At 46.0% G+C, this 57,671-nt stretch carries 56 protein-coding genes (1 of these 56 running past the window's edge); 6 read left to right on the forward strand and 50 right to left on the reverse strand.

The features are described 5' to 3' along the window. Positions 1–40 precede the first annotated feature (40 nt). From J7I80_RS12085 to J7I80_RS12105, 5 genes are all read right to left on the reverse strand, one after another. Positions 41–1,357 (reverse strand): short-chain fatty acid transporter, encoded by a 1,317-nt coding sequence (locus tag J7I80_RS12085; protein WP_214738624.1) that lies wholly within the window; start codon positions 1,355–1,357, stop codon positions 41–43. A 126-nt stretch (positions 1,358–1,483) separates the two neighbouring features. Continuing rightward, positions 1,484–1,966: a C40 family peptidase gene (locus tag J7I80_RS12090; RefSeq protein WP_214738625.1), complete on the reverse strand. Its 483-nt coding sequence runs from the start codon at positions 1,964–1,966 to the stop codon at positions 1,484–1,486. A 478-nt stretch (positions 1,967–2,444) separates the two neighbouring features. Further along, a complete protein-coding gene (locus J7I80_RS12095; protein ID WP_214738626.1) occupies positions 2,445–2,762 on the reverse strand; it encodes a hypothetical protein in 318 nt (105 codons plus the stop codon). Positions 2,763–2,881: 119 nt separating this feature from the next. Further along, positions 2,882–4,120: an efflux RND transporter periplasmic adaptor subunit gene (locus J7I80_RS12100; protein WP_214738627.1), complete on the reverse strand. Its 1,239-nt coding sequence runs from the start codon at positions 4,118–4,120 to the stop codon at positions 2,882–2,884. Positions 4,121–4,132: 12 nt separating this feature from the next. Next, entirely contained in the window at positions 4,133–4,792 is a 660-nt protein-coding gene (locus tag J7I80_RS12105; RefSeq protein WP_214738628.1) for a hypothetical protein, read from the reverse strand. A 265-nt stretch (positions 4,793–5,057) separates the two neighbouring features. Here J7I80_RS12105 and J7I80_RS12110 point away from each other — a divergent pair, with 265 nt between their 5' ends. Together J7I80_RS12110 and J7I80_RS12115 are read left to right on the forward strand one after the other, a co-directional pair. Continuing rightward, on the forward strand, positions 5,058–6,692 hold the full coding sequence (locus J7I80_RS12110) for an SWIM zinc finger family protein (protein ID WP_214738629.1): 1,635 nt from the start codon (positions 5,058–5,060) through the stop codon (positions 6,690–6,692). 140 nt (positions 6,693–6,832) lie between these two features. Further along, positions 6,833–9,658 carry a DEAD/DEAH box helicase gene (locus J7I80_RS12115; protein WP_214738630.1) on the forward strand — a complete coding sequence of 942 codons (2,826 nt, stop codon included), beginning with the start codon at positions 6,833–6,835 and terminating at the stop codon, positions 9,656–9,658. Positions 9,659–9,699: 41 nt separating this feature from the next. Here J7I80_RS12115 and J7I80_RS12120 read toward each other — a convergent pair whose 3' ends face one another. From J7I80_RS12120 to ssb, 3 genes are all read right to left on the reverse strand, one after another. Further along, positions 9,700–10,299 (reverse strand): YdcF family protein, encoded by a 600-nt coding sequence (locus tag J7I80_RS12120; RefSeq protein ID WP_214738631.1) that lies wholly within the window; start codon positions 10,297–10,299, stop codon positions 9,700–9,702. A 206-nt stretch (positions 10,300–10,505) separates the two neighbouring features. Next, on the reverse strand, positions 10,506–10,712 hold the full coding sequence (locus J7I80_RS12125) for a hypothetical protein (RefSeq protein WP_214738632.1): 207 nt from the start codon (positions 10,710–10,712) through the stop codon (positions 10,506–10,508). Continuing rightward, entirely contained in the window at positions 10,705–11,121 is a 417-nt protein-coding gene (gene ssb / locus J7I80_RS12130) for a single-stranded DNA-binding protein (protein WP_214738633.1), read from the reverse strand. The genes J7I80_RS12125 and ssb overlap by 8 nt, the downstream gene beginning before the upstream one ends. Before the next feature lie 260 nt (positions 11,122–11,381). Between ssb and J7I80_RS12135 the strand changes: the two genes are divergently transcribed. Next, entirely contained in the window at positions 11,382–11,816 is a 435-nt protein-coding gene (locus J7I80_RS12135) for a YwpF-like family protein (protein ID WP_214738634.1), read from the forward strand. A gap of 208 nt (positions 11,817–12,024) precedes the next feature. Here J7I80_RS12135 and J7I80_RS12140 read toward each other — a convergent pair whose 3' ends face one another. From J7I80_RS12140 to spoIIID, 7 genes are all read right to left on the reverse strand, one after another. Then, on the reverse strand, positions 12,025–12,324 hold the full coding sequence (locus J7I80_RS12140; protein ID WP_214738635.1) for a hypothetical protein: 300 nt from the start codon (positions 12,322–12,324) through the stop codon (positions 12,025–12,027). A 395-nt stretch (positions 12,325–12,719) separates the two neighbouring features. Next, positions 12,720–13,142 (reverse strand): 3-hydroxyacyl-ACP dehydratase FabZ, encoded by a 423-nt coding sequence (gene fabZ, locus J7I80_RS12145; RefSeq protein ID WP_214738636.1) that lies wholly within the window; start codon positions 13,140–13,142, stop codon positions 12,720–12,722. 90 nt (positions 13,143–13,232) lie between these two features. Continuing rightward, positions 13,233–13,493 (reverse strand): DNA-directed RNA polymerase subunit beta, encoded by a 261-nt coding sequence (locus tag J7I80_RS12150; protein WP_214738637.1) that lies wholly within the window; start codon positions 13,491–13,493, stop codon positions 13,233–13,235. 19 nt (positions 13,494–13,512) lie between these two features. Next, positions 13,513–14,361, reverse strand: a complete 849-nt coding sequence (locus J7I80_RS12155) for a flagellar hook-basal body protein (RefSeq protein WP_214738638.1) — start codon at positions 14,359–14,361, stop codon at positions 13,513–13,515. Between the two features lie 64 nt (positions 14,362–14,425). Continuing rightward, positions 14,426–15,244 carry a flagellar hook-basal body protein gene (locus tag J7I80_RS12160; RefSeq protein WP_214738639.1) on the reverse strand — a complete coding sequence of 273 codons (819 nt, stop codon included), beginning with the start codon at positions 15,242–15,244 and terminating at the stop codon, positions 14,426–14,428. A gap of 200 nt (positions 15,245–15,444) precedes the next feature. Further along, entirely contained in the window at positions 15,445–16,449 is a 1,005-nt protein-coding gene (mreB, locus tag J7I80_RS12165; RefSeq protein WP_192471875.1) for a rod shape-determining protein, read from the reverse strand. A gap of 463 nt (positions 16,450–16,912) precedes the next feature. Then, on the reverse strand, positions 16,913–17,185 hold the full coding sequence (gene spoIIID, locus J7I80_RS12170) for a sporulation transcriptional regulator SpoIIID (protein ID WP_031307660.1): 273 nt from the start codon (positions 17,183–17,185) through the stop codon (positions 16,913–16,915). A 391-nt stretch (positions 17,186–17,576) separates the two neighbouring features. Between spoIIID and J7I80_RS12175 the strand changes: the two genes are divergently transcribed. Further along, positions 17,577–18,371, forward strand: a complete 795-nt coding sequence (locus J7I80_RS12175; protein ID WP_214738640.1) for a LysM peptidoglycan-binding domain-containing protein — start codon at positions 17,577–17,579, stop codon at positions 18,369–18,371. Positions 18,372–19,283: 912 nt separating this feature from the next. On the opposite strand, the gene J7I80_RS12180 is transcribed toward J7I80_RS12175, so the two are convergent. The 9 genes from J7I80_RS12180 to spoIIQ form a co-directional block, all read right to left on the reverse strand. Next, on the reverse strand, positions 19,284–19,949 hold the full coding sequence (locus tag J7I80_RS12180; protein WP_214738641.1) for a 3'-5' exonuclease: 666 nt from the start codon (positions 19,947–19,949) through the stop codon (positions 19,284–19,286). Positions 19,950–20,129: 180 nt separating this feature from the next. Next, positions 20,130–22,016 carry a DUF294 nucleotidyltransferase-like domain-containing protein gene (locus J7I80_RS12185; protein ID WP_214738642.1) on the reverse strand — a complete coding sequence of 629 codons (1,887 nt, stop codon included), beginning with the start codon at positions 22,014–22,016 and terminating at the stop codon, positions 20,130–20,132. Beyond that, positions 21,997–23,667: a sodium:solute symporter family protein gene (locus J7I80_RS12190; protein ID WP_214738643.1), complete on the reverse strand. Its 1,671-nt coding sequence runs from the start codon at positions 23,665–23,667 to the stop codon at positions 21,997–21,999. Before J7I80_RS12190 ends, J7I80_RS12185 begins: the two co-directional genes overlap by 20 nt. A 45-nt stretch (positions 23,668–23,712) precedes the next feature. Continuing rightward, positions 23,713–24,015 (reverse strand): DUF4212 domain-containing protein, encoded by a 303-nt coding sequence (locus tag J7I80_RS12195; RefSeq protein WP_023613617.1) that lies wholly within the window; start codon positions 24,013–24,015, stop codon positions 23,713–23,715. Between the two features lie 178 nt (positions 24,016–24,193). Beyond that, positions 24,194–24,376 carry a hypothetical protein gene (locus J7I80_RS12200; protein WP_214738644.1) on the reverse strand — a complete coding sequence of 61 codons (183 nt, stop codon included), beginning with the start codon at positions 24,374–24,376 and terminating at the stop codon, positions 24,194–24,196. 328 nt (positions 24,377–24,704) lie between these two features. Next, the gene (gene ggt, locus J7I80_RS12205) at positions 24,705–26,309 is read right to left on the reverse strand and encodes a gamma-glutamyltransferase (protein WP_214738645.1); all 1,605 of its coding nucleotides are present in this window, start codon (positions 26,307–26,309) and stop codon (positions 24,705–24,707) included. Between the two features lie 133 nt (positions 26,310–26,442). Further along, positions 26,443–27,021, reverse strand: coding sequence for a hypothetical protein (locus J7I80_RS12210; protein ID WP_214738646.1), 579 nt, complete (start codon positions 27,019–27,021; stop codon positions 26,443–26,445). Between the two features lie 173 nt (positions 27,022–27,194). Continuing rightward, positions 27,195–29,195: a penicillin-binding transpeptidase domain-containing protein gene (locus J7I80_RS12215; protein WP_214738647.1), complete on the reverse strand. Its 2,001-nt coding sequence runs from the start codon at positions 29,193–29,195 to the stop codon at positions 27,195–27,197. A gap of 189 nt (positions 29,196–29,384) precedes the next feature. Beyond that, positions 29,385–30,299: a stage II sporulation protein SpoIIQ gene (gene spoIIQ / locus J7I80_RS12220; RefSeq protein WP_214738648.1), complete on the reverse strand. Its 915-nt coding sequence runs from the start codon at positions 30,297–30,299 to the stop codon at positions 29,385–29,387. 447 nt (positions 30,300–30,746) lie between these two features. On the opposite strand from spoIIQ, the gene J7I80_RS12225 reads away from it, so the two are divergent. Together J7I80_RS12225 and J7I80_RS12230 are read left to right on the forward strand one after the other, a co-directional pair. After that, positions 30,747–31,184 (forward strand): VanZ family protein, encoded by a 438-nt coding sequence (locus J7I80_RS12225; protein WP_214738649.1) that lies wholly within the window; start codon positions 30,747–30,749, stop codon positions 31,182–31,184. A gap of 306 nt (positions 31,185–31,490) precedes the next feature. Continuing rightward, on the forward strand, positions 31,491–32,480 hold the full coding sequence (locus tag J7I80_RS12230) for a nuclease-related domain-containing protein (RefSeq protein WP_214738650.1): 990 nt from the start codon (positions 31,491–31,493) through the stop codon (positions 32,478–32,480). A gap of 102 nt (positions 32,481–32,582) precedes the next feature. On the opposite strand, the gene spoIID is transcribed toward J7I80_RS12230, so the two are convergent. The 26 genes from spoIID to J7I80_RS12360 all read right to left on the reverse strand — a co-directional run. Then, the gene (gene spoIID, locus J7I80_RS12235; RefSeq protein ID WP_214738651.1) at positions 32,583–33,611 is read right to left on the reverse strand and encodes a stage II sporulation protein D; all 1,029 of its coding nucleotides are present in this window, start codon (positions 33,609–33,611) and stop codon (positions 32,583–32,585) included. Positions 33,612–33,882: 271 nt separating this feature from the next. After that, positions 33,883–35,190: a UDP-N-acetylglucosamine 1-carboxyvinyltransferase gene (gene murA / locus J7I80_RS12240; protein WP_214738652.1), complete on the reverse strand. Its 1,308-nt coding sequence runs from the start codon at positions 35,188–35,190 to the stop codon at positions 33,883–33,885. A gap of 32 nt (positions 35,191–35,222) precedes the next feature. Further along, positions 35,223–35,942 (reverse strand): YwmB family TATA-box binding protein, encoded by a 720-nt coding sequence (locus tag J7I80_RS12245; RefSeq protein WP_214738653.1) that lies wholly within the window; start codon positions 35,940–35,942, stop codon positions 35,223–35,225. A gap of 363 nt (positions 35,943–36,305) precedes the next feature. Next, the gene (locus tag J7I80_RS12250) at positions 36,306–36,542 is read right to left on the reverse strand and encodes a DUF1146 family protein (protein ID WP_214738654.1); all 237 of its coding nucleotides are present in this window, start codon (positions 36,540–36,542) and stop codon (positions 36,306–36,308) included. 243 nt (positions 36,543–36,785) lie between these two features. After that, entirely contained in the window at positions 36,786–38,306 is a 1,521-nt protein-coding gene (nuoN, locus tag J7I80_RS12255; RefSeq protein WP_214738655.1) for an NADH-quinone oxidoreductase subunit NuoN, read from the reverse strand. Positions 38,307–38,312: 6 nt separating this feature from the next. Continuing rightward, entirely contained in the window at positions 38,313–39,833 is a 1,521-nt protein-coding gene (locus J7I80_RS12260) for an NADH-quinone oxidoreductase subunit M (protein ID WP_214738656.1), read from the reverse strand. Continuing rightward, positions 39,833–41,695 carry an NADH-quinone oxidoreductase subunit L gene (nuoL, locus tag J7I80_RS12265; protein ID WP_214738657.1) on the reverse strand — a complete coding sequence of 621 codons (1,863 nt, stop codon included), beginning with the start codon at positions 41,693–41,695 and terminating at the stop codon, positions 39,833–39,835. The genes J7I80_RS12260 and nuoL overlap by 1 nt, the downstream gene beginning before the upstream one ends. A 143-nt stretch (positions 41,696–41,838) precedes the next feature. Continuing rightward, positions 41,839–42,153 (reverse strand): NADH-quinone oxidoreductase subunit NuoK, encoded by a 315-nt coding sequence (nuoK, locus tag J7I80_RS12270; RefSeq protein ID WP_214738658.1) that lies wholly within the window; start codon positions 42,151–42,153, stop codon positions 41,839–41,841. Beyond that, positions 42,150–42,674, reverse strand: coding sequence for an NADH-quinone oxidoreductase subunit J (locus tag J7I80_RS12275; protein ID WP_214738659.1), 525 nt, complete (start codon positions 42,672–42,674; stop codon positions 42,150–42,152). Before J7I80_RS12275 ends, nuoK begins: the two co-directional genes overlap by 4 nt. After that, entirely contained in the window at positions 42,671–43,090 is a 420-nt protein-coding gene (gene nuoI, locus J7I80_RS12280) for an NADH-quinone oxidoreductase subunit NuoI (RefSeq protein ID WP_023613591.1), read from the reverse strand. The genes J7I80_RS12275 and nuoI overlap by 4 nt, the downstream gene beginning before the upstream one ends. 43 nt (positions 43,091–43,133) lie before the next feature. Then, entirely contained in the window at positions 43,134–44,141 is a 1,008-nt protein-coding gene (gene nuoH, locus J7I80_RS12285) for an NADH-quinone oxidoreductase subunit NuoH (RefSeq protein WP_214738660.1), read from the reverse strand. Further along, on the reverse strand, positions 44,141–45,241 hold the full coding sequence (locus J7I80_RS12290; protein WP_102264575.1) for an NADH-quinone oxidoreductase subunit D: 1,101 nt from the start codon (positions 45,239–45,241) through the stop codon (positions 44,141–44,143). Before J7I80_RS12290 ends, nuoH begins: the two co-directional genes overlap by 1 nt. Before the next feature lie 3 nt (positions 45,242–45,244). Beyond that, entirely contained in the window at positions 45,245–46,648 is a 1,404-nt protein-coding gene (locus tag J7I80_RS12295; protein WP_214738661.1) for an NADH-quinone oxidoreductase subunit C, read from the reverse strand. A gap of 3 nt (positions 46,649–46,651) precedes the next feature. Beyond that, positions 46,652–47,164, reverse strand: a complete 513-nt coding sequence (locus J7I80_RS12300) for a NuoB/complex I 20 kDa subunit family protein (protein ID WP_023613587.1) — start codon at positions 47,162–47,164, stop codon at positions 46,652–46,654. Then, complete coding sequence (locus tag J7I80_RS12305; protein ID WP_214738662.1) at positions 47,155–47,532, reverse strand: NADH-quinone oxidoreductase subunit A; 378 nt, start codon at positions 47,530–47,532, stop codon at positions 47,155–47,157. Before J7I80_RS12305 ends, J7I80_RS12300 begins: the two co-directional genes overlap by 10 nt. An 864-nt stretch (positions 47,533–48,396) precedes the next feature. Further along, the gene (locus J7I80_RS12310) at positions 48,397–48,804 is read right to left on the reverse strand and encodes a F0F1 ATP synthase subunit epsilon (protein WP_102264580.1); all 408 of its coding nucleotides are present in this window, start codon (positions 48,802–48,804) and stop codon (positions 48,397–48,399) included. Between the two features lie 22 nt (positions 48,805–48,826). After that, the gene (gene atpD / locus J7I80_RS12315; RefSeq protein WP_214738663.1) at positions 48,827–50,239 is read right to left on the reverse strand and encodes a F0F1 ATP synthase subunit beta; all 1,413 of its coding nucleotides are present in this window, start codon (positions 50,237–50,239) and stop codon (positions 48,827–48,829) included. Between the two features lie 87 nt (positions 50,240–50,326). Then, positions 50,327–51,187: a F0F1 ATP synthase subunit gamma gene (locus tag J7I80_RS12320; protein ID WP_214738664.1), complete on the reverse strand. Its 861-nt coding sequence runs from the start codon at positions 51,185–51,187 to the stop codon at positions 50,327–50,329. Positions 51,188–51,389: 202 nt separating this feature from the next. Next, positions 51,390–52,898 carry a F0F1 ATP synthase subunit alpha gene (gene atpA / locus J7I80_RS12325; RefSeq protein ID WP_214738665.1) on the reverse strand — a complete coding sequence of 503 codons (1,509 nt, stop codon included), beginning with the start codon at positions 52,896–52,898 and terminating at the stop codon, positions 51,390–51,392. A gap of 24 nt (positions 52,899–52,922) precedes the next feature. Beyond that, on the reverse strand, positions 52,923–53,459 hold the full coding sequence (locus J7I80_RS12330; protein ID WP_214738666.1) for a F0F1 ATP synthase subunit delta: 537 nt from the start codon (positions 53,457–53,459) through the stop codon (positions 52,923–52,925). Continuing rightward, positions 53,456–53,974 carry a F0F1 ATP synthase subunit B gene (locus J7I80_RS12335; RefSeq protein ID WP_192471850.1) on the reverse strand — a complete coding sequence of 173 codons (519 nt, stop codon included), beginning with the start codon at positions 53,972–53,974 and terminating at the stop codon, positions 53,456–53,458. Before J7I80_RS12335 ends, J7I80_RS12330 begins: the two co-directional genes overlap by 4 nt. Before the next feature lie 273 nt (positions 53,975–54,247). Then, positions 54,248–54,460 carry a F0F1 ATP synthase subunit C gene (atpE, locus tag J7I80_RS12340; RefSeq protein ID WP_023613579.1) on the reverse strand — a complete coding sequence of 71 codons (213 nt, stop codon included), beginning with the start codon at positions 54,458–54,460 and terminating at the stop codon, positions 54,248–54,250. Positions 54,461–54,531: 71 nt separating this feature from the next. Continuing rightward, on the reverse strand, positions 54,532–55,242 hold the full coding sequence (gene atpB / locus J7I80_RS12345; RefSeq protein ID WP_214738667.1) for a F0F1 ATP synthase subunit A: 711 nt from the start codon (positions 55,240–55,242) through the stop codon (positions 54,532–54,534). A gap of 24 nt (positions 55,243–55,266) precedes the next feature. Beyond that, the gene (locus J7I80_RS12350; protein ID WP_192471848.1) at positions 55,267–55,635 is read right to left on the reverse strand and encodes an ATP synthase subunit I; all 369 of its coding nucleotides are present in this window, start codon (positions 55,633–55,635) and stop codon (positions 55,267–55,269) included. A gap of 6 nt (positions 55,636–55,641) precedes the next feature. Beyond that, positions 55,642–55,863: an AtpZ/AtpI family protein gene (locus J7I80_RS12355; RefSeq protein ID WP_167831103.1), complete on the reverse strand. Its 222-nt coding sequence runs from the start codon at positions 55,861–55,863 to the stop codon at positions 55,642–55,644. A 332-nt stretch (positions 55,864–56,195) separates the two neighbouring features. After that, positions 56,196–57,671: the 3' portion of a S8 family serine peptidase gene (locus J7I80_RS12360; protein WP_285289139.1), read on the reverse strand. It continues 801 nt past the right edge of the window; the window shows 1,476 of its 2,277 coding nt (coding positions 802–2,277); its start codon lies off the right edge, out of view; it ends in the stop codon at positions 56,196–56,198.

The following is a 57,671-nucleotide window of genomic DNA, read 5'->3' on the forward strand; positions in this document are numbered from 1 at the left end:
CCAGCCCGTTAATGCTTTAAAGTGCGCCATTTTTACTGTTTTAATATAAGAACAACATAAGTACGGTTGTCAGTGCTCCAACCCAGATGGCAAGCAGGAAGCAGTAGCCCATGATGTGACGGATATGAAGGCCAACGACGCTTAGAATTGGCAGTGCCCAGAAAGGCTGTATTAAGTTGGTCCATGCATCTCCCCAACCAACAGCCATCGCAATTGTCGCTGGATCCACGCCTAATGCCATACCTGCCGGAACTTGAAGCGGACCTTGTAATGCCCATTGCCCGCCGCCTGAAGGAGCTAGAATATTGACTAAGCCTGCTGCCCAATAGGTGAAGATATCAAAGGTTTCTTTAGTAGCAATTGAAGCCATTCCATCAATGATCGCTTGACCAAGGCCCGAACTGCCAAGTACTGCGATGATCCCGGCATAAAACGGAAATTGCAAAATAATCGGAGAGGTGGAACCTGCTGCCTCTTTAAAAGCCTCGCCGAACTGTCCCAGTGACCTATGGAAGAATAAACCTAATGATAAAAACATGATATTAATAATATTTAAATCCAAGTCACGGCCGTTTACGAACTCCATGACTACATATAAGAGACCAATTAGTCCTATGAGCATTCCCAAAACAGGGGTTCTTTCTAATTTAAGTGCAGGCGTATTTTCCTCAATATCCCCTGCCACTTTCTTCTTCGCCGGAACTTCCTTAGCAATATAAGGCTTTATATTTGTTTTTGGAGCCATTAGACATATGAGAATAGGCATCGTGACGAACAAGGCAAGAAAGATAATGATCGTAGACAAGCTAAAAATTGTTTCTGAAGTTGGTATAACTCCCATTACTTCTGCCAGAAAATGATCCGGGGTAGCGACCGTCAAACCAATTGAACTTGATAGTCCTGCAGTGTACAAGACTGTAGGTGAATATGCAGCCGCAACCAATAGCGGGAAGTGAGCCTGTTGATTTCGCTTACCCACCTCTCTTACAAATATTGCTCCCACTACAACCGCCAGACCCCAGTTGATATAATACGCACAAGCTGAAATCGCAAATGTTAAAACATATGCTTTATTCGGGGTGCTTGCAAAGGAGGCAAGATATTCAAGCCCTCTTTTCACAAAAGGAACTGAAGCCAATACCATACCTGTCAACAAAAGAAGCACCATTTGCATGGTAAAAGCTAGATACACCCAGAAACCATCACCGAATGACTTGATTAGATCAACTGGTTCTGTAGGGTTGGTAAAAAAGCCTATGACAAAAACGAATAATGTAAGAAGGACTGCAATGACAAACGCATCTGGCAAATAACGCTGGACTCCCCTGGACAGACGATCTGCAACCGAAGATAACATCCTATCAATCACTCCTTTCTTTTTATAAAGTATATTTTCATTTAGGCAAAAGATGTCCAAGTGTATAAGTAATTTCCCTTTAACGCATTAACCCGCCGGGGGTCAGACCCCCGGCGGGTTAATGCGTTAGTGTTTTAAAACACGTTTGGCGCCTACGTATTTTGTTTTCCAGTATTTTGAGTCCATTGATTGGATGGAGACTCCTTTTGATACGGTTACGGCAATGAATTTGCCTTTTTCCAGATAGATTCCTGCGAAGGAAACTCCTTTGCCACTTGTGTTAAAGAAGACCAAGTCGCCTTCCTTCAGTTCTTTTTTGCTGACGGCCTTGCCTGTTTTGTATTGGGCCAATGCAGTTCGAGGTAATTTAATGTCTGCGGCTGAGTGGTCAAAAACATATTGTGTGAAGCCTGACGCATCGAATCCTTTTTTAGGATCCACACCACCCCATTTATATTTTACCCCCTGGTATTGTTTCGCTACTTCCGTTACCTCCTGGCCCCATGAAACGCTTGCACTTGCGTTTTGCCCCATTGTTCCTAAGAAAGCCAGAGAAGCAATTGCAAATATGACCAACCCAATAAAAAATCTTTTTGTTACTGCGCCCATCTTTTCATTCCCCCGATTTGTATGTTTTGGTTTACACACTGTTAGTCGGAGAATTTTCCGGCTTCGTTTCAGTGAATCGCGCGACAATAAACTCAACTTCTTTTTACAATATCAGCCTTTTATTCAATACTTTCCTCTATTCAATAAGGCGATTTCACCCGAATAGGTGTTAAATTCGACAAATTTCTATTTTACTCAAACTCCTACATGGAAATTTGTAGAAACTTGTTTTGTTTATTTTTTTGAAAAAGGCGGTATAAGAGGAATACAAAAATGAAATCCCAAAAAAATACATTAATAAAGGAGTGTTTTACATGAAGGTCAAAGCAGGAAGCTGGAGTATGTTAAGTCAGGAACAGAAGCTAATATTATTAGAGGAAATCAGCAAGAAGGGACGAAAGCGGAAAGACAATGAGGAATAATTATCAATATAAACAGGTGCCTGACCCCATGAACTAGCAGCTTCTCAATATGGATGTCAGGCACTAATATTTTTATTAATCAAATTCTGCTTCATTACAGGATACACTTTCACTTTAATCCAGAGCACAAACAGGACAAATGGAATATTAAACAGCAGGCCCGCCAGCAGGATCGGTCCATAGAATACTGCCCCGATTACGATGACAAATGTATACAGAAGCGGGATTAGGTAGACTGGCATAAATAATATATTCATATAGACGAGTGACATATACGTTGCTTTAGCGCGATTTGTATCCGCACCTTTAGCAAGCCCCCAGCACTCCCTGATCTCCTCCAAAGTCCGTTTAACCACATCAAAGAAAATCCTCAACACACTCACCCCTCATAAAACATTCGAATTTGAAATCCATTGTTAGGAAATAGATCTCTTTCACACACTAAAGCAGTGGGGGTCTGACCCCCACTGCTTTAGTGTGTTGAAGTTCTCTTTTATCTTTTAAAGAAGCCTACCATGATGGATTTAAATATTTCTTTACCTGGCTCTTTACTGAATGTTTTTTTGTTCAGGATGCCTGGTTTTAGTTTGCTGAAGAATGGGTCGCCTGCTTTTTGGATTGCTTCTGGATTTTTGACGACGAGTTCTCCTGGTTTGGCGCCTTTTTTCACTTCGACATTGCCGTCGAGCTCCAGGCCTTTGGTGATTTTACGTTTTTCTACTATACCAAGCTCGTTCAGCACATAGACAAAGCTTGCTTTTTTCGTCTTTACCACTGCTTCTTCTGGGACCGTTGCTGCGTTCACGACCTGATCAGTAACGACGGCAACCTCGACGTGCGTCCCTTTTATGAGGACCGCCTGTTCATCCGTCAGCTCGACTTCATACGGGAAGCGGCTTTCTGTTTTGACCGATGGATCCTGCTCAGGATAGCTGGCGATGCTTGTCAAGGTTCCCTTTACATTTCCCTTGACCAGGTCCGACTTTACGAAGACCTCCATCCCCTCCTGGACTTCCTTCAAATCTTTTTCGGTAAAAGTACCCTCGACTTTAGGGCTGTCGGAAATAATGGTCAGAATGGGATTGTTCAAATCATAGTTAATCTTCTTCACGGTGCCGGCCACTTCGCTGTTAATGCCAAGCTGGTCACCGCTGTCCTGGGAGTTTAATGTATTGTCATATTCATCGATTTCAGCAGAAATCCTCGTTTTTTCACTCTTCTTATCATAGATTTCTTTTTCAATAGAAACGTTCATAAGTTCGCTTGATGACCTGCCTGTATCGGATGTCCCATCACCTGTCACAGGAATGCTGTTGTCTGTTGCTGATTCAGATACGGATAACAAGTACTCCAGCTGCTGGATCTGTTCGTCGATCAAAGCTACTTCCCTTACAAGCTGCTGCTTCTCCATCTCCAGCTTCTCACGCTCTGCTTCATTGCTGTCACCAGCATATTCGTACAGAGGACTGCCGACGTCAACCGGGTCGCCCTCTTTTACCAGGAAGTTCTTAAAGCCGCCTGGGGTGTCATTATAATAGACATGGTGTTCCTCGACAGGGGTAACGACTCCCTCCGCCTGCAAGGTTTTGGTTAAGCTCTCTTTTCCGGTCGCTGTCCACTTGTTTATATAAGAAGAGCGCACCGCTTTGCTGTCATCTTTCAACGCCAGGTACAGATTTCCCGATATAAATAGAATGCCTGCAGACATCAAGATCAGTGATTTCTTTTTCATCAGTGCACCCCCTTATAGAATTTTTTCGAATTGAATGAACGAAAACAGCGCCGAGAACAGCCAGAATATCAGATTGATTCCAATTACCAGTAACAGGACAATCCCCGGACGTTTCCCGGTAAGCATTTTGATATACTTGTATTCTATAAAAATAGCCCAAATTTTGAATAGTGTAATAGCTGCCAGAAAATAGATGATGAAGTCATTATTCGTTATGTATTGTGCAATTACGCCCAATGAAAACGGTGAGGACGTTTTAATCAGCCCAAGCTCCGTTGCCAGCGGGATGTTGATCACTTTTTCCAAAAGAAGAACAGGCATAACGTATAGCTGGACAGTCACAAACTTTTTCAGCTCAATATCTGAAAAGGTCCAGAAAAACAATGCCGGAATGAAAATCATCGCAATTCCATAAAACAGGCCCCAAATCAACTGCCCGATCATGAACAGCAGCTTGTGAAGCTCATAGTTTTCCCTTGAAACTGCAGTCAGATTTTTCGACAGATATTCAGAACCGATGCCAAAATAAGCACTAATGCCAAAAATCAGACCGCTAAGCAGGACCAGCATCGCCGTATTCTTCCAAACTCCAGGAACATACTCTGAATCTCGTAATTTATATGTATATAAATCAGGATAAAAAAGGCCGCGAAGCACATGTATTCGGTTCATCTTATGTCCCCCAGATTTTACTTGTATAGTTCATTTTATATGAAAAAAACCAAAAACCAAAATGAAAACCGCCGTATTTTTGAAGAATTACTAAAAAATTGTCAAAACAGGACGATGGTATGTACTCTATTCAACATATCCCGAGTAATCCCTTCATTTTTTAAATTCTATATCCCCCTCCTCTAACCACCTTTTTTTGGGTATAATAAGAGAATATGTTTTTTTTGAATGAATTTAGAGATGCTGCATGAACGGAGGAATACCTGTGGCTGTCATACCTGATCACCAGGCACCGATTTTTAAAGAAGCTGCCGCAAAACTGAATACGATGCTGAAATCCGAGGTCGAGGAGGATGCGCGCCTTGTGCAGAAAGGGCTGATGCTCTACCGCCAGGGGACGGTCCACCATCTGAAGTATATGGTGAAGTCGATCTGGGCGACGGTCCAGGACGTGACCCCGGTTCGTGTGTACATAAATGTTTCAGATCCTGAAGAGAGCAGCTGTACCTGCCCTGCTAATTCCTTCTGCCGCCATCGTTTGGCTGCGTTTTTTCAGGCATACGGTGATGTCTCGAGTGTTTCAGACTGGGTCGAAGCCTGGCGCAAGCCTGCAAAGGAGCAGCTGGACGCGGAAAAATGGGGGCTGCAGCGCGCGAAGGATCTGGTAAAAAAGGATACCAGGGCTGGACATGATTACGACATCTGGGCTGCTTCCTTTCGGGAGAGCTTCGAGGAGATTGTTAAGGGACAGGGAGAACCGAAAGCCTATGTTGTGCCCGGATTGTTCCGCTCCTATATTCGCCGCGTTGAAGTATCCGCTCCGCTGGAGGCCGTTTGGAAAAACCTTTATTTGATCGCCGCGTCGGTCCATTCCTTCAATTTGCTAACAGAACTGGCAGGCGAACTTGGGCACGATGAAGAGTCGACAATGGACCGCTATTACCGGCCGCTGTTCGAGGATTTGTTCAATGATGCCGAGGAATACGTCGAGCGTCTCGCATATGGAACGATGCCGTTTTCATTTGATGGCTTTCTGGAAAAACTGAAGGAAGAAACAATCGGATTGACGGTGCCCGATGCTTCCGTTGGCTATGACCGAATTGATTTATACCGTTTGTTGTGGGAGAAACTTTTTAAAAATGGGAGCTGGCGTGATTCCGAGCGGACGCGACTTGAAAACTTTGGCGATGACAAGCGGGACCTGATCGAGGAAATTGCTTTGATCCATCAGCTTGTTTTAGCGAAGCAGGACGGAGACGCATTGAAGCGATTCACTGCTCTCCCTGTCGGTTCTCTTCCATATATGTTTTATTGGCTCGACGGTTTCCGCGTCCAGCGCGAATGGAACCGGATGGGGCCTTTCATCGAATACCTCGTCCAGCAGCTGCGGAATTACCTGAAGCTCCTGGGTGATTATTATGCTTGTAAAAAATTCACTCGTTATGCGCTGAAGCTCGTTGGTACGTATACGCGTGAAATTGGCCGCGGCGAGCTGTACGACCGGGCGCTGGCACAGGCGATGCCATACAGCTTTTACGAATATGAAGATTCCTTATTTGAAAAAGAACAATACGAACAGTGGGGCGAATTGCAGTCTTACTTCGGCTTTGAATATAATTCCATTTCAAGCGAGCGGATTAAAGTTTTACAAAAAGCAGCTCCTGAGGTATTGGTTCCGCTGTATCACCAGATGATCGGCGATCTAATCGAGATGAAAAACCGCAGCAGCTATAAGCAGGCCGCACGCTTGCTGAAAAAACTTCGTACGGTTTATAAAAAACTGAAGCGTGTGCCCGAATGGGAAGAATTTTTCGGGAAGCTGCTTGTGCGGACGAAACGACTGAGGGCTTTTCATGAGGAGTGCACACGGAGCAAGCTGATTGAGGTGGAGGAAGCATAGGGACGTACCTTTTGCTCCTTTAGTTTAGTGAAACGAAGGAAGCACAGTGTGGTTCATCCCACTGCTCCTATCGTATTTAGTTTATCGAGACAAAAGAGACAGGAGAACCGTCCCCACGTCTCGCCAAGGAGGTGCTTTTAATGCTTGAGATTAAGCAGATTCATATAGATGTGATGCCTGTTGCGGGCGGGCGGTATTTTTTGAGTGCAGAGGATTTTGATGGTTTTGACTTAAAGATCTCTGAATGGAAGAAGCTGCTCTTTTTCCGCCATAAGGAGAGTTACTTCGGGACGATGCTGGACTCGGAAAAATGGGGTCCTGCCGAGGGAGTGACTTTGAGCGCCTGGCAGCTGGTGACGTTGTTCGGTGAGGAGAGCTTCAACCGGCTTGTCGAGTGGGAATGGGATGACCTCGGCGATATCTGCCTGTCGACGGCCCATGCGATTTATGATGCGATCCTCGCGAAGGAATGGCATCCCGATTTTACCCAGCTTGATGGCGAGGACTTCCGCTGGAAGCTCCCGGTGAGTGTGCTCGATGAATTCCATGAGCCATTCTGGGAGGAAACGCTGAAAATCAATGACGGGGAGCTTCTCGTGCGCGATTTCGTGACGGACCTGTTCCATCATGCGCTCGAGTCCTACTTCCATGAGAATGAGACGATGAAGTATCTGCTTGGTGACAAGCTTGATGTGCTGCGGAAAAAGCAGCTTTCAGCTTCGCAGCTGGCTGCCTACTTTGATGAGGACCGCTGGCTTGAATGGATCGGCCTGAAGGAAAATCCGGCGCCATTCTCGATTGGGATGCGTCTCGAAGAGCCAATTGATGACCTTGGGGATTGGAAACTCGGGTTATTTTTGCGGAGTAAAGAAGAGCATATGCTGATTGAAGCCCGCGATTATGAAAGCTATCCTGCTGGCTGGGACTTTTTTAGCGATAAAATTGAAGATGAAGAAAAGCGGCTTGCATCGATTTTTCCATGGATTGAGGATGACGGCCTCCTTAAGTCCACTCTCTCCGAGGATGAAGCGTGGATGTTTTTGACCGAGGCGAGCGAGACGCTGATCGCGCTCGGCATTGAGATCCTCCTTCCATCCTGGTGGGAAGCGATCAAGAACGCGAACCTCAAGGTAAAGGCGCTTTTGAAGGGCCAGACTGGCTACCGCCGCTCATTTGTCGGCTTGAATGCGATGCTCGATTATGACTGGCGTTTTTCGATGAACGGTGTTGATTTAAGTGAGGATGATTTCCAGCGCCTGGTGAATGAAAAGCGCCGGCTTGTCTATCTGAAGGGCCGCTGGATCAAGCTCGACCATGGCTTCATCCGCCAGATCCAGGAAATGATGAAAAAAGCCGATAAGGAAGGTCTCCACATCCGAGACCTGCTGCAGCAGGAGCTGTCTGATGAGGAAGAAGACGGCGAAGGCCTCGAGGATCCAAGGGCGTTTGCAAAAATCCAGATCGAGCTGAACCGCCACTGGAAGCAGATGATGAAGCAGCTGTCGGAAACGAAGGAAATTCCGGATATGCCGGTGCCTGCCGGCTTGCATGGTGAGCTGCGTCCATATCAGAAGCTCGGCATGAACTGGCTGCTGTTCCTGCGAAAGTATGGATTTGGCGCCTTGCTTGCCGACGATATGGGCCTCGGGAAAACGATTCAGCTGATCTCTTATATCCTGTCGGTAAAAGAGCAGGAAAACGACGATCACTCTGCATTGATCATCTGCCCGACTTCTGTTCTCGGAAACTGGCAGAAAGAGATCGAACGCTTCGCTCCGGACTTGCGCGTCCACCTGCATTACGGGCCAAACCGCCTGAAGGGCAGCGCTTTTACCGAAGAAGCCACAGGCTCTGATATTGTACTGACCTCCTATGGGCTGACGCACCTTGATTTCGATGAGCTTGAAAGTATTGAATGGAGCAGCATCGCGATTGACGAGGCGCAGAATATCAAGAATGCCGATACGAAGCAGTCGCGTGCGGTGAGGAAGCTGAAGGGCAAGCACCATATCGCCTTGACCGGTACGCCGATGGAAAACCGCCTGTCTGAGCTGTGGTCGATTTTCGATTTCACCAATCGCGGCTATCTTGGCAGCGCCGGCCAGTTCCAGAAGCAGTTCATCCTGCCGATTGAAAAAGAAGACAAGAAGGAAAAAATCAGCCAGCTTCAGTCGCTGATCAAGCCGTTCCTGTTGAGACGGACGAAGAAGGATGAAGAAGTGGCATTGAACCTGCCTGATAAGGTAGAGCAGAAGGAATACTGTCCGCTGTCTGCCGAGCAGGCTTCGTTATACGAGCAGCTTGTGAAGGACACCTTTGCGCAGATCGAAACACTATCGAGCTTCGAGCGCAAGGGCTTGATTTTACAGCTGCTAAGCAGGCTGAAGCAGCTGTGCAACCACCCTGCTTTGTATTTGAAAGAGGAAAATCCGAAGCATTTGGTTGATCGTTCCGCGAAGATGGAGAAGATGATCGAGCTAGTGAGCGCTGTCCTCGAACAGGAAGAAAGCTGCATCATTTTTACCCAGTATATCGGAATGGGCGAAATGATTCAGGCCGCGCTGAAAAAGAAATTCGGCATTGATGTACCGTTCCTGAACGGCAGCCTGCCGAAGACGAAGCGTGATGATTTGATCACAAAATTCCAGAACCGCGAGTTCCCTGTGTTCCTGCTGTCGTTGAAGGCCGGTGGTACCGGGCTGAACCTGACGGCGGCAAACCACGTTGTCCACTACGACCGCTGGTGGAATCCGGCCGTCGAGAACCAGGCGACCGACCGCGCCTACCGCATCGGCCAAAGCCGATTCGTGCACGTGCACAAACTGATCAGCACCGGTACGCTGGAGGAAAAAATCGATGCTATGCTCGAGAAGAAGCAGTCGCTGAACGACCAGATCATCCAGAGCGACAGCTGGATCACCGAGCTCTCGACCGATGAATTGCATGAGCTCGTGTTTTTATCATAGCAGCATCAGCAGGCCACGAAGCTTTTGCTTTGTGGCTTTTTTTACCGGAAAGGTAAACTAAAAATATAGCCGATATAGAAAAATAACTCTCGCAGGAAAAACGGAATTTTACTATCCAGTGACTTATACACAGAAGTTAGTGTCGGGGATGAGTAGGCTTCCTCCATTCCAGTGTTTTTGGCCATTAGCATGGCTCTTTTCATATGAAGAGGGTCGCTGACAATCGTAAATGTCCTGAAGTTTTGCTGTACTGCGATTTCATAAGCGTAGGAAAAATTCTCTTCTGTAATTTTTGATTTTGTTTCAATCAGAATATCCTCAGGGTTAACATTGTTTTTAATAGCATACTCCCTGGCAACCTCGGACTCTGCGTACATTGCCCCTTCACCCTTGCCGCCGGTAAAAATAATCTTATCCACGTAACCATTTTCATAAAGCCAGATCGAATGATTAATCCGCTCGCGCAAAACCGGAGATGGCTCATCACCCCAGGCAGCAGCACCAAGTACCACAGCCGCATCCGTTTTCACATGTTGAACCTTATTACTGAAAGACCAAATGCTGAACGCCGAATAGCTGATAAAGATAAATAGGACTAGTATTATGGCAAGCATTAATCTGACCACGAATTTTTTGGTCATTGAAATCAATCCTTTGACAGGGTGTTTTAGCTTCATTTTAGAAGCATTATCCAGTTTATTCAATTAAATAAAAAAACCGGCTATAAAAGCCGGAAGCAAATATTGAGGGTATATTGGAGATCGGGTTATTGAATTTCTCTCTTAAAGATCCTTTTTGAGGCTATTATGAGGAAAATTCACAAGTGATGTTAAAAATAAGCATTTCATTATTTTCTTGCATATTCTTTTCTGCTGGGATTAGGTCGTGGCGGTTCGGCAATGAAGGAGTAGACGCGATTGATCTGCTGTTCTGTGGAGGCAGTTTCGAGCTGGCGGACACGCTTGGTGAGTTCGTCGATCTTCTCATTGTTTTTTCCAACCATTTTAATCAGGCTGACTAGCAGCTTTTCGATTGAGTCGGTTTCATTATGCAAATGGAAGCTCCTCTCTTTGCGGTGCTGCTGGTACAGTCTGCGGTTGTTGAGGTGGATGTGAAGCTTGCGGCGCTTCCCTCGAACTGGCCGGTTTTGTGCTTAAAAACCTTACACCCTCAGCAACGACTTCAGTGACGTAGACACGTTTGCCTTCCTGGTTATCATAGTTGCGCGTCTGAATGCGGCCGGTGACTCCAAGGACGGAGCCCTTTTTACAATAATTCGATGTGTTTTCAGCTGTTTTACCCCAAAGGATGCAGTGGACAAAATCGGCCTCAATTTCACCGCTGGCATTTTTGTAATGCCGGTTCACCGCAAGCGTTATATTCGATACTGCCTTGCCATCAGGAGTGTACCTGAGGTCCGGATCCCTGGTGAGCCTGCCGACTAACGTTACTTGATTGATCACTTTTTCATCTCCTTTCTCCTTGATACATCGATGATATTCCTTTTCAGGCCGACGGTAAAATGGCGAAAATCGTGATTTTGCCTGTAAAAACTGCGTCAAACAATCATGGGAACTCCGGATAATTGAGTTTTCCAACCAACTCACACAGCCAAAAATGATTTTTACCAATTCTGAAATTTTTCTTTCGACAAAATGGCTTTTTTTCGTTTTCGATTCATACTGTGTTATAATTTGGACAAGAATTACGGGAGGTGGTTGACATGAAGACGTTTAAGTTGATTTCAATGCAGCTTGCTGATGATGATGCTTTAGTGGATATCGAAATGGAAGACGGCCTGATTATCAACAAAGAGGATGAAAAAGGCACCTGGCTCGTCGAGGTTTTTGCTGATCATAAATACATTCCTTATTTCCAGGATGCATGCGACAATGACAAAGAAATCATCGTCCAAGTCGTCATCACCAAACGGGAGAACGACCCGGCAGCCTTTTTGACCAAAGTTTGCTGCGTGAAGAAGCTTAAGACTCATGCCAGCATCCTTTTAACAGGCAAGCTCACTAAACCGAAGAGCGATTATCCTGAAAAACTGCTGGAGTATCTGCTTGATAAAGGATACAAGGGCGAAGAACTGCTTACAGAATTCAAGGAAAAAATCATAACAAGGCCGCAGATTTTGCAGCCGAAAAAAGTGTAATGAAACTCCCGCTGATTTGCTGGAGTTTTTTTGTTGCGAAAAAAGGGTGGCTAATTACACTGGCAGAAATGACTGTGGGTTTCCCTATGCAAAGTAATTGGACAGAACCGATTGGTGCCCTCCCTTATCCAAATAAATAAACAGATCTGGTCCGTGCTTCCCCAGACAAAATAAATGGGCAGGAATTTTCACACCTGCCCTTTTTTCATTATTGATCGTTATTGTTCTCGTCGTTCATATCAAGTTGATCTTCAACCGCATCTTCGCCAGGCTCGTTGTTGTCTTCCATCATGTCGCCATCGTTCTCTGTGTTGATGTCGTTGTTTCCGCCATTGTTGCCGTTGTTGTCATCCATCATGCCGTCATCGTCGACATTGCCGTTGTCATCAGCCGGATTCTCGATATTTACATCTTCTTCCGCAGGAGGATCCTGGTCATTCGCACAGCCAGCAAGGAACATAGCCGATAGCAATGATCCGCCGATTAGCATTAATAGCTTTTTCTTCATAAGTAAAAGCCCCTTTCATTAATAGGTATTTTGAGACCTGTTGCACGGGTCTGCTGTTATATTGCCCACCAATGAAAAAAACTTGCATGTTTTTTTGTAAAAATTACCCGTTTTTTCATGCGGAAAGAATTTTTCGTGGCAAAAGACGTAAAAGAGCTATTGTAACTAAGATTTTTCTTGTTTTTTAATGATAAAAAGACTTCAAAATCTAATTGGAAAAATTATTCTCTTAATAACAGCCGTTAATCTCTCGAACATGCATGATATTCTCTCAAAACTTCTCGTTAATCTCTCACTCATCCTCCATATTCTCCAAAACATCGCTCGGAATCGCGCCGTCTTCCTAATTATGTAAAAAAAGAACCCAACCATTCAGTTCGGGTTCCCTACAACATTTATTTAATCGCAAATGTAATCTCGGCTTCACAAGCCAACTCGCCGTCTACTGTTGCGACAGCTTTTCCTTTTCCGATCGGACCGCGGAGCTTGATCATTTCTACCTCAAGGCGAAGCTGGTCGCCTGGTTTAACCTGCCTTTTAAAACGGCAGTTGTCGATGCCGGCGAAGAAGCCAATTTTGCCGCGGTTTTCTTCGAGCTTTAAAACGGCAACTGCCCCAACCTGCGCCAATGCTTCCACGATCAGCACACCGGGCATGACCGGGTAATCAGGGAAATGGCCGTTGAAGAATTCTTCGTTTGCAGACACATTCTTTATGCCTACTGCTCTTTTGCCTTCTTCGATTTCAATAATTTTATCAACAAGCAAAAATGGATAGCGGTGCGGGATGATTTCTTTGATTTGAGTAATGTCCATCATATTATTTAGTACCTCCTACTAATACTTACTAACTATTGTACTAAATAAACCAATTAAAAAGGAAGGGAAATCTCCCTTCCTTCCGAAAAATTATTCTCTATTAACCAAATCCATAATATGAGTCCAAGTTGACTTTTCAAAAACATCCTTCGCTTTGCCGCTGCCCATCACGGCATAACCGAACATGGCGCCTAGCACGACACTTGCGGCTAACAGGAGGATCACAATCATAATCCGAAGCCAGATCGGAATAAGGCGAACCCGGATTCTTTTCTTTTTTTCGCGTGTCTTCTTGTTCTTTTTCACTTCTTCACGCGTTATTGCTTCTTGATTATTCTCGTTCAAAGCCATTTCGATTGTTCTTCCCCTCTTAACGGATTCCATTCACTAGCCCGAGCATTTGATCGGCAAGTGTTATCGATTTTGAGTGGAACTGATAGCTCCGCTGTACATTGATTAAATCCGCCATTTCTTTACTCATATCTACATTCGACTGTTCCAGGACACCTTGCTGGATGGCGATTTGATTCCTCAGAGGGCCTGTCAGGTTCGTCATGACCTCTTCCTCGGTTACGCCAAGCTCAGCCAAATTGTCTGGCAGCCCAAGCAGATTCGCCCCTTTTTGCTCTAAAAATTGAGGCTTATTCATCAATACTACACCAAGATTCACTTCTTGGCTTGTCCCATTGTACATTTCGGCTGTTAAAAGGCCTGATTTATTGATACTAAAGTTTTTTACATTTCCTGTAATGGTGATTGGCTGGTTGTTCTCGTCAAGGATTGCATGCCCGTCGCTATTGACAAGCATTGACTCATTATCAGAAAGCGGCGACAGGTAAAGTGCACCGTTACGTGTCAATCGCATCGCTGAGCTGCCATCCTCATTCTGGACCATCGCCCGGTAAAATTGGCCTTCTGCCGTAAAAGCAGTATCCAACGGTCTGTCCGTCGTCTTGATATTGCCTTGCGTCAGATTCATCTGTATCTGGCCTAATCTTGCCCCATTACCCTGGCGAATATTAAATGGTGTCATCCGGTTCTGCGGCTCAAGCGCATTATTAGGCTGATTGCGATATTCCTGTACAAGCAGGTCGGTAAAGGAAGCTTCCCGGCGCTTGTACCCGGCAGTATCGATATTTGCCAGATTGTTGCTGATCATGTCCATCTGCTTCTGCAGCTGGGATAATGTATTGGTTGCGGTAAACATTGTTCTGTTCATATTTTATACCTCAATGCGCTTCCAGTATAGGAGAGCGATTCCTTTTAAAATTAGATCCAGAATTCTATAGCCTTCCGATTTCGTTCGCAGCCTTTTCCATGCTTTTATCATAAGCCTGGAGAATCTTCTGATTCGCTTCGAAAGCTCGATAGGCTGACATCATGTCGGTCATCGTCCTGCTGATATCGACGTTGGATTGTTCAAGGAAACCCTGCTGTGTCCTGAACTGGACGCCAGCGGTGCCAGCAGCAAACGGCAATGCACCGCCATCTTCTGTGCGGAACAGGCCGTCGCCTTCTTTTACCATCCGCAGCGGATTGTTCGAATAGGCAACACCAAGAGTTGCACTCTCGCCATTTTCACCTGTCAGGATCCCACCTTCAGATACGGTAAAACGGTCACTTGAGAGCTGGATTTGCTGGCCAGCTGAATCAAGCACATAGTGGCCGCTGCCTGTCGTCAAATACCCCTGAGCATCAATCGTGAAATTTCCATTCCTAGTATAACGAACTGTGCCATCATTGTTGCTTACTGTAAAAAACACTGAGCCATTTTCAGGCATATTTATATCGAGCAATGCTACATCCGTCTTTCGTCCGGTTTCGCGCAAGTCACCCTGGATGAATTTCGGGATCGCTTCCTGCATGTATACACCTGTGTTGATTGTGCCAATCTCCCTGTTGAACGGCAGATTCAGGCCATTCTCTGTCGGGATTTGCTGCTTGTCAAAGCGCTGAAGCAGCATTTCCGGGAATGCCCGCATTCCCGCCTGGTCGGCTTTGTACCCCGGTGTATTGGCATTTGACATATTATTCGTCAGCATTTCCGTCCTGCGCTGCTGCGCAAGCATACCGGAAGCTACTGTATAAAAACCTTTGAACATAGTTCCACCTCAATTGGAAAAACACCTATTTATCAGGAAATTTTTTCACTACTCTCTATTATAAGAAATATATCGGCAAGAAACATTAAAAATTTGCAGGAAAATGTAGGATTTTGGGTTTTATTCCAGAAAACTTGGGTGAAAATGAAAAAAATCTGGAATCCTTCAGTAATTTTACCGAAGCAATTCCAGATTTTATTTTAGACGATTCTGCGGCGACCTGCGATGCGGTCGATATTATCAAGCATGATGCCTGTGCCGATAGCGACACAATCCATCGGGTTATCCGCAATCAATACCGGCACCTTCAGTTCTTCCTGCATCAGCTGGTCGATGCCATGAAGCAAGGCACCGCCACCCGTCAGAATGACGCCTCGGTCAATGATGTCTGCGGACAATTCAGGTGGAGTTTTCTCCAGTACCGTTTTTGCCGCTTGAACGATAACTGCAACTGACTCCCTTAAAGCCTTTTCGATCTCTTCGGAACGAACCGTAATTGTGCGCGGAAGTCCGGAAACCATGTCACGGCCACGGATTTCCATTTCCTCACTGCGGCTGCCCGGGAAGACAGTACCGATTTGAATTTTGATATTTTCAGCTGTTCTCTCACCGATCAACAGCTTATATTCACGTTTAATGTAATTTAAAATTTCAGCGTCGAATTTGTCGCCGGCCATTTTAATCGATTGAGACGTAACGATGTCTCCCATTGAGAGGACAGCTACATCCGTCGTGCCGCCGCCGATATCGACAACCATGTTCCCGCTAGGCTGGAAGATATCCATGCCAGCGCCGATTGCCGCAACCTTTGGCTCTTCTTCAAGGTAAACCTTCTTGCCGCCGCTCTTTTCAGCTGCTTCCTTGATCGCTTTCTGCTCCACGCTCGTAATGTTCGTCGGGCAGCAAATCAGGATGCGCGGCTTGGAAAGGAAGCCTTTTACGTTCAATTTATTGATAAAATGTTTAAGCATAGACTCCGTTACATCGAAGTCCGCAATAACCCCATCCTTCAACGGGCGAATCGCTACGATATTGCCAGGTGTACGCCCAACCATCTTGCGCGCCTCTTCCCCAACAGCCAAAACCTTGTTCGTGTTCTTATCAATCGCCACAACAGACGGTTCATTCAAGACAATTCCTCGACCTTTAACATGGATCAACACATTGGCTGTACCAAGGTCAATCCCTATATCCCTTGCAAACATTTTGCTTTTTCCTCCTTGACAAATGGCTGGCTGCGGCTGATTAAGCCTCGTGATCTCAGCTGACGAAAAGCCTCATCTATGTAAAAATAGATCGCGATGTCCGAGATTACACAGACGCTGCCGCAATCTGCGAACCATATTCTACCCTAATTGTTTATTTTATCACAACAATATTAAATAAGTAACTTCCAGGTGAAAAATTTGAAACATTTTGTTTAAATTTGTCACAATTAAAAGGTTGTGTATTTCAGAAGCACTTGTCCAGCATATAAGGAGGGCTTGTCCCGTTTTTTCCATAATAAAAAGGCGGCAGCCTCCGCTATGTAGAAAAGCAGAATCATACACGCCTTTTGTGGCGATGCCCGGCTTTTCTGGATCTAAGCTGGGCATTTTTCATTCTTATGTCGGCAATGTTCACAATGCTGAATTACGGTCCCTCCCATCTGTCTGTTTCAAACTTTCTTCATTTAACCGGCTCTTCTTCCCTTTCCTCTTTGCGGTATTTCATTTTCGTGGCTTCGCCGCCTCTCAGGTGACGAATTGATTTATGATAATCAAGGATTTCTTTTACTTCATTGGCAAGGTCAGGGTTGATCTCAGGCAATCTTTCTGTCAGGTCTTTATGGACTGTACTTTTGGATACGCCAAACTCCTTCGCTATGACGCGAACTGTTTTTCTCGTCTCCACGATATACTTTCCAATCTTGATTGTTCTCTCTTTGATGTAATCGTGCACACCACTCGCCCTCCCTAAATTGGATGTGAGAAGTGTGAAATGAGACTCGCTTTTATCGGCTAATATTGCATTCCGCAAAAATTCCGCTGCGGCAGAAGGTTGGTCCTTCTGGATATTACTAAGATTAATCATGTCCCCGGCTGAATCCTCATATTGTTCAAACGATTCCTCACCTCAAACACTCTCTTTGTCAGGTTTGTAACATTTTATTAGCTTGGTTGAGGATATATGCACGAAAAAAGCAATAGGGACAAGGTATTGTGAAGTTTTTTGAAAAATTCAACTATTTTAAGCAGAAAAACTTTCCTATATACCCAATTTTATGTACATAAAAACCTGTTTCTTCCCGAATTTCTGTTGAGGAGTGAATTTTTATTGGGGGAGAAGAGACTTGATTACCTACAGACAGACTAGAAAACAGAGAATCAGAGAGCAAAAACGCAATGTGACCTTGAAGCGGAACAGAAAGCTGATCGGTGCAGCTGTAGCCGGTTCGGTGGCTGCTGGGTTGCTGCTTGGTTTCGGCCAAAAGAAGACGGATGCGGTCGGATCCTTTTATACCGTTAAGAAAGGCGATACACTATACAGCCTGGCTAAGGAATTCGATACATCGGTTGAAATGCTTCAGGAAGTGAACTCACTATCAACAGATTTCATAAGAGCCGGACAGCAGCTGGAGGTACCTCTCGAGGCTGAAGCGGGTGTTTATATTGTGAAAAAAGGAGACACTTTGTTCTCCCTGGCAAAAAAATACGGAGTAACCGTTAAGGATTTAAAAAGGGAAAATAAATTAGTCAGTGATTCTATTTATGTTGGACAAGCCTTTTCAGTACCGACTCATGGCTTCGAAACTGCTGAAGGAATTTACATCGTCAATCCTGGCGATACGCTGTTCAATATCTCCCAGCGATTCGATGTCAGCTTGAAAGAATTAAAGCAGGCTAACGGGTTGAAGGAAGACATGGTGCTGATCGGCCAGCAACTGGTCATTCCGGGCGAGATCGAATTCATGGAAGCAACCGTCACCGGGGCAGCTGATAATTTCACCGTTGAGTTCGAGTCCGACGGGGATGCATTTCCATTGAAGGTTTCCTATAAAACAGCACGGAATTATGAGGAACTGGCAGGACAGCGGGTTTTCGCTGCTTATAAAAATGGTGCGTTGATTGATATGCAATTAAACTGAAATGGTTAGTAAAAGATGCTTGGAGTACAGAGAACTCTAAGCATTTTTTGTTTTTAAAAATGCCATTCAGTCATTATTCTCCCATATAATTATTTAAGAAAAGATAAATAGTGTAGTATACAAATGTGAAAAAAGTCACCAGATACAAGTTGGAGAAATCTATATAACCATAGACCAAGTATGTAAAACCCAACCAGCCCAATATTCCACTTAGGATCATAAAAGAAATATGCTTAAGATAATCGAACATTTTTCCAGCTGCAGGAACAGGATTTATTATTATTGAATATATAACTCCTCCTATAAAAATAAAAGGAATTACAAAGAATACGACCGATATCAAACCCGTTAGTAACGTAGAGAAAACTATCTTTTTAAGCCTATTTCCTATCATTTTCATTTTGCCTCCATGCTAGTTTTACGTATCCTATTTTGATTAATAGCGGCCAGACCCCTCAGAGTTTTTTAACTATATCCATTTTAAAATATTCATCTTAACAAATCGAACATTGAGTTATGAAACTCTCAATTAATGTCTCAGTATAGGAATTTCAACCAAAGAAAAGAGCAGTTCCATTCATATTCGAATGAACTGCCCTGTCGTATTTTATATAACAATTTATCTAAACAAAGAGGAAATTTGCTATTACCTATAAAAACTGCTTCGACCTCTTATCGCTGACCGGAATACCTTGTTTCCATTAAAACTGCATTGACCTCGTATCGCTAACCGATATACCTTACTTCTATTAAAACTGCATCGCACCATATCGCCGGACGATATGCCTCGTTTTCAGTAAAGCTCATTAACCGTGTACGCTGACCGATATACCTAGTTTTCATCAAATCTTCATCGAATGCGTATCGCTGGCCGATACGCGTTGTTTCCAGTAAAGTACAGCCTTATCTCCACTAAAACTGCATCGACCTCGCCTGGCTTTCTGTGGCTTTAACCAGCTCGCCCCATGTGGAATGTCCACGGTCTTTGAACTGTTGCAGCAATTCGGTGAACAGATAGGCTGTGGTCAATGCATCGCCTACCGCGCTATGGCGGTCATAAATACGTGTGCCAAATGCCATCGCATATCGCTCCAGGTCACGCATATCGTAGGAAGGCGCTATGAAGCCGATCAGGTCGAGCGTATCGATGGTGAACAGTTTTTTCAGCGCCAGCTTTTCACGTTTCAGTTCGCTCTTCAGCACAAGGTGATCGAAGCCGACATAGTGGCCGACAAGGCATACTGCCTCGTGTGACCCAACGTAGTCAAAGAAGTCATGTATCGCCTCTAAAGCCACCGGTGCTTCGGCAACTTTTTCATTCGTAATTGATGTCAATTCAATTATTTCCCGAGAAATTTGTCGCTCGGGGTTCACATATGTCTGAAACCGGTCATTTTCCATCACTTTCATCCCACTTACCGGAACGGCGCCAATTTCAATCAGCCGGTCTGTGGTCGCCACCTGGAATCCCGTCGTCTCTGTGTCGAAAACAATAAAAGTCAAATCATCGATTCTAGTCGATAAAGGGATTTTTTCGTACGTAAGCGGGCAGGAAATATTCTTTCGTTGAAAAAACATGCGAGCCTCCTCTCAAAGTGCCTGTCTTCGCCCCAGATTCACTGGATCTCTTTCTAGTGACCGGTGTGGTGCCTGTGTCCACCCAGATTTCCCCTAATCTTTCTAGTGGTGCTGTCACCACCCGGGTTTGCTAGATTCCCTAGTGCCCCTCATTCCCACCTCTTGTATTCCCGGAACACATCACACCGAGAATCTAGCAAAAACCATTCCCTGAAGTTCGCGAAGTGTTCGCAGGCTCAGGATGAGTTCATCTTTTTGCCTGGTAGACATGGTGGTGAATGATAGGAGGGAGCTTCCGCCTTTATTTCCCCATCTTTGCCTGATATAAAGGTCCAGCACATGGTTGAAGGCCTCTTGTAAATCTTCCGCGAACCCTTCGGTGAAAATCCCCTTCTCTTTTATACTAGCGATTTTCTCCAGTGGTGTTCCTGGGATTCCTCCGTAATAGAGCGATAGGATTTGCAGGCTGTGGTGGAAGGGAAACAAGATTTCTTTTTTCATATCGATGTTTTTCCGGCCGAGCTTGAACAGTGCACGGATCGGTTCGTCCAGCGTCGGTATTTCCTGCTCCTTTTCGACCTGGACCATCCGGTAAAGGAAGATTTTCGAACGGTCGAGCAGTTCGGTGATTTTTGCTCCGAACTCCGCGTCTAACGCTTCACTTCCTGCCACAAAACGGTAGGAAAAGAAGTTATGCGCCAGCAGCAAGTTTTCATTTGTGGACTGCAGCATCCATTTGCGCACTCGATCCTGCCACTGCAGCACTGTTCCCCTCCACTGCTCCTCACTCGACATCATTAAGCCCTTGCAGCGCGCGTAGCCGGCTGCCTCCAGCTTTACAGTGATTTCTGCACCCAGTTTTTCAAAATAGCCATGCTCGCTGCTTTCTCCATATACAAGGAAATGATCCTGGTCCGTCAGCATGAATTGTTCTCCGCGGCCGGCAGAACCCATTAAATAAAACGCAAATGGAGCAGGCGGCTCAAGCCCTTTTTTGCGGAGTGCCGCAAGAGACAGCTCGACTGCTCTGCCGATCAAACGGTCGTATAGCTTCGTGATGATATCCAGCAATGCCATAGCAGGAACACGGTCTCGCAGCAGCGTTTCGGTCATTTCATAGATTGCTGCCTTTACCTCAGGCAAATTGTTTTCATCGGCCTCGTCAATCTTCTTTATCGTCCTCATTACACTGTCATTCTTTTTCCGGAGCAAATCTGTCAGTGTGACTACTCCGGAAATTTCCCCGTCATCGACCACGGGCAGATGCTTGATTCCGTTCAGCAAAATTTTAGATAAGGCATCGTAATAGTAAGCGAACCTGGATATCATCACAGGATTTTCCGTCATCACCAGCCTGGATGGGCTGTCAAAAGGGATGCCCTTTGAAACGACCCGGCCTACGATATCCCGTTCCGTTATGATTCCTTTCAGCTCACCATCCTCGATCACCAGTACAGAACTGGTTTTACATCCAGCCATTCTTCGCGCGGCTTCCTGAATGCTCGTGTCAGGAGTAACGGACGCGATATTATCACTCATCAGATCCTGGACTCTAGCTAAAATCGTTTCACCCTCGCCGATACCCCTGGCCATTTTGACCTGCTCGGCAAGGGAGCCGTACACATCTCTCAGCCTGATTGCGACCTGGGCCAGAAGGTAATCATGGACATCCTGGTCTTCCCACCTCTTTGCCAGTACGGAAAAAGGGATTAGCAGTGCCTGGACTTCATCTGCAGCCCTTACTCCTACATTGGCCTGAGTTTTATCGGCACTCGTCAACCCAAGGAACTCTGCCAGACTCGAAAACCCTACAATTTCACCTTTCCGGATGACTTCAAGAACTTCCTCCTGTCCGGAAGCATTTTTCACGAACACCTCGGCATTTCCCTGTAAAATCAACAAAAGCCCCTGACGAGTCGTGTCCGCCTTGAGCATCATTTCGCTTTTTCCATAGGTAAGAGTTTCACATTCTTCGACAAGGGAAAGGGCCGTGCGTTCATCCACCCCCTGGAACAGGGGATGGAACTGCACAGCCTTCCAAATTTTCTTATACTGATTTTGTTGCATCGTCATTCATCCAAACTTCGCCGTTCTTATAGGTCATCTGTTCAGGATAGCGAAGGTCGAGTACTTCCTCCTGAATTTTTTGCGAAGGTGCCGGTGTCGCAAGCGATACAATGACGTTGGCAAGGATTGCAGCTGTAGCGCCGAATACGCCGGCACCTGTGTCAATAATGCCAAGGATTGTGAAGCCGCCGTATTTTGCCGCGAAAATGTATCCCAATGTCACGGCAAGACCGACAAGCATCCCTGCGATTACACCCTGTGAATTCGAACGCTTCCACCATACACCCAGGATCAGAGCCGGGAAGAAGGTTCCGCTGGCAAGCGCGAAGGCCCAGGCAACGATTTGAGTGATCGCTCCAGGAGGGTTAAGGGCGATCAGTCCTGCAAACAATGTAGCGACAACAATCGAAATACGCGCGACATTCAGGCGAGTTTTTTCCGTAGCGTTCGGCTTCATGACACGGTAGTATATATCGTGAGCGAAAGCTGACGAAATCGCGATCATCAAGCCGCCGGCAGTTGAAAGAGCCGCGGCCATAGCGCCTGCCGCTACAAGGCCGATGACGAAGACGCCAAGGTTTGCAATCTCTGGTGTCGCCATAACGACGATATCGTTGGAGATGATCAACTCGCTCCACTGAAGGACTCCGTCGCCATTTCCATCGGCAACTTGAAGCTTTCCTGTATCGACCCATGTTTTCGTCCAGGCAGGAAGCTCACTGATTTTGCTGCCGGCAACCTTTGTCATCAGGATGAAGCGTGAGAACGCCGCATAAGCAGGTGCTGACAGATAAAGCAAGCCGATGAAAAGAAGTGCCCATGCACCTGACCAGCGTGCAGCCTTCATCGTAGATACCGTATAGAAACGGACGATGACGTGCGGAAGTCCCGCTGTACCGGCCATCAATGTAAACATAAGAGCAAGGAACTGCCATTTCGTGCCGTTCGTGAATGGCGCGAAGTACTCGGAGATCCCAAGTTCACGGTCGAGCTCACCCATTTTGCCGACCAGTTCACCGTAGGAAAGCCATGGAAGTGCACTGCTTGTTATCTGGAGAGACATAAAAATGACCGGAATCAAATAGGCAATGATCAAAATGATATATTGCGCAACCTGTGTCCACGTGATCCCCTTCATACCGCCGAAGGCAGCATAAGTAGCGATCAGGACCACACCAATCATCGTACCAAGCTTCGCATCGATTTCGAACAGTCGCCCGATTACCACACCGGAACCGGAAAGCTGCCCGATCGAGTAGGTGAAGCTGATGATGATCGTTGAAATGGCCGCAATGACGCGTGCCGTGTGGCTGTTGTATCGGTCACCGATAAATTCTGGAACCGTGTAGCGGCCGTACTTCCTGAGCTGTGGCGCAAGCAGGAAGGTCAACAGCAAATATCCGCCCGTCCAGCCCATGATATACGCAAGGCCGTCATAGCCGAGCAGCATGATTGTACCGGCCATCCCAATGAAGGAAGCAGCACTCATCCAGTCAGCGCCGATCGCCATCCCATTAAAAATTGGCGGGACGCCGCGGCTGGCAACATAGAAATCAGATGTCTGTTTGGCTGTATTGAAAACCGCAATTCCAATATACAAACCAAATGTAGCTAAAATAATAGATAATGAGACCAAGAATTGTGTATCCAAAGTTCTCCCCCTTATTCAAACGCTCTTTTTTACTTTCTCCGTGGTTTAGTGATCCAGGCTCTTTCCTTCGCTCAGCTTGACATTCTTCTCCTCATCGATTCCATACTTCCTGTCGATGCCATCGCTAAGCTTGGCGTTGACAAACAGCAAGATGATGAACGTGACCACTGCCCCCTGCGCTCCCATGAAATAGTGGAACGGGAAGCCGCCGATCGAAATCTCGCTCAGTGGTTCGGCAATCATGACCGCGCCGAACGAAACGAGGAACCAGATGATGAAATAAATGATCATGTTACGGGTTTTTTCACGGAAATACGCGTCAGCAACTGACTTATCAATTTTCTTCACATTTACACCCCTTTGGTTTTGCTAATCCCCTTTGTATAATCCTTCATGAATGACAGACACAGCCTTACATTGAAAGCTTTCTTCACTCCTTTATTTTTATAAATTTTAATTATATGAACCTTGCGCCAGGCAAAGTTGATACCTATTTTCAGGTGAAAATGATTGGAATCTGGATGGATTAACTTAAGCTGAAGATGAATTTCACTGTTTCAAAAAATGGAGCCGGGACCATGATAATCTGGATGAGGAAGTAGAGAAAGATGCTCAGGAACGGGACTGCCAGGTAAATTAACTTGTTTTTTCTTAAGCCCATGAAAAGGCTGATGCCGGTAATCACCATCAGGCCGATTAGAATGATCACGTTGATTCCTCCTGCGTAAAAGTTTTTTGTATATATATGAATAATTATTTATTTAACTAAATCTTTAGAAAATTTAATTTAATTATCCATATAATGTCCAGGCAGGTCAATACGTTATTTTTAAAAAATGTAATCGCTTTCTATGTCGATATTTTTCAGACCGTGGGAAATTCGTTAGTCACAGTAAGGTTTTGACGGGGTCTAAGGCATAGGAGTTTGTCGAAAAAATTTTTTTAGCTTGTTTCCATGGAATTGCTCTGTTTGTAATGATTTTACAGAATAGTAAAAGGAACACTCGCCTTTGAGTGTTCCTTCATTGAAATATAATTTACCAACAGGCAATGGCGCCGTCGGTCCGCATTTCGGTACCGCCCGTCAGGACGCCGGTTTCCGGATTGCGGACGATGACCTGGCCTCGGCCAAAGCCTCCGCCATCATATGCCACCTTCATCTGATGCCCGCGTGCGGCGAGCTCCTTGACGATATGATTCGGGAAGGTGTGCTCGACTTCGATTTGCTTGCCGCTGATCCACTGCCAGCGCGGTGCATCAAGCGCAGCCTGCGGATTCAAGCCAAAGTCAATCATATTCATCGCCACCTGGACATGCCCCTGCGGCTGCATATAGCCGCCCATCACGCCAAATGGTCCGACAGCCTGGCCATCCTTTGTGATGAAGCCGGGAATGATCGTGTGATATGTCTTTTTGCCCGGAGCTAGCGCATTCGCATGATTTGGGTCAAGCGAGAAGTCATGCCCGCGGTTTTGCAAGCCGATTCCGGTGCCAGGCACGACAACGCCTGATCCGAAGCCCATATAGTTGCTCTGAATGAATGAAACCATATTGCCTTCACTATCAGCAGTCGACAGATACACCGTTCCGCCCTTTGGGAGCTGGCCAGGTTCAGGCATTCTCGCTTCATCGGAAATTTTTTCGCGCGCATCCTTACCATACTGCTCTGATAGGAGGTCGGCTACCTTAGCCTGCATCGTTTTAGGGTCGGTTACATATTCCTTGCCATCCGTGAACGCCTGCTTCATCGCTTCCAGCTGAAGATGGACTCCCTGGACGTCATCGCGATGGGTAAACTCGTACCCTTTTAATATATTCAATGCCATCAAGGCAACGATTCCCTGGCCGTTCGGCGGGATTTCCCAGACCTCATGGCCGCGGTAGGAAACAGAAATCGGCTCCACCCATTCCGGATGGTAGTTTTCTAGGTCTGATTTACTCAGGAATGCTCCTGCTTTTTCAGAAGCTTTGGCGATTCTATCAGCCAGCGCGCCCCTGTAAAAGCTTTCCCCATTCGTTTCGGCGATTTCCTGGAGTGTGTTCGCATGGTCCTCCGATTTCCACATCTCCCCTGCCTCAGGAACCTTGCCGCCAGGAGCGAAGACGCGGAACCACTCATCATACTCCTCACCCTGGAAGCGTGTCTTGTAGGCATTGTAAGCACCCTTCCAATATTTTGCGAGAATAGGAGTCAGCGGGTACCCGTTGCGTGCATAATCAATCGCCTGCTGCAGCACTTCCGTAAGCGGCAAGCGACCGAATTTTTTCGATAACTCCGCCCATGCTGACGGCGCTCCAGGAACCGTGACCGGAATCCATCCATTTGAAGGCATTTTGTCATGGCCAAGCTCTTTTATTTTCTCAATCGAAATGGATTGCGGCGCTGGACCGCTCGCATTCAAGCCATACAGCTTATCTTTCACCCAGACAAGCGCGAACGCGTCGCCGCCAATCCCATTGGACGTCGGCTCAACAACCGTCAGGCATGCTGCTGTCGCGATCGCCGCATCAATCGCGTTTCCGCCCTTTTTTAAAATATCAAGCCCAGCCTGCGCAGCAAGCGGCTGAGACGTAGCGACCATCCCATTGCGCGCCACCGATGCCATCCGCTGGGAAGGATAAGGATATGTATGCAAAGACATTATGATTCCCCCTAGTAATTTTCGTCTTACGAAATATTATATCAAAATAATTGAAAATTCTAAACAAAAAATATCCCTTCCGGTTGTGAAAGGGACTTCTTTGAAAATACAGGATGGGCGCCAACAAAACAAATTAAACTTCCTCAAGACCTTTTAAATTAACAAAGGCCAGCCATGTTAGCAATAAGCTTCCTGCATAGAATAACGTAGAGAAAATCACCTGAGCCTCATTAAGGGCAAATAACCGTGACATGACCGATTGATCTCCATCTCTCAATAAGAATGCAAAGAAAACTAGAAGCAGGACACTTATTAGTACTAAGCCAGAAGGAAGCTTTAATTTCCCGGACATGTTCAGCGTCCGGGAAATCGCCCTATTATTCAATGCTGATCCGGCCATAATCAGCAGCAGTGCCAGTAAAAATGCCCAAAAAGTCAAAGTACCAGCCGTTAATCTTAAGAGTGGAATGGCAAGGAAAACGCCGATTAAAAAAAGCATCATGAACCCAGTCAAGGTTTGATATTTCGTTTCATTTGAAACATGTTTGTACCAGTAATACATCACCATACCTGTAATTGCTGTAACGAGTATTTCAATTGCGAATGTACTGAATGACCAGCTTGGTATGGACGCTCCTAACAGAGCCATAAATACCGGTAAGCCTAATTTTATTGTGATATCTGATATAAAACCCTTCTTTCTATCCGCCAAATAGCTCACCTAATCCTTTACCAATTCCTTTGAATACCTTTCAGTACTCTTGCATCATCTTACTATTAAATGTCTTAAATTCTTTATTTAGTGCATCTTTTCTTTTCCTGCTTCATGACGTTCCGTTAAATAAGATTAACAACTAACCCAACATCTACTTAAGCCGGACTCTCCTACAAACCACTTTGCAGTCTTAATTCATAAAATCCCTTCACCCGGGTCACGACATCCTTTGACCCAGAATCCTCAATCATCATTGCGACAATCATATCGGTGGACTGCGGGTTATAGGCGACGAACCATCCGAGTTCCCTACCCTTATCGCCCTGCTTTTCCTTGATTTCCGCTGTTCCTGTTTTACCGGCGAGCGGATAATTGGCTATCAGGCCATTGTGCGCTGTTCCTTTTGGGTCGGTGATGACCTTTGTCAGCATGTTGCTTAGCGCCGCTGCATTGGCGGGGCTGACCAGGCCTTCCTGCCACAGCTGTCCCTGCTCATCCTCCATATTCAGGATTGGCTTGATCAGGTTGCCCTCGTTGACGAATGGTGAATACGTCGCTGCAAGATGCAGGATATTCATTTCAACCTGCCCCTGGCCATAAGCAGAGTCTGCCAGGCTGATTTCACTGTCAATTTTTCCGATTTGCGACGGCTCGATTGGATAGAGATATTCTGGCTGATCTTCAAAGCCAAATTTCTTCAGACCTTCTGTAAAAGTATCCTGACCCATTCCGAGCGCTGCCCTCGCGAAGTAAATATTATCCGAATAGATCAGCGCTTTTTCGAGGTTAATGCTGCCGACCACATTGGAGTATCTCGTCACTTTATAGCCGCCCCATGATGCGTCCTTATTCCACTGCTTCCCGGTGATTTCATAAGCGGTATCCAACTGGAGCTTGCCGCTCTCAAGGCCGATAGCCGCCGTGATTGGCTTGATCACAGAACCCGGAACATAAGTCATCTTAAATCTATTAAGCATCGGCTTGAGCGGATTGTCTTCTAGCATTTTGCGTTTGTTTTGCGAGATTCCAAGCGCCATTTCATTCGGGTCGAAGCCCGGCGAGCTGACCAATGCCAGGGTCTCACCTGTGGTCGGATTGATGGCCGATGCCGTGCCTGCTTTTCCTTTTAGCTGATCGTATAGTTGCTGCTGGGCGACAACATCGATCGTCAGCTGAACATCCTTCCCGTTTTCCACCGGTTTTTCAGCAAGCGTCTTGACGGTGCCGTCCTCTTTTACAATTGAAATCCTGACACCGTTTGTTCCTTTTAACTTTTCTTCAAGAACCTCTTCTAGACCGCGGCGGCCAATTAGGTCGGTAGCGGTGTAGCCTTTGCCCTCCAGTTTTTCCAGGTCATCGGCGAGGATCGGGCCAACGTACCCGATCAAATGGGACAATGCCTCTCCGTATGGATACTCGCGGGCACCGACCATCTGGCTTGTCACTCCATCGAGCGAAAATAATTTTTCATGAAGCCCTTTATCTGTCTTCGAAACTTTTTTCAGCGGCACGAACAAGTCAGGTTTTACCCAACCCGCGTTCATCGACTTGTTGATTTGCTCCTCCGACATGTCGAGCAGCTCCGCAAGCTTCATGATTGTCTGCTCTTTTGGCTCGCCCAACTTGCCTGGAACCACTCCGACCTGGACAGCCGTCCCATTGATCGCAAGGCCGTTCCCCGCGCGGTCAAGAATGCTGCCGCGTTCTGCCTGAACATTTTTGAAGCTGATTTTATCCCCTGCTTCAAGTTCCGGAAAAATGTACGTCGTATTCCAGTCGACATACCAATTTGTTTCTTCTTCACGTTCTTCTTTTACAAGAACAGCATTATGATCGAACTCGATCGGACCAGCAGCGCTGTTCATTTTAGCCGAAAAAGGAAGTTCTGCATTTTCTTCATGCTCCTGCTCTTCCTCAGGCTGATTGTAGCTGACCTTCAGCTCGTCGATCTCTAAATCTTTGTAAATTTTATTATAGCGGGAGACGAAATCCTCCTTGGAAATGGAATCCTTCGCTTTCTCTGATAAAAATCCATACATCTCATCAAACTTCTGATCATTCCAGAGCTTTACGTATTGGGAAAACCGTTCTTCGGGAGTCGGTTCCTTGCTGCAGCCGGAAATGATGGCGGCAATCACGACCGACAAAAGTATAAATAGTACCCGTTTCATATGTATCCCTCCTCTTGTCTGATTTTACCATAGAATTTCCATTTAGATAAACTTCGTGCTCTTCCTTAGATTAATAAAATACAGCCTCTACTTTTTCCATAAAAGGTTTCCATCCGTGAATCTTTTCCTATTAATCCAATAAAAAAACCCGCCTTTATAGCAAGGCAGGTTCGAGAATTTTAGATTTTATTATGAGTTTGTTGAAGTGTCAGAGTCAGTTGAAGAGTCTTTGTCTTTATCTTCTCCTGCATCTTTATCTTCTTTTTTATCAGAGCCGCCTTCAGCAGGCTTGTCTTCCGCTGGAGTTGTGCCTTTAGCGTCTTCCTCTGAGTTTCCTTCCATATCTTCTTCAGCAGCATCTTCAGACTTGCCTGCATCTGCATCAGAAGAAGCTTTTTCTTCTGCAACATTTGCATCCTGCAATGCGCTTAGAGGCTTATTGAAGTACTCATGCGGATTGACCGGTACATTGTCCTTGCGGATCTCAAAGTGTACGTGGTTGCCAGCCTTCTCATTGATCAGGCTTGTTCCGGATTTCGCAATGACTTGTCCTTGCTCAACCTGGTCGCCAACCTTAACTTGGTAGTCTTTCACTGACTGATATTGTGTTACAATACCTTTGTCATGCTCGATTTCAATGACATTTCCAAGCACTGCATCTTCCATGACATTTGTGACAGTACCGCTTAGTGATGCGATTACATCAAATTCCTTGCCATCTTTTGTAGCAATGTCTAACCCAGTGTTCGGATGGTACGTATTATCATAGAACACTAGAGCTGCTTCTTGCTCAGCCGCGTCGCCGTCATTGTCATAGAATTGCATTTGGACGACTGCATCATCTTCATTCACCACTGGCATTACAAAGTTCTCCATCGCGCGGTTCACTTCAACTGCTGGCTGGTCATTCATCTTTTTGCCAGGCATGTCAGTCGCTTTGTATTCCGACTGATCCAGCTGATCGGTTCCGCTGTTTTGATACCATAGGACACCAGTTAGAATGATTGCGGCACTAGCAATATAAACTGTTGGATACACCCACCGCTTCTTGAAAAAGCTGTTCTTGCTTTTGTCTTGAGAAGATCTTTTTTCTTCCTCTCTCATTTTCATCACCTCAGCAATCAGTTTGAACAGAAGCGAAAAAATATATACATAGAGTTGAAAAAATTTTTACTGCTTATTTTTCGACAAAGGTGCGAGTTTTATGCAAAAAAGTTTTATGGATGCGTTTTGGGGATTGAGATAAAGTTTATTCGGGGTTTACTGTAAACAACTCAATTGGCCCTGTTCGGGTTACTGCTATATAAAGTCGGGATTCCGCAGTGCGGGTGTTACTCTATATCAAGCCGGTTTTCTGCAATGTACGAGTTACTACTATATCAAATCGGTTTTCTGCAATGTACGAGGTACTACTATATATCAAGTAGTTTTTCTGCAATGAACGTGTTACTACTATATATCAAGTAGTTTTTCTGCAATGAACGAGGTACTACTATTATCAAGCCGGTTTTCTGCAATGTACGAGTTACTACTATAAAGTGAGGTATTACCATGAAAAAGTTATTAGTATGGTTTCTACGCATTCTTCCGCTGTTCTATATGGCGGCGATCTGGATCATGTCCAGCAATCCTGCTGATGCATTGGTTGAGCTGCCCAATCAGGGGGTTGACCGTTTTATAAAAGAATCACTCCATCTCGTTGAATTTGGAATCTTGTATGTACTGCTTGTCCTGGCTGCGTTAACGACCGGGCGCTTCATCCCGGTGCTCAGCTTTGCTTTCATGGGCGTGGCAATCCTGTACGGCCTGCTTGACGAGATTCACCAGAGCTTCGTCCCGTACCGATCAGCAACTGTGATTGATTTTATAAAAGACGTAATTGGGGTTTTAGCGGCATCACACTTCATCCATCATGCCTACTTCAGCGGCAAGTTTGTGAGGCTGGGGAAGGTTTTGCGCAGGATTGAGGAGAGAGTTCGGGCATTCTAGCTGGATTTATTTTTTAGATTGTAGTTAGTTACGGTTTTTAAGGGGCTGGCCTTGTTATGTGGGCTGGCTTTTTGTTTTTTAGTAGTGGCTTTGGGCCAACCGTTAAAAAAAGTACTGCAATCGTTAAATTTTTTGTCTCAACCGTTTAATTATTGGCTCTAACCGTTTAATTATTGCTTCCAACCGTATAATTTTAATTCCACTGGTTAATAGGGACACAGAAAATTCATAATAAAACAGTTATATCGGTAGGTATTTGGACTGAAGTAAAGAATTCATATAAAAACTAATAAGGAAGTGACCAATTTGATAGAAAAAGAACGGGCATATCCCATACGTCTTCTTATGTATGAGGCTTTAATGGAAAGAATCTTACCGAATCACCCTAAAACCTCATTAATCGAACAAGATTACAAAGCCTGGCGGGCTGGTTATAAGGGTGAGCTGCAAACGGATTACCGATTAAGCTTTCTGCCGGAAAAAGGTTTCCATATCTTTCGGGATTTACGCCTTCAAGATGAAAAATGGCATTTTCAGATTGATACCCTCATCTTAACTCTTCGTTATATCCTTCTAATTGAAACAAAAGCCTATTCTGGAACCCTTTTCTTCGACAAGCATTCCGAACAAATGATTCAAACAAAAAACGATCAGGAGAAATCATACGATAATCCTATTAACCAGGTTCGTATGCAAGCTTGGCATTTGAAAAGATGGTTGAAGAACCATAAGTTCAGTGTGCCGCCCATATACCACCTCGTAGCCATCAGCAACCCCTCTACAATTATCAAGGTAAGTGACCGCTCCCTGAATAATATAATAGTGAAAGGTGATGTATTACTAAGCCGTGTTCTTCAAATCGATGAGAGCACTACAAACCTGACTTTTACTGATAAAGAAGTAAAAAAGTTATCAAGGTCACTTCTTAAGAATCATTCTCCACACCACCCTGACATCCTGAAACAATATTCACTTACCCCGGATGATCTCCAAAAAGGCGTTCAATGTCCGTCTTGTTTATCATATGGCATGCATCGCGAAAAATGGGTTTGGCGCTGTCCTATATGTGGACATAAATCTAAAACGGTCCACCACAAGACTATAAAAGAGTTTTTCCTCCTTATTAGTCCAACAATTAAGAATCAGATGTGCAGAGAATTTTGCAGCGGTATTTCATCAAAAACAGCCAGTGACCTTTTAATTTCATTGAACCTCCCCTTCACTGGCACCACTAATGGCCGCATCTACCACATGCCACCAGACATCGAGACATTCTTCAATCCCGCGAAAAAGTAAAAGTGACAAAAGCACATCCCTAATCGCGCTAAAAAGCCAGGGTGCTCTTCACCCTGGCCTCGTCATTATTCTTTTCATTGCTGCAGAAGCTGCAAGCTAATTTTATTTCTTCGCGGTCACCTTCGTCAGCATGCTGTCGGCTTCGCTGATCTCAACGCCTTTGTAGTAGTGCTTGACGATGTCTTGATAGTTCTTTCCTTCGGTGGCCATGCCGTTGGCTCCGTATTGGCTCATGCCGACGCCGTGGCCGAAGCCTTCGGTAGTGATGACGACGTTACCACCTTTGAGCTCCCAGGAGAAGTCGCTGGAGCGGAGGCCTAGCTTATCACGCACTTCTTTTCCCGTCAGGACCTTGCCTCCTATATCGATTTTGGCGACCCGGTTGCCTGTGGTCCTGGAGATGACCTTGCCGATCTCCGGACTGTTCGGCAGCTTGACGCCAAGCTTAGACTCCACCTCGGCTACAGTCAACACAGACTGGCTCCGGAACTTCGGTGATTGCAGATCCCATGGACTTTCTACACTCCGCAAATACGGCAGTGAATTTGACCAGTATTCTTCTGAGTTCTCCGTGAAGCCATTAGAGGTTGAGAAGAAGGTCGCATCAATCGGCGAGCCGTCATAGGTGAGCACCTGGCCGTCAGTGGCTTTCACAGCCTCAGCTATCTTCTTCATTTTCCATTTGTAGTCGACGCCCCACTGCTTTTTCAACTCTTCTTTATTTTTAAAAACCTGGTGGATTTCTGTATCATTCAACTGAGCGCCTTCAGGTACGCCTACTTTATTGGGGCTCAGCATTTGTTTTACATAATAAGTCCTTGCCGACAGTGCTTGTGCCTTCAATGCCTCAAGTTCGAACTCGGCGGGCATTTCAGCAGCTACGACACCAATCAAGTATTCATCAAGCGGAAGCTTTTCGGTTTTTGATAGAGCTGTCCTGTAAACGGCTACCTCAACCGCGGAATCTGCGGTCGGGACAGCAGCAGCATCCTTCGCTTCGCTTTGCAGCTCTTCCCCCAGCTTTCCGCCAGCCTTTTCTTCCATAAAAGGGAGGACGAGCAACGATGGGATCAGGAGTGTGACGGCGAATAGAATTGCAGCTAGTACGATGAGTGGTTTGAATTTTAACATAGAAAAAGCCTCCATTATGAAATTTCACGGTCGTTAACCGTCTCATTCCATTCATATGGAGGCCGACAAGCTTTTATGACAGATTTCGAAAAAGCTCTGTATTTGTATATTTTCTTTTAAAACGTTCATAATAAGTCGGTCGAAATTGGACAGATATTTTCAAAAAAACCCAGTCAAAAATCAAAAAACCGCAGAACTATACGTTAAAAGCACAATTCTCCGGTTCATTGAGTAGTATTCTTTATTGGTTCATGTCTGAGACTATATTATCTTATGCGTTCATGTCTGAGACTAATTTATCAGTTACTGGCTGTTCTTCTACTTCGCTTACGCGTTCGATGTCGGCGCCAAGTGCTGCAAGCTTATGATGGAAGTTCACATAGCCGCGATCCAGGTGGTAAAGCTCTGTCACGCGAGTTACTCCATCTGCTACAAGGCCAGTCAGGATCAGTGATGCTGCGGCACGCAGGTCAGTTGCTGCCACTTCTGCTCCCTGAAGGTTTGATGGTCCGTTCATGATAACAGAACGTCCGTCGATTTTGATGTTTGCGTTCATGCGGCGGAATTCTTCCACGTGCATGAAGCGGTTTTCGAAAACAGTTTCCGTGATCATGCTTGTGCCCTGAGCGCGCAATAGCAATGCCATCATCTGGGATTGCATATCAGTCGGGAAGCCAGGGTGCGGCATTGTCTTGATGTCGACTGCTTTCAATTTTTCAGGCCCGATGACACGAAGACCCTCTTCTTCTTCAATGATCGTAACGCCCATTTCTTCCATCTTCGCTACCAATGAAGAAAGATGTTCTGGTACAGCGCCTTTTACAAGGACGTTGCCGCCAGTGATGGCAGACGCAACCATGAAGGTTCCTGCTTCAATTCGGTCAGGAATGATGTTGTGGTCAGCACCGAACAGTACTTCAACACCCTCGATCTTGATTGTGCCAGTGCCGGCCCCTTTTACCTTCGCTCCCATTTTGTTCAGGAAGTTGGCAAGGTCGACGATTTCTGGTTCTTTTGCGACGTTTTCGATGATCGTTGTGCCTTTTGCAAGGACAGCCGCCATCATAATGTTTTCCGTAGCTCCTACGCTAGGGAAATCAAGGTATATTTTAGCTCCGTGCAGACCATTGACTGCTTCGGCTTCGATAAAACCGTTGCCTACTTTGACTGTCGCACCCATTGCTTCAAAGCCTTTAAGGTGCTGGTCGATAGGACGGGAACCGATTGCGCAGCCGCCTGGCAGCGCTACGCGAGCACGGCCATTCCTGGCAAGCAGGGATCCCATTACTAATACAGAAGCACGCATCTTACGTACATACTCAAAAGGTGCTTCTATTTTTAACTCTCTGGATGCATCTACTGTAATCGTGTTATTTTCAAACTCCACTACGGCGTTTAAAGAACGTAATACTTCGTTGATGGTATATACATCGGAGAGAGTTGGCACATCACGAATTACGCTTTTTCCGTCACTTGCTAATAATGTTGCAGCGATAACAGGCAAGACGGCATTCTTAGCTCCTTCAACCTTTACAGAACCGCTTAGCCTTTGTCCGCCGCGGACGATGATTTTTTCCAAGTGTATTCCCCTCCGCGTCCAATTTCTCTATATTAATATTCAATCGTTATGATGGGTGTGCCAACTACGAGGGTAGTCTTTGCGCCCAATCGTTCAGTTTTCCGTAATCCAAGCTGCATATTCATCTCATGTTCATTGCTTAGTGACTTGTCGAATAGAGGCGAAACGGCGGATGTGGAAATGAATGACTCCTCTTCCAATCCTTCGACTTCCTCAGCTTTAAAAGCCTTTAGCAATTTACTTTTATAAACAGGTAAAGCCGATTTTATCTTATCATTGAACTCGCCTTCAATACAAGAGAAAGTTGTGGCATTCCCTCGAAAAATGTCAAATATTCTGCCTGGTAAATTTTTATTTAAAAAGGTTTCTGTATTTTTATTCCAGTAGTGACCTCTGACCTCATACATGACATACGTATGTATCGGCCCGTTTGTGTCCGTAGAAACAATTTTAATTTTTTCCTGAAGCTCTGCAGACTTCGAAACGGCTGTAATTTCTCCATTGCTGCCTTCCCATGTCCAATTTGGAAGCTGAGCCTTCAAGTCCCTTACCAGTTTGTCGACATTTTCTTCTTCCAGGGTTTCCCTTGCATATACCGACCACCCAGTGATCAAAATATTTTCGTCCTGCAAAACTGAGGCCAGAGTTTTTATTTCGTGATTAGCGTCAGCTACAGTCGTCTTATTCCCAGCTTGAAGCACAATAAAACCAATAATGCCAAAAATTGATAAAATAAATGGTATCTTCTTCATATGTCTTTCACTCTCCCCTTATTACCATTCTTACCAGGAGAGCAAATCGCATACTTGGGAATTCTCGTCACTTTTTGACATCATTCTATGTATCAACTTGGCCGGGTGTTCATTGTTTGTGAAAAAATAAACATGCCATTGCAAAAAAACAAGCACAAAGCCAATTTTACTCAAAATAAATTGTTTTGAAAACATGTATGAAGACCTAATTTTTTACCAATTTGTTTAGACTTTACAGCAATGTATGACAAAAAGTCCAAAATGTTTGCAGTAATTGCTGGTTCCTCTCCAGAATGTTCTACTTTTAAAAGGCATAATGCCACTGCTGAAATGGAAAGCACAGTAAAGTTTATGAAAAGTGACTTACTGAAAAATCATTGGAAGCTGCTGTGACCATTGGAGGTAATCAAGGAAGAAATTACTTACTGTGGATCCCAGTGCGATGGAAAGTAGGATGTATAGAACGCGAGCTTGAAGAACATGATTAGCTCTGAGCAATTTATCAAACTGCAGTGCCTGAAGAGCCCACCATGCAAGCGCAATAAAAATCAGATGTGTAAGAATGCTGGTCAGCGCAAAACCGCCAAAACCTGTTATCATAAATCGTTCCCCCCTTATCATGTTTATTTTAACATAAACGTGATGAATACCTGTTATTTAGACGTATCAGAATCCGGAAAGTTTCATGTTCTTGACTTCCTCTTACGACGGGCACAAATTAAAAAAACTGGCCTGCTATGAAAGCAAGGCCAGCTAAATTTACCCCTTTATTTCCATGAATTGATTTTCCCCAAAATCCAAACATGATTTACTTTTTCGAGCTTAATGCCAAATTAGAAGATCCTATCTCATGAAATCAACAAACTGGTTGAAGTTACTGTGCATGAAGTCAATTGCCAGGTTTGGCATAACTCCGAATAGGATTGTTCCGACTACTGTAATCAGGATGACGGCAATTGTTCCTGCTGGCAGCTGGATTTTTTCGTCGCTTGCTGCCGGGCGGAAGAACATTTGCGTCATGACTCCGAAGTAGTAGAAGTAAGATACGACTGTTGTCGCGATCATGATCGATACAAGGACGTAGTGTGCCTGGTCGACCATCAATGCTCCCATGAAGATATTCAGCTTACCGATGAAGCCAGCTGTACCCGGGATTCCTGGGAGTGACAGGATGAAGATTCCCATTCCGACCGCCAATAAAGGCGAACGGCGGTAAAGACCGGCAAAGTGGCTGATATCTTCTGAGCCAGTTTTCATTGTGATCACCTGAATCACAGCGAATGCACCGAGATTCATTAGCACGTAAGCCAGCATGTAGAACCAGATCGCATCGAATGTCACGAATGACATGGCAGTCAGAGCGACAAGGATGTAACCGGCATGCGCGATACTTGAGTAGGCGAACATGCGCTTGATGTTGCGCTGTCTTAAGGCGACGACGTTACCAATGATCATCGTTGCCCCAGCCAGGAATGCGATATAATCCTGAACTGCGAACAGCAGCGGAATTGGCTGTGTGTCTTCCTGTGCGACAGGAATGTAACCGAAAATCGATAACAGAATGCGAAGGATGATCACGAATCCAGCTGTTTTCGAGACGACGCTCAGGAACGCAGTCACTGGAGTTGGTGCTCCTTCGTATACATCTGGTGCCCACATATGGAATGGAGCGGATGCCAGCTTGAATGACAGGCCGACGAAAATCATGAAGAATGCCAGTCCAAGAATGTAAATGTGCTGAGGGTCATTCAGTCCTCCAAAGACTTGGGCGATTTCTTTTAAATTAGTTGTTCCGGCGATTCCATACACATAGCTCATACCGAACAATGTAATGGCAGTGGAAATTCCGCCGTTCAGGACGTATTTCATAGCCGATTCATTCGATTTCAGGTTACGTTTGCGCATCCCTGCAAGGACATAAGACGGAATGGACAGCAATTCAAGGCCGACGAACAATGTGATCAAGTCGCCGCTTGATGCCATGAACATCGTACCAAGCAGTGCAGTGAGGAACAGGTAGAAAAATTCTCCCTTGTATTCCTCAAGTCCGTCATTCGTCCTGTAGTCGATCGCCAACAGCATGACAAGTGCCGCTCCGAGAAGGAGGATCAGCTTGAAGGCGATGGCGAATGAATCCAATCTGAATGTATCGTATAAAATTGATGTTGTTTCGGTACCAATCAAGGTAACCAGTGAAACCAGCGCCAGTACCACACCTGCAAAACCGACCCAGCCAAGGACTTTTCGGTCGACATGCTTTGGCATGAATAAATCAGCGACTGATAAAAGTGCGATAAAACCAAGGATGATGAATTCCGGAGTCATCGTCCCCCAATCAAATGATAGAAGTGTATCTAGATCCATCCTTCATCACCCCCCTATTCCCATCATGATAGTCTCTAATGTTGCCTGAAGCGGTTCACTTAGAACAGCTGGATATACACCGATCAGAACAATCAAGCCGATAAGCACTAACACAGGTGCCCACTCAAATGAGCGGATGTCTGTCACTCCGGTAAATTCACGCTCTGCATTGCCATACGTGATGGCGAGGACTGCGCGCAGCAGGTAAACGGCTGTCATGATGATGCCGATTGTACCGACTGCTGCAAGGATTGGCATTTCTTCGAATAGTCCAAGGAAGGCCATGAATTCGCTGACGAATCCTGACATGCCAGGCAATCCAAGTGATGCCATCGCGCCTGCAAGCAGGAAGCCTGAGGCAAGCGGCATTCCTTTTGCCATGCCGCCAAGGTTGGCAAGCGTTGTCGTGTGAGTGCGTTCATACAACACACCGACAAGGAAGAACAGTAATGCTGAAATCAAGCCGTGTGACACGACCTGGAAAATAGCACCTTGAATTCCTGCTTCATTTAATGCTCCAAGTCCGATTAAAACGATCCCCATATGGGAAATAGAAGAGTAAGCAAGGACCATTTTGAAATCTGTCTGGATAAAAGCAAGGAATGCTCCGTAAAGCAGGTTGATGACACCCAGTACTGCAAGCAGCACGGCTAGTTCCGCGAACTGTTCAGGGAAAATCCCCATCCCGAAGCGGATCAAACCGAATGCACCAATCTTCAGCAGGATCCCTGAGTGGATCATGACAATGGATGGCGGTGCTTCAACGTGGACGCGCAGCATCCAGCTGTGCAGCGGGAAGATTGGAAGCTTGACACCGAACGCGACAAGCAATGCGATCAATAATCCCATTTTCAATGAATCGGAAACCGGCGCGAACAAAGGCGCGTTTTCTGTGTTCATCATGACTGACAGCATTTCGATATTTGATGTGCCTGTTCTTGCAAATAGCACCATGATGACGATTAGCAAAATTGCTGAGCCAAGTCCGTTATAAATCAAGAAGCTGTATGCAGCCTTTTCTCTTTCGTAATAGCCCCATTTTCCAATCAGGAAGAACATTGGGATCAAGGTGATTTCGAAGAAAAGGAAGAACAGGATCAAGTTTTGTGATGTGAATACTCCCAGCATCCCGATTTCGAGAAGCAGGAACAGCATGTAGTAGCCTTTCCATTCTTTTTTAATATGGAAGGATGCGATTGCCGCAAGCGTCGCGATTACTGCTGTGAGAACCACCATGATCAAACCGAATCCATCGATGCCCAGTTCGTAATTCACTGTGAACATGCCGGATTGCTCGGCACCCTGGCCTCCGAATTGGATCCAGCGGAATTTTTCTGCAAAATTAGCCAGATCATTGCCGCCGCGATAAGAAAAGTATGCGATCAGCGCAAGGATCAATGATGGCAGTGTTGCCAGTACGCCAAGCATTTTGATGCCTGATTCATTCGCCTTTGGCATGAAAGCCAAAAGCAGGATTCCTAGTAAAGGGGAGAATACCAGCAAGGTAAGAAAATAGTTGAAATCCATTATAAATACCCCCCTGTCAGCGCATAGATGACAATCAGGACTGCAAGGCCGACAAAGGCGATTGTGCCGTACGTCTGTACCTGGCCGTTCTGGATTTTTGCACCGGTTTTGCCAAGTCCCTGGACCACTGCTGTTGTCAGCTTGACGAGTCCTTCAACAAGGAAGACCTCGATGAACCGCAGGAATAAGCTGATCGCTTCCGCTCCAAACACGATGCTCTGATTGTAAATTTCATCGATATAGTACTTGTTTTTCACGATGCCATAGGCAAGTGGCGCTCTGCTGGACAGCCAGTCGCGTGAAATTGACTTCTTGCTGTACATCATCCAGGCAAGCAGGATGCCGAGCAAGGAGACAGCTGTCGCGACAAACATGATCCAGCCTGGGCCTTCGATATGGCCGTGGCCAAGCGCTTCGTTTCCTTCAACGAGCCAGTCGCCAAGGAATGTGCCGAACCAAGGTGTATTGACATAACCAGCAACGACTGCCAGTACAGCAAGAACCACCATAGGCAAAGTCATGACGGATGGCGATTCATGGACATTCTTCATTTCGCTGCGTGCTTCACCGGAGAAGACCATGAAGAACAAGCGGAACATATAGAATGCTGTGAAGAACGCCGCGATCACTGCCAGCCAGAACAGAATGTAATTCTCATGTGCCCATGCAGCGATCAAAATTTCATCTTTACTGAAAAAGCCTGAGAACAATGGGACACCACTGATTGCCAGTGTTCCGATCAGGAACAGAGGTCCTGTGAACGAAAGCCTTTTCCAAAGCCCGCCCATTTTTTCAATATCCTGAGTATGTACAGCATGGATGACGCTTCCTGCTGCAAGGAATAACAATGCTTTAAAGAAAGCGTGAGTCATCAAATGGAATACACCGGCAACATAACCGGCAGAACCCAGTGCAAGCATCATATAGCCAAGCTGGCTGACAGTCGAGAATGCAAGAACACGCTTGATGTCAGTCTGGACAAGGCCTATTGTTGCCGCAAAAATCGCTGTGAAAGCACCGATGATTGCAACAGTCAGCATAGCTGTCTCACTCGCATTAAACAGCGGGAACAGCGATGCGACTAAGTAAACACCGGCCGCTACCATCGTTGCTGCGTGGATTAACGCAGAAACTGGCGTCGGACCTTCCATCGCGTCTGGAAGCCATGTATGAAGCGGGAACTGACCTGATTTACCAACTGCGCCGATGAAGATCAGAATCGCAGTCAGGGTAATCATTGTTCCGGAAATCGCGCCTTCTTCTACCGCAGCGAAAATTTCATCATATTCGAAGCTGCCAGTTTGCCAGAATAAGAGAATCATCCCGATCAGCAGCCCGACATCCCCGATACGGGTCATGATGAAGGCTTTCTTTGCAGCCGCTTTGGCGCTTTCTTTGTAAAAATAGAATCCAATCAACAGGAATGAACCTACACCGACCAATTCCCAGAAAATATAGGTCTGCAAAAGATTCGGCGAGATTACAAGACCAAGCATTGCAAAAGTAAATAGTCCGAGATAAGCATAGAAAACCGGGAAGCGCTCATCACCATGCATATATCCTTTTGAATAGGTATGCACAAGGAAGCTGACAAGAGACACGATCACCAGCATCAATGCGTTTAATTGATTTACTTCAAAGCCCGCAGTAAGTTCCAGATTCCCTATTGTCAGCCATACGGCTTCAGCTTTGAATGTAGACTCCGAGAAGCGCTCGATCAGCACAAGGATGGAGTATACAAGAGAGGCAAGCGTCGCAAGAATCCCAACGAATGCGCTCGCTTCTTTAAGCTTTTTACCGAACAGCAGCAGGAATAGAAAGGATACAAGCGGGAACAGCGGAATGAGCCAAGCATTCTCCATTAATATCACAATCCCCTTTTTTGAACGCGCGCTATCTATCATATATACGCCCGTCAGATTGAGGCCCGTCTTTCACGGGGCAGTCCAGCTACAGAAATCTTCTGATTTTAGCGGCAAATGCCGTCTATGAAAATCCATCAATCTTAATTTTTCAGCTGATTCATTTCATCAATATTGACCGTCCCGCGGTTGCGGTAAAGCGAAATCAGAATCGCCAGTCCTACCGCTACTTCAGCTGCTGCTACCGCAATGGAGAACAGCGCGAAAACCTGGCCAGTAATCGAAGGATTCACTCCGTATTTACTGAAGGTTACCAGATTGATATTGACCGCATTCAGCATCAATTCGATGGAAATCAGCACAATAACTGTGTTCTTTTTTGTCAGCGCACCGTAAAGTCCGATGCAAAAAAGAATAAGTGCAAGAGCCAGATAGGCTGAAACCGGAACAGAACTCATTCCTGATCACCCTCCTTTTCGTCATCCTTGCGCGCCAGTACAATGGCACCGACGAGCGCGGCAAGCAGAATCACGGATGTCAGTTCAAACGGGATGATGTAATGTGAGAACAGTGATACCCCGATTTGTTCTGTGTTATTTTCATGCAGTGTATTTGGTACTGCTTCGAAATTCAAATCGTAAATTCCGAAATATACAGCTGCGCCAAAGCCTAGAACGCCCAGCAGCAATGCAAGCCTGCGCAGCAACCCGCCTTTTGGTTCAGCTTCGTCCCCATGGTGGCGGGTAAGCATGATACCGAACAGCATCATGATCGTGATGGCGCCGGAATAGATCATTACTTGGATGACCGCCAGGAATTCAGCGGACAGCAACACATAAATACCTGCAATACTGACGAATGTAAAGACGAGCGCTACGACCATGTGGATGACCTTGGTGAGGTTCAATAAAAGCACGCCGCCGATTACCGCCACTAAAGCAAGTGACATAAACGCAAAAAATTCGCCTGTTAACGTCATGCTTTATTCACCTTCCGTATATTCTCATCATTTTCGTCAAGCCATTCCAGGTTCTTGAATAAATCATCCCGGCTGTACTCAGCAAGCTCAAAGTTGTTCGTCATGATGATCGCTTCAGTCGGGCAAACTTCTGTGCACAGGTCACAGAGGATGCAAAGTTCGAAGTTGATATCATACGTATCAATGATTTTGCCTTTTTTCGTTGGATCAGGATGCTTTTTACCAGTCAAGTTAATGCAATCGGTCGGGCAAATATTAGCACACTGGTTGCAGACGATGCATTTTTCAGGATAAAACTTCTGGATCCCGCGGAATCTGTCAGGAAGCGGAATCGGTTCGTTTGGATAATCGTAAGTCAGCTTTTCGCGAGTCAATTGTTTAAGGGTATAAGCTAATCCTTTAGTCCATCCTAGCACGTAATTCACCCCTTTAATGCAGGAAGCAATGCTGCTTCCGTTCCTATTTTAGAAAAAATTCTTTAATTAAAGCCGTTAGGAAGATGTTTGCCAGCGCAACCGGCAAAAGCACTTTCCATGCGAATTCCATCAATTGGTCGGCGCGGATACGCGGGAACGTAGCACGGAACCAAATGAGGATATAGACCACTAAGCTGAACTTGAGCGCGAACCATACAGCTCCTGGAATGAAGCCAAGGAACGGCAGTGGCAGCCAGCCTCCAAGGAATAATACAGTGATCAACGCAGACATTGCGAACATATACACATATTCAGCAAGCATGAACATCGCCCAGCGGAAGCCAGAATACTCTGTGTGGAAACCGGCAACAAGCTCGTTTTCCGCTTCTGCAAGGTCAAATGGAACCCTGTTCAGTTCGGCTGTAGCAGCGATGAAGAACACGATGAATGCGATTGGCTGCCATAGGATGAACCAGCCATTGTCACCTTGTGCTGCAACAATTTCATTAAGATTAAGGCTGCCTGTCAACAGGACGATTCCAAGCACGCTCATGACAAGCGGGATTTCATAGGAAATCATCTGTGCTGCGGCACGCATACCGCCAAGCAATGAGTACTTGTTGTTGGATGCCCAGCCTGCCATCAGCATGCCGACGATTGTCAGCCCTGATATGGCAATGTAATAAAGGAATCCGACATTCAAGTCAGCGAATTGCAGTTCGTCAGTCAAAGGAATCGTCGCCATGACCATGAAGGACGGCGCGAACGCGATGACCGGTGCGATTATGAACAGCGGCTTATCCGCGGCTTTTGGAATTAAGTCTTCTTTTACAAGAAGCTTTACAACGTCGGCAACGGATTGCAACAGCCCCCATTTACCGCCGACATGGGATGGACCGTAACGGCCCTGCATGAAACCAAGCACTTTCCGCTCTGCCAGAATCGCCATCGTTACGAATCCAAGGATTACGAACAGCAGGACGACAGCCAGGACGAAGAAGATGCTGAAATTCATAAGGCCCGGGCTAGATTCGAGAAAGTTCTGAACCATTATCCGTCTACCTCCCCAAGAACGATATCAACCGCTCCTAAAATAGCAATCAGATTTGAGATGCTTTCACCTTCAAGCAGTTTAGGGAGGATTTGCAGATTATAGAAGCTCGGTCGTCTGAACTTGAGACGGTACGGCTCTTTTTTGCCATCGCTGGAAATATAGCAGCCGATTTCGCCCCTGGAGCCTTCGATCCGGACAAACGCTTCCCCTTTTGGAGCCTTGATGATTTTTGGAACCTTGGCTATGATTTCTCCGTCTTTCGGGAATTGCTGCACAGCCTGTTCGATGATTTTTAGAGATTCTTCGATTTCACCCATCCTTACATGGTAACGGGCAAGCGCGTCGCCTTCTTCACGGGTAACAACGTCAAAGTCGAAGCGGTCATAGATTGAATACGGCTCATCCTTGCGCAGATCCCACTTCACGCCTGTTGAGCGCAGGTTCGGTCCGCTTAATGAGTAATTGATTGCGTCTTCCTTTGTATATGTACCGATGTTTTTTGTACGGTTAAGGAAGATTTCGTTTCCTGATACTAATTGGTGGTAGCCTTTCAGCTGTCCTCTCAGATAAGGGACAAACTCTGCCACCTTTTCAATCCAGCCTTCCGGAGCATCCCATTTAACGCCGCCTACACGCATGTAGTTGAACGTCAGACGAGCACCTGACAATTCATTCAGCAGGTTCAGGATCATCTCGCGGTCACGGAATGCGTATAGCAATGGGCTCGTCGCACCGAAGTCGAGGATGAATGTTCCCCACCACAGCAAGTGGCTGGCAACCCTGTTCAATTCCATCGCCAGTATCCTTAGATACTCAGCACGTTCAGGCACCTGTAATCCCATCATCGTTTCGACTGCATGGACGATTACATAGTTATTTGTCATTGCCGAAACGTAGTCCATCCTGTCTGTATACGGAATGATCTGTGTATATTGCAGGTCTTCGGCAAGCTTTTCTGTCCCGCGATGCAAATAACCGATAACCGGCTTTGCTTCAACGATAATTTCACCGTCAATTTTCAGAACGAGGCGGAATACACCGTGTGTACTAGGGTGCTGCGGGCCCACGTTCAAGAGCATTTCTTCTGTGCGTATCACGGGCTACACCTCCACATCATACGGTTCATAGTCTTTTCTCAATGGGTGGCCTACCCAGTCTTCACCAAGCATGATGCGATGGAGGTTTGGATGGCCTTCGAATTTGATGCCAAGCAGGTCGTACGCTTCACACTCCGGCCAATCGGCTCCTGCCCATAAAGGCTGGACGGACTGGGTAACAGGTGCATCGCGGTCAAGCTTGACCTTCAACGCAACGGACTGCCTGTTTTTGTATGAGTACAAGTGAACATACACTTCCATATGTGTCTGGAAATCAGTGCCGTGAATCTCTGACAGGTAATCGAAACCTAATAGTTCGTTGTACTTCAGGAATTCAGCCAGTCGGTAATAGGATTCTTTCTTTGCGACAAGTGTCGGGACATCTTTTGAAAGAGGGTTAATATACGAATCTTCCAGAATATCATCACCAAGGTTGTCGGTAATTGCTTTTACATATTTATCTAAGTAAGGCTGGTTTGGAGATGGCTTTTTCTCTTCAACAGGTTCTTCTGCTCCTGCCTTTGCGCCAGCTGCTGACTTCGCCTTTGCTGCTGCGGCTGCTTTTGCCTTCGCTGCTGCAATCGCTTTCGCTTTTTCGTCGTCAGCTGATCCTCCGCCCGCTGCGGCTTTGGCTTTCGCTGCTGCGGCCGCCTTTGCTTTTGCTACGGCTGCGGCTTTCTTTTTCGCCAGATCATCATCGTCGCCTGCTGAAGCGTCTGCTTCTCCGCCTGCCTCTTGAGCTTTCCTTTTTGCTGCCGCTGCTGCCTTTGCCTTCGCTACGGCCGCGGCTTTCTTTTTCGCCAGGTCATCGTCGCCTGCTGGAGCAACTGTCTCTCCTCCTGCGCCTGTCTCCTGAGCTTTCCTTTTCGCTGCTGCTGCTGCCTTTGCTTTTGCTACGGCTGCGGCTTTCTTTTTCGCCAGATCATCGTCGTCGCCCGCTGTAGCTTCAGGCGCTGCAGATTCTTCCGTGCTTTCCTCTGCCTGTCCGGATGCCTTCATTTTTGCAAGAGCGGCCGCTTTCGCTTTTGCTGCGGCTGCGGCTTTTTTCTTGGCTAATTCAGCATCTTGACCTTCTACCGGAGCCGATTCATCTTCTTTGGCTCCCGGTGCTTCGTCAGCCTGGCCGTTTTCAACAGCCTGGCCATTGGCTTTCATTTTTGCCAGTGCAGCTGCTTTCGCTTTCGCTGCTGCGGCGGCTTTCCTCTTCGCAAGCTCGGCGTCATCACCTGCTGGTGCTTCTGCCTTTGCCTCGGTTTCCTTCACTTCAGGTTCTGCGACTTTGTCGGCAACCTCTTTCGGGTCGTTTCCTTCCCCTGCCTGTTTAGCGGCCTGGCGCTGCTTCGCAAGCTCTTTTGCCTTTTGGGCTGCTTCTCTCTTTATCTGCTCTAAATCCTTTTCCCCGCTCATCGGTTAGATCACCTTCTTCCCGGTTTTCGCCTCATAACGGATTTTCTCTTTCAATTTATTAATCCCGTAAATCAATGCTGCTGGATTCGGCGGGCAACCCGGTATGTAAACATCGACCGGCACAATCTGATCGACACCTTTTACAACTGAGTATGATTTTACATATGGACCGCCTGCTGTCGCGCATGAACCCATGGCGATTACCCATTTTGGTTCTGCCAGCTGGTCGTACAGCCTGCGGACAGTCGGAGCCATTTTCTTCGTAACAGTACCTGAAACAATCATGACATCGGACTGACGAGGCGAGTTCCGGTAAAATGTCCCGAAACGGTCCAGGTCATAGTGAGCCGAACTTGATGCCATCATTTCAATCGCGCAGCACGCAAGACCAAAAGTCATTGGCCACATCGAGTTGCTGCGGGCCCAGCCTTTTACCTGCTCAAGAGTTGTCACGAATACATTCCTTTGGAGTTCTGCTACTTCTTCAGGTGAGAAATCATCCAACTTTAAATCCATTTTAGCACCTTCTTTTTCCATGCGTAGATGAGTCCGATCAGAAGCATTACGACGAAAATCAGCATTTCGATCAATGCGAAGATTCCCAGCTTCTCATAGGCGACAGCCCATGGATACAAAAACGCTGTTTCTACATCAAAAATAACGAACATAAGAGCAAAAACATAATAACGGACATTAAACTGGACCCGCGCATCGCTGAACGGTTCCATCCCGCTCTCGTAGGTGGTATATTTTCGCTCGTCTTCCTTGTATTTCGGCCGCAGAAGCTTAGCCGCAAACAAGGCTACGATCGGAAGCAATACCCCGAGACATAGGAACACAAAGACTATCAAATAGTTATTTTGATATAGATTCAACTGCTCCATGCCCATCCCTCCAATGTTGTGAAATTTTCATACTTTTTAATCTTGTAACCGATAACAATTATACCATTGTTGCAATAGTGTGTCGACAAGCCTTTGAACAATCTGGCAACCTTCTTCCAAGCCTTTTTCAATAGAAAAATAGTTTCTTAATTGAGCTTGTATAGACTGTCAGAAAGAGGGTTCCCCTTTCATACTTAGTTGCTTTGAAGTCAATATATTCTTACTCTTTTGCCCAGGCCCTTTACGAGAGCTGCCTGGTTGGAGGGTGCAGCCTCCGGAACATGCGCTTTTAACGGTAAAACGCAGCAGACAATCGGTTACATTCTATATTAAATACAATTTGGATTAAGTTGTCAGTGACGTTTGTCAACATTGTTAAGTTCTGAGATAGGGTTGATTATGGCGGAATTATGGAATTTTGGTTAAGGAGAGTTTTTGCGGGTATTAATTTATGAGTTGAGTGATGAATTGAACGCTAAAATTGAATATTAAGCGAGGGATCGAGTGAAGAATTGAGAATTATGCGATGATTCGATTACTGAACACGAGTTTATTCGATAAGTCAGCGGAAATATGAGCTCAAACCTGATTTATCAGCATAATTTCTAGGCTAAACAATGATAACAAACCATTTTATAGCGAAAAATTAAATTTTATAGCGACTTTTCTTTTTTTATAGCGATTTTTAAATTTATATAGCGAATTAGTAATTTTTATAGCGAATTTGCTATTTATATAGCGAAACGGAATCTGCTCCTATATTTGTAAATCATCTGGCAGCAACAAAGCGAACAACCGACCGGCTCCCAATCTCTACATAATAAAAACACCCCCCGTCATCGCCGGAGGGTGTTTATCTTAAAATTAGATTCTGCGTTCTGCAACTGAAATACGGTTGATCGCACGCTGCAAGGCAAGTTCTGCACGCTTGAAGTCGATGTTCTCCTGCTTTCTTTCATGCAGGCGCTGCTCAGCGCGTTCTTTTGCTTTTAGTGCACGTTCAAGATCGATTTCAGATGATTGTTCTGCAGATTGAGCAAGGATGGTGACCTGCTCAGGACGGACCTCGAGGAAGCCGCCGCTGACTGCAATGAACTCGTTATTGCTGCCATTTTTCAAACGGACAGCGCCAATTTGTAGCGGTGCAACCATAGGAATGTGGCCTGGCAAGATTCCAAGCTCGCCTGTGCTCGCTTTTGTGCTTACCATTTCAACATCTGATTCATACACCGGCCCATCGGGAGTAACAACACTGACTTTAATCGTCTTCATTTTTTACCCTCCTGGTCCGTTATTAGACCTCTACACCCATACGTTTTGCATTCTCGATAACTTCTTCGATTCGGCCAACTAGGCGGAATGCATCTTCTGGAAGGTGGTCATATTTGCCGTCAAGGATTTCAGCGAATCCTTTAACTGTTTCTTTAACTGGCACGTAAGAACCTTTTTGTCCTGTGAACTGTTCGGCTACGTGGAAGTTTTGTGACAGGTAGAACTGGATGCGGCGAGCGCGGTGTACAGTCAGCTTATCTTCGTCAGAAAGCTCATCCATACCAAGGATCGCGATGATATCCTGAAGTTCTCTGTAACGCTGCAATGTTTGCTGTACGCGACGAGCTACTGAATAGTGGTCTTCGCCAACGATTTCAGGTGTCAATGCACGTGAAGTCGAAGCAAGTGGATCCACCGCAGGGTAGATACCCATTTCAGAAAGCTTACGCTCAAGGTTAGTTGTTGCATCCAAGTGAGCGAAAGTTGTAGCCGGAGCCGGGTCAGTGTAGTCATCGGCTGGTACATAGATCGCCTGGATGGAAGTAACAGAACCTACGTTAGTAGATGTGATACGTTCCTGCAATTTACCCATTTCAGTTGCAAGAGTCGGCTGGTAACCTACCGCAGATGGCATACGGCCAAGTAGGGCAGAAACCTCAGAACCTGCTTGCGTGAAACGGAAGATGTTATCCATGAAGAAAAGAACGTCCTGTCCTTGCTCATCACGGAAGTATTCTGCCATTGTAAGACCAGTCAGGGCAACACGCATACGTGCTCCTGGCGGCTCGTTCATCTGGCCGAATACCATCGCAGTTTGCTTGATAACGCCAGAATCTGTCATTTCGTGGTAAAGGTCGTTACCTTCACGTGTACGCTCACCAACACCAGCGAATACGGAGATACCGCTGTGCTCTTGAGCGATGTTGTTGATCAATTCCTGGATTAGTACGGTTTTACCTACACCGGCACCACCGAACAATCCGATCTTACCGCCCTTGATATATGGAGCAAGAAGGTCAACTACCTTAATACCTGTCTCAAGGATTTCTACCTCAGTTGAAAGCTGTTCAAATGTTGGAGCTTCCCTGTGGATTGAATCACGGCGTGAATCAGCAGCGATTGGAGCGTCAAGGTCGATTGACTCACCCAATACGTTGAATACACGTCCTAGTGTTACGTCCCCAACCGGAACGGAGATTGGAGCACCTGTATCTAATACTTCGACGCCACGCTTAAGGCCGTCTGTGGAAGACATCGCGATTGTACGAACTGTGTCATCACCTAAGTGAAGGGCTACCTCAAGAGTTAGCTCGATGGTCACATCCGCATCGCTGGTTACAATTTTCAAAGCGTTATAGATCTCTGGAAGATTGCCGCTTTCAAACTTAACGTCAACAACCGGACCCATAACCTGGAGAACGCGTCCTTTGTTCATCTTGTTCCCTCCTATCGTACTAGTTGAAATATATACATCATGATGGGATGCGGCATCAAGCCACATCCCCGATTGTCATTGAAAAATCTATTCGAGTGCTGCGGCTCCACCGACGATTTCGGTGATTTCCTGGGTAATAGCAGCCTGACGCGCGCGGTTGTAGCTCAAGCTGAGGGAATTGATCAGCTCTTTCGCATTGTCCGTTGCGTTTCTCATGGCTGTCATACGAGCAGCATGTTCACTTGCTTTGCTGTCAAGCAGTGCTCCGTAAATCAAGCTTTCTGCGTATTGCGGCAAGAGAACTTCCAGGATCTCCTCAGCGTTCGGCTCAAATTCATAAGAAGTAAGCTTTGTTGAAGCTGCACCAATATCCGTTAACGGAAGCAACTTCTTCTCAGTTACGTCTTGAGCGATCGCACTGACGTAATGACTGTAGTAAATATATAATTCATCAAATGATCCATCGGAGAACATGCCAACTGTGTTGCTGGCGATATCCTGGATTTCCGCGAAGGACGGCTGGTCTGCAATGCCGACGATGTCAAGGACAACGTTCATGCCACGGCTTTGGAAAAAGTCACGGCCGACACGCCCGATCGCGATGATCGCAAACTCATCATTTGATTTATGGCGTTGCTGGATCGTCTGGTAAACCTGGCGAAGGACGTTACTGTTGTATGCCCCTGCAAGTCCACGGTCAGATGTGATTACTAGATATCCCGTCTTCTTGACTGGACGGCTGTTCAGCATTGGGTGGTTGGAATCCTTGCTGCCCATTGCGATTGAGGCAGTCACTTCCTGGATTTTTTCCATGTAAGGAACGAATGCTTTCGCGTTCATGACTCCACGGTTCCATTTAGCTGCGGATACCATCTCCATTGCCTTGGTGATCTGGCTCGTCTTTTTAGTCGAAGTAATACGGTTTTTTATATCGCGTAAAGATGCCATTTCGGTTCTCACCACCCTTTTACATAGATTGTTAGTCCAAGGTCAGGCAGGACCAGCCAGCGGCCGGCTCTGCATCACATGTCCAGCTCCAGTGCCTAGCCCCTCGAGTCGCTTCGGTCCGCCCAATGAAGTCAAAGAGCGACTTCACAGGTCGGCCCTCCAGCGCTTGTCGGGGCTGATCGAGGCACTTCCGCTTTTCAAATTACTCAGAAACTGCAAACGTCTTTTTGAAAGCGTTGATTGCAGCACTCATATCGTCGTCTGAAGGAAGTTCCTTCGTTGAACGGATATGATCTAACACTTCTGTATGGTTGTGGTCTAACCATGAAAGGAATTCACCTTCGAAGCGGCGGATATCCTGCAATGGAATATCATCAAGGAAGCCGCGAGTCAGTGCATATAGGATCGCAACTTGCTTTTCAACAGCAAGCGGCTTGTTAAGATCTTGTTTAAGAACCTCTACCGTACGGGCACCGCGGTTAAGTTTTGCCTGAGTCGCTTTGTCAAGGTCAGAACCGAACTGAGCGAATGCTTCCAATTCACGGTATGAAGCGAGGTCCAGACGCAGTGTACCAGATACCTTCTTCATCGCTTTGATTTGAGCGGATCCACCTACACGGGATACAGAAAGACCTGCGTTGATCGCTGGACGTACGCCAGAGAAGAATAGGTCAGACTGCAAGAAGATCTGTCCGTCTGTGATCGAGATAACGTTCGTTGGAATGTAAGCAGAAACGTCGCCTGCCTGTGTTTCAATGAACGGAAGTGCTGTGATTGAACCTGCGCCTTTAGCGTCGCTCAACTTAGCAGCACGCTCTAGTAAGCGTGAGTGCAAGTAGAATACATCCCCTGGGTAAGCTTCACGACCTGGAGGACGGCGAAGAAGCAAGGAAAGTTCACGGTATGCTGCCGCTTGTTTTGTTAGGTCATCATATACGACAAGAACGTGCTTGCCATTGTACATGAATTCTTCACCCATCGTTACACCAGCGTAAGGAGCAAGGTATAAGAGTGGTGCCGGCTGTGATGCAGATGCTGTAACAACGATAGAGTAATCTAACGCGCCGTGCTTACGGAGAGTTTCAACCGCGTTACGTACAGTTGATTCCTTCTGTCCGATTGCAACGTAGATACAGACCATATCCTGGCCTTTTTGGTTAAGAATTGTATCGATCGCTACAGATGTTTTACCAGTCTGGCGGTCACCGATGATCAATTCACGCTGTCCGCGGCCGATTGGCACAAGAGCGTCGATCGCCTTGATACCAGTCTGCAATGGCTCATGAACTGATTTACGGTCCATAACGCCCGGTGCAGCGTACTCGATTGGACGAGTTTTTGTTGTGTTGATTGGACCCATGCCATCTACTGGCTGTCCAAGAGGGTTTACGACGCGGCCGATAAGCTGTTCCCCAACAGGAACCTCCATGATGCGGCCCGTACGGCGTACCTCGTCACCTTCGCGGATTTCCGTGAAAGGTCCAAGGATGATGATACCGACGTTATTTTCTTCCAGGTTTTGTGCCATACCCATAACGCCGTTTGAAAATTCAACAAGTTCTCCAGCCATGACATTGTCGAGGCCATGAGCACGGGCGATACCGTCACCAACACTGATAACTGTACCCACATCACTCACTTGAATTTCCGACTGATAATTTTCGATTTGCGATTTTATCAGCGCACTGATTTCTTCAGCTTTGATGCTCATGAGTTTCACCCCTATCTACGAATCTTAGCCTAGCAATTTACGTTCTAAGCGGTCTAGCTTGCCGCGCAAGCTGCCGTCAAAAATGCGGTTTCCAATGCGAAGCTTTACGCCTCCAAGCAAATTGGAATCTACAATGTTTTCAATATAAAGAGACTGTTTGCCAACCTGCGGCGCGAACGAAGCTGAAAGTGCTTCAGCCTGCTCAGCCGTCAAAGGCTGGACACTATAGACTTTTGCTTCAGCCACGCCTTTTGCGTCATTCGCAAGGGCGATGAACTGGTCAGCAACGTCTGCGATCTGGTCTTCGCGGTGGCGGTCAACCAAGATCATCAGTGTATTAAGGACATATGTGCTTACAGATCCGAAAGCTGTCTTTAAAACCTCTTTCTTCTTCTCGTTCGGAAGCTTTGGAGACTTTAAAAAGGCAGTCAATTCCGGATTGTTCACAACAACTTCTTTTACAGTGCGAAGCTCTTCCTCAACCTGTGGTAGAGCCTGCTTTTCAGAAGCGAGTTGAAAAAGTGCCAGGGCATAGCGCTTTGCTACTGTCGAGTTGCTCATCGGGCATTACCCGCCTCTTGAATGTATTCATTGATGAGCTTTTCCTGGTCAGCTGCAGAGATTTCCTTCTCGATCACTTTAGAAGCAATCAAGACAGATAGTGAAGCAACTTGCTCGCGGATTGCCGCAACAGCCTGCTCCTTCTGCTGTTCAATTTCAAGCTTCGCAGATTCTTTGATTCTTTCAGATTCAGTGCGTGCCAGTGCAATGATTTCATCACGCTGAACGTCGCCCTGTTTCTTTGCGTTTTCAATTAGGCCCTGTGCTTCTGTACGTGCCTGCTTAAGCATTTCACGCTGTTCTTCCATAAGTTTCTGTGCTTCAGCACGGCTTTTTTCAGCCGCTCCGATTTCGCCAGCAATATGCTCTTCACGTTCCTTCATGATGCCCATCAATGGACCCCAAGCGAACTTCTTAAGCAATGCTAACAAAACAAGGAACATAACAAGCTGGAACAAGATATCTCCAGTGTTAAGGCCGGCAGCCGCTCCCAATACAAAATTCATTGTTAACACCCTCGATTCACTCCCTTCAAGAGTTGTACCATGATTAAAAAAGGTCCAACATGCGCTATCTGGCTCAAAAGCCTGCGGCTGATAGCCAGTGGCTCATAACCAACGCATAAGGCTTCCCGTTCCAAACTCCGGGCTTGCCCGATTTTATTTCAAACGATTGCTTACATTCAAATTCAGGTATGCTCAGCGCCGGATTGGACCGGCACAAAGCCTACATAATAGAATGGCGAAGGTTCGCGCGGAATGATCTTCGCCATCTTTAATTCTTATTTATTAACCACCAATAACCATGAACGCGATAACTACAGCGATGATTGGAATCGCTTCAACCAATGCAACCCCGATGAACATTGTAGTTTGAAGCATACCGCGAGCTTCTGGCTGACGAGCGATACCTTCTACTGTACGTGATACGATCAAACCGTTACCAATACCTGCACCAAGTGCTGCCAAACCGATTGCGATTGCTGCTGCTAAAAGACCCATTATAAAGTTCCTCCTTTAATGTATGAAAAAATGTTTTTTTAAGTTTTGTTCATTAAATGAACAGGTATATATTAATGGTCATGACTCACTTTATGAGAGAGATAAACCATCGTTAACATTGTGAAGATAAATGCCTGGATTGCTCCGACGAAAACGGAGAAACCTTGCCATACAAGCATCGGTAAGGCTGCGGCCAAGTGCCCGCCTACCCCGGTTGCGAGGCTGGCTGCAAGCAGACCCAACAGGATCTCACCTGCGTAAATGTTACCGTAAAGACGAAGACCAAGAGTGAGCGTATTTGCGAACTCTTCAATGATCTTGATCGGGAACATGAACCAAAACGGCTTAAAGAATTCCTTGCCATATTCGGCAGTCCCTTTAAGCTTGACGCCATAATAATGGGATAGTCCTACCACCAAGACTGCAAGAGTCAGTGTGATGACTGGGTCAGCTGTCGGTGATTTCCACCATAGGTAATTGTCGTATACGACAGAGAACGGCAGTCCCAGCATGTTGGAAACAAACACATACATAAGCAATGTGATTCCAAGGACGTGAAATCTTCCCCCATCCTTCCAGTCCATCGTGCTGTTGATGATCCCTTTTACGAAATCCATAATCCATTCCATGAAATTCTGTATTCCTGTCGGTTTCATCGCAAGCTTACGAGTGGAAAGAACTGCAATGATGAAAACAACAGCAGATGCCACTGTGATCATCAGCATGTTTGCTAAGTTAAAAGTAAGCCCAAATAAATCTAATAATGGAGCTTCATGATGCATCAGTTAATTCACCTCTCTTCCCCGCTATTTACGTAAAAAAGACTGGACAAAAAAATCTATCATAATGACAATATAAGCTGTCATTAATCCCAAAATCGTAAATACAAGGTCAATGCGATCAGGGTATTCCATCGCAACGATTACTGCAAGCGCACCTGTCGCAAGCCTCGACAGCGAGCCGAGCGAGCGCACCTTCTTCCCCTGTACCACCGAATCCCCGAAGTTGTTCATTTTCCTCGCAAGCAGCCATAAATTAAAAAGGCTCAGGCTTGTACCAAAGATCAATCCGGCAAAAACAGATTGATAGCTTGTAAAGCCGTACCCGAGTACGTATAAAGACAACAAGGTGAATATGTATTTGCGCTGACGAATAAACAAGTCCTGTATTTCCATAGATGGCTAGTCTCCCGAAAAGAAGTGTTGGATGAGGCGGAGCATGGCATAAACACCTGCCGCCAATCCGATCAGCAATCCGAATATTAAGAAAAGTGGCTCTGTACCAATGGTACGGTCAAGCCATCTTCCGGAGAAAATGCCAATTAAAATGGAGCCTACCAATTGAGATAGTATAGCGGACATGAGTGCCATCGCTTGAAAAGGGTGGCGGTTGTTTCGGCGCATAAAAAACGCATCCTCACTTTTGAGAATGGGAGCTTCAGGGGGTGAAAAATCATTTTTCGAAAAAACAATATTTTCACTAAAAAAAGCTTGCATATCAACGTTGAAAACCTTATCATTTTATGCCCTTTGTAAGCATACAATAGGCTATTGTCAATGTCAATCCATTGGGGTGAAAAAATTCACAAAGTTTTCACTGTGAATATATACCATTAACCCTATTTTAGTATTATATTATTAAAGCATTTTTTTCACTTTGATTTTTTCTGGATTTTTACCAAAATTGTGGCTCTATTTTAAAATGCCCATAAAAATAGTAAGTGGCCGGAAAGGAATCACCTTTGTCCGGCCGCTGGATTTTTACTTATGAAAATCATTGCGTCAATCGTGCTCTCCCGCCCTTTCTTTCTTGCAAAAACCTTTGCCAGGTACATTCCTTCATCCGGCAGTTTATCCAATGGTATTTCTTTTCCGACCATTCCCTTTTCAAGCTTTCTTCCCCAGTCAAGGAATCCGACGAAGCGGTATTGGTCTGGATCAAATAGAGCGATCCCAAATTCTTCAGCTCCACCAGGCAAATAGACTTCATAGCGATACGCTTCCCCATTGTCCGCCGGCGCGAAGTCGAAGCCCATCACCCGCGGGTAGTCCGGTTCTTCTACAACGTATATATATGGAATCCTGATTTTATTTTTTCCATCATCTATAAAAAGGCCCCCGTCATGGATTTTATCTTTCAGCAGAGCAGGATTGGCTATCATCGCGAGCTCCACCTCTTCCGCTTCGTTCGGTTTCAGCGAAAAGCTCATTGGCAGCTCCCACTCTATCCCCTGTTCTTTTTGGGGAATGGAAAATGAATAGGTTTTTATGGCTGGACCTGTATTTTTCACTGTCAGCTTCGCACTATGACGGTGCATGTTATCGGCAAGCTGGAATTTTCCAAATTGCAGTGACCCCGGAACGATCAGGCTTTCAGTGTTGATTGCTGCCTCCAGCTGGATTCTTCCTGCTCCTTGCTCAAATGTCCGGTATCTCTTGCCGTCACGATCGGTAATATCCTTGGCCGTGTTCATGATGGCTGCCTTGATGTCCGCCGGTGTCCATTCTGGATGGGCCTGCTTGATCAGGGCTGCCGCTCCTGCAATATGCGGCGCGGCCATGCTCGTTCCCTGAAGCGGGAGGTAACCTCCGGGGATCGTGCTGTTGATCGCCACCCCGGGCGCAACGATATCCGGCTTGATTTCCCATGTGACCGTCACCGGACCGCGGGAGCTGAAGTCAGCAAGAATATCTTTTTCTTCTATTAAATTCATGCGGATCAGCATCGAATTTTTATTAAGCTGTTCTTTAAGTGCCAGTCCTTCTTCATTGCTGATTGCGGCAATGGGGATTGGCAGCCGCTCTTCCAGGTTGCCAAAGAACGTTCCCTTCGTATTGTTATAGATGATCACACCGATTGCGCCAGCTTCCAATGCGTTCTTCGCTTTTTCGGTAAAAGTAAGCGTCCCCCGTTCGACAAGGACAATCTTATCTCTTACACCTTTCATTTCCTCTTTCGTGCCCAGTCCTGCAAAAACAAGATTTTCACTTTGGGTAATATTCCAATTATCCGAACCCTGTAATAGTTCGAGCCTTATTTCCCTAGATATGCCTGGGGCGTTGAGATACGGTACGTTCATCGGAGGAGTTGACGCGCCAACCGAGATAGCCTTTGAAGCGGTGCCAGGCGATCCTACAGTCCACCGATTAGGACCCGAGTTCCCGGATGAAGTTACCGCGACGATTCCTTCGTCCACCGCCTTGTTAAGCGC

The organism is Bacillus sp. ISL-41, assembly GCF_018613235.1.
GTDB lineage: Bacteria > Bacillota > Bacilli > Bacillales > Cytobacillaceae > Mesobacillus.

Bases quoted from the DNA above. Each gene is read 5' to 3' on its own strand.
- fabZ (WP_214738636.1), bottom strand. From the start codon at position 13,142: ATGATGGACATTACTCAAATCAAAGAAATCATCCCGCACCGCTATCCA.
- J7I80_RS12090 (WP_214738625.1), bottom strand. From the start codon at position 1,966: ATGGGCGCAGTAACAAAAAGATTTTTTATTGGGTTGGTCATATTTGCA.
- ggt (WP_214738645.1), bottom strand. From the start codon at position 26,309: ATGTCTTTGCATACATATCCTTATCCTTCCCAGCGGATGGCATCGGTG.
- J7I80_RS12260 (WP_214738656.1), bottom strand. From the start codon at position 39,833: ATGGATTTCAACTATTTTCTTACCTTGCTGGTATTCTCCCCTTTACTA.
- J7I80_RS12225 (WP_214738649.1), top strand. From the start codon at position 30,747: ATGAAAAAGTTATTAGTATGGTTTCTACGCATTCTTCCGCTGTTCTAT.
- J7I80_RS12085 (WP_214738624.1), bottom strand. From the start codon at position 1,357: ATGTTATCTTCGGTTGCAGATCGTCTGTCCAGGGGAGTCCAGCGTTAT.
- J7I80_RS12135 (WP_214738634.1), top strand. From the start codon at position 11,382: ATGAAGACGTTTAAGTTGATTTCAATGCAGCTTGCTGATGATGATGCT.
- J7I80_RS12115 (WP_214738630.1), top strand. From the start codon at position 6,833: ATGCTTGAGATTAAGCAGATTCATATAGATGTGATGCCTGTTGCGGGC.
- nuoL (WP_214738657.1), bottom strand. From the start codon at position 41,695: ATGGAGAATGCTTGGCTCATTCCGCTGTTCCCGCTTGTATCCTTTCTA.
- atpB (WP_214738667.1), bottom strand. From the start codon at position 55,242: ATGCATCATGAAGCTCCATTATTAGATTTATTTGGGCTTACTTTTAAC.
- spoIIQ (WP_214738648.1), bottom strand. From the start codon at position 30,299: ATGAGAGAGGAAGAAAAAAGATCTTCTCAAGACAAAAGCAAGAACAGC.
- J7I80_RS12100 (WP_214738627.1), bottom strand. From the start codon at position 4,120: ATGAAAAAGAAATCACTGATCTTGATGTCTGCAGGCATTCTATTTATA.
- J7I80_RS12215 (WP_214738647.1), bottom strand. From the start codon at position 29,195: ATGAAACGGGTACTATTTATACTTTTGTCGGTCGTGATTGCCGCCATC.
- J7I80_RS12275 (WP_214738659.1), bottom strand. From the start codon at position 42,674: ATGACGTTAACAGGCGAATTTTTTGCGTTTATGTCACTTGCTTTAGTG.
- spoIID (WP_214738651.1), bottom strand. From the start codon at position 33,611: ATGTTAAAATTCAAACCACTCATCGTACTAGCTGCAATTCTATTCGCC.
- J7I80_RS12300 (WP_023613587.1), bottom strand. From the start codon at position 47,164: ATGGATTTAAAGTTGGATGATTTCTCACCTGAAGAAGTAGCAGAACTC.
- nuoK (WP_214738658.1), bottom strand. From the start codon at position 42,153: ATGAGTTCTGTTCCGGTTTCAGCCTATCTGGCTCTTGCACTTATTCTT.
- J7I80_RS12180 (WP_214738641.1), bottom strand. From the start codon at position 19,949: ATGTTTTTTCAACGAAAGAATATTTCCTGCCCGCTTACGTACGAAAAA.
- J7I80_RS12295 (WP_214738661.1), bottom strand. From the start codon at position 46,648: ATGAGCGGGGAAAAGGATTTAGAGCAGATAAAGAGAGAAGCAGCCCAA.
- nuoH (WP_214738660.1), bottom strand. From the start codon at position 44,141: ATGGTTCAGAACTTTCTCGAATCTAGCCCGGGCCTTATGAATTTCAGC.
- J7I80_RS12105 (WP_214738628.1), bottom strand. From the start codon at position 4,792: ATGAACCGAATACATGTGCTTCGCGGCCTTTTTTATCCTGATTTATAT.
- atpE (WP_023613579.1), bottom strand. From the start codon at position 54,460: ATGGGTCTTTTAGCAGCAGCAATCGCAATCGGTTTGGCAGCACTTGGT.
- J7I80_RS12155 (WP_214738638.1), bottom strand. From the start codon at position 14,361: ATGAACAGAACAATGTTTACCGCAACCAATACATTATCCCAGCTGCAG.
- J7I80_RS12185 (WP_214738642.1), bottom strand. From the start codon at position 22,016: ATGCAACAAAATCAGTATAAGAAAATTTGGAAGGCTGTGCAGTTCCAT.
- J7I80_RS12320 (WP_214738664.1), bottom strand. From the start codon at position 51,187: ATGGCATCTTTACGCGATATAAAAAACCGTATTACTTCGACTAAAAAG.
- J7I80_RS12310 (WP_102264580.1), bottom strand. From the start codon at position 48,804: ATGAAGACGATTAAAGTCAGTGTTGTTACTCCCGATGGGCCGGTGTAT.
- J7I80_RS12355 (WP_167831103.1), bottom strand. From the start codon at position 55,863: ATGCGCCGAAACAACCGCCACCCTTTTCAAGCGATGGCACTCATGTCC.
- J7I80_RS12160 (WP_214738639.1), bottom strand. From the start codon at position 15,244: ATGTTCAAAGGTTTTTATACAGTAGCTTCCGGTATGCTTGCGCAGCAG.
- J7I80_RS12150 (WP_214738637.1), bottom strand. From the start codon at position 13,493: ATGGCTTTGAACGAGAATAATCAAGAAGCAATAACGCGTGAAGAAGTG.
- atpD (WP_214738663.1), bottom strand. From the start codon at position 50,239: ATGAACAAAGGACGCGTTCTCCAGGTTATGGGTCCGGTTGTTGACGTT.
- J7I80_RS12245 (WP_214738653.1), bottom strand. From the start codon at position 35,942: ATGAAGAAGATACCATTTATTTTATCAATTTTTGGCATTATTGGTTTT.
- atpA (WP_214738665.1), bottom strand. From the start codon at position 52,898: ATGAGCATCAAAGCTGAAGAAATCAGTGCGCTGATAAAATCGCAAATC.
- J7I80_RS12250 (WP_214738654.1), bottom strand. From the start codon at position 36,542: ATGATAACAGGTTTTGGCGGTTTTGCGCTGACCAGCATTCTTACACAT.
- nuoN (WP_214738655.1), bottom strand. From the start codon at position 38,306: ATGGATCTAGATACACTTCTATCATTTGATTGGGGGACGATGACTCCG.
- mreB (WP_192471875.1), bottom strand. From the start codon at position 16,449: ATGTTTGCAAGGGATATAGGGATTGACCTTGGTACAGCCAATGTGTTG.
- J7I80_RS12140 (WP_214738635.1), bottom strand. From the start codon at position 12,324: ATGAAGAAAAAGCTATTAATGCTAATCGGCGGATCATTGCTATCGGCT.
- J7I80_RS12330 (WP_214738666.1), bottom strand. From the start codon at position 53,459: ATGAGCAACTCGACAGTAGCAAAGCGCTATGCCCTGGCACTTTTTCAA.
- J7I80_RS12305 (WP_214738662.1), bottom strand. From the start codon at position 47,532: ATGGAGCAGTTGAATCTATATCAAAATAACTATTTGATAGTCTTTGTG.
- J7I80_RS12120 (WP_214738631.1), bottom strand. From the start codon at position 10,299: ATGACCAAAAAATTCGTGGTCAGATTAATGCTTGCCATAATACTAGTC.
- J7I80_RS12350 (WP_192471848.1), bottom strand. From the start codon at position 55,635: ATGGAAATACAGGACTTGTTTATTCGTCAGCGCAAATACATATTCACC.